Source organism: Dysgonomonas gadei ATCC BAA-286, from assembly GCF_000213555.1.
Classification (GTDB): Bacteria; Bacteroidota; Bacteroidia; order Bacteroidales; family Dysgonomonadaceae; genus Dysgonomonas; species Dysgonomonas gadei.
The window spans coordinates 264,700-310,672 of sequence record NZ_GL891984.1 but is presented as its reverse complement, the minus strand read 5'-3'; the positions used below and the strand labels follow the sequence as shown (position 1 = coordinate 310,672).

The window sequence follows — 45,973 nt, the reverse complement described above, 5'->3', positions numbered from 1 at the left end:
TTTTACTTCCGTACCGCGACTGCTTACACAAATCAGGGAATGCAGGTCTCAAAAAAGTCTCAGGCAGCTTGAAATGCGCTTCCAGAGATACGATATGGTCATCTGTGACGAGTTTGGATATGTCTCTTGTGATAAGGAAGGAGGAGAACTGCTCTTTAACCATCTGTCCCTAAGAGCCGGTAAGAGGTCTACAATCATTACAACAAATCTTGCTTTTGACAGATGGGGGGAAATAGTAAAGGATAAAGTTCTCGTGGCTGCCATGGTAGACAGACTCACGCATAAAGCATATCTTATCAATATGAATGGACAATCTTACAGAGTTAAAGAAACTAAAAAAATGTTACAATCTAATGAGGAATAAATATCTTTAACCAATCTCGTCCGAGACACTTAGTGGTATACTTTTCAATTACTAAGTGGACTACTTTTCAATTATATTATACAACAAGGTACATTACATTGCCAGGCAGAGCGTGTTGGATACCGTAGAGAGCCAAAGACTGAAGTTACAGACTCTATAACCGCGCGGGAGATCGTCAATGCCGGATTATATGGTATAGACTATCAGAGCAAGTTCAAGAAAGTACCGCCTTGTCCGGGAGCGATCAACTTCACTGGATGTACTAATATTCGTATCCGGGACATACAGGTTGTTGAATCTTCTTTCTGGTCGGTACACCTGCAATGGTGCAACAGAGTATCTGTTGACGGTATATATATCATATCCGATCCTCACAATGGCGTTAACGCGGATGGTCTGGATATTGACGGTTGCAGCAATGTGACGGTCAGTAATTGCCGGATTGATACCGGAGATGATGCCCTGTGCCTGAAAACAACCCGCCAGAACGGGAAAACTCAACCCTGCCAATATATTACCATCAGTAATTGCATTCTGACTTCCTCTTCAGCAGCCTTGAAGATAGGGACAGAATCACACAGTGATTTCGAATATATAACCGTATCCAACTGTGTAATCAACCGGGCCAACCGGGGGCTAAACATCATCGTCCGCGACGGAGGCACTGTGCGCAATGTGATCTTCTCTAATATGACTATCAATACTGTACGCAAAGAAACATTCTGGTGGGGAAATGGCGATCCTGTCTGGTTCACGATACAGAAGCGCGGGAACATTCCCTCAGCCGGAAACATAGAGAACATTACGCTTAGTAACATCATTGCCTACGGACAGAGCGGTATCCGGATGGAAAGCTTCAGTAACCGGATGAAAAATATCCGCCTCCGCGACATACAGCTATTTATGGAACCGGAAGACGCTATTGATAAAAGATCACGTAACGGATTCCTGTTTCATGGCGTAGATGAACTATCCCTTGTCGATTGTCTTGTACGCTGGAACAAAGACAAACCGGAGAAGCTCTGGGAAAGCGCTTACCTTTTCAGGGAAATCAACGATTTGACCCTGATAAGGGTGAAAGGAGAGAAAGCGCCGGATAGTCAATATGAGACTTTCAGATACGAAGGCTGTGAAAAGCTAACTATAGACAAGTAATCAATCAGAAAAGCTATATTTATGAAAATTAAAGCACTTTTGTTTATCTTATGCGCCATCTCCCTGTTAGGTGCCTGCAATAGTCCGAAAACAGGCGAGAGCACCTATAACATTATAGATTATGGTGCTAAGGGAGACGGAAAGACCGATGATGCCACAGCAATACAGGCAGCTATTAACGCATGTTCTCAATCGGGTGGCGGCACAGTACTTATCCCCGCAGGACATACTTTTATGTGCAGTCCCTTTGAGCTGGCTTCATATGTCGAACTCCGGTTGGAATCCAATTCCCGCCTGCTCGCCAATCCTGATGAGACGGTATATACACAAAGTGCTTTCCGCGACAACCGGGGCGAAGGCATGATGTGGATACACGGGAAAGATCTGAAAGAAGTCTCCATTACCGGAACGGGTACGATTGACGGGAACGGCATCGCATTCATGGGAAAAGAGTTGGAAGACTCTTATGAACTGAAGCCTGTGACCGACTTCGATCCCCGCCCGCATGTATTGACTCTCATCAATGTGGAGAAAACCGTGATAAGAGATATTACCATCCGCAACAGTGCCTATTGGACTGTTCACCTTATCGGCTGCAACGATGCTTCCATCGATGGCATCACCATACTGAACGACCTGAAGATACGCAACGGCGACGGCATCGATATAGACCATTCCAAGAACGTACGCATTGCCAACTGCCATATCGAGTCCGGTGATGATTGTATATGCCTGAAAAACCGGCGGGAGTTCGAAGAATACGGTTCTTGCGAGGACATTGTTGTAACAAACTGCACTATGATCTCCCGTTCGTGCGCCATCAAGATAGGGTCGGAGAATATGGATAAAATCAATAATGTACTGTTCAATAACTGCATTATCAAGAACAGCAACCGTGGCATAGGCATCCAGAACCGCGACGAAGGAACTGTCACCAACGTAATATTCTCAAATATGATCGTGGACTGCATGTTCTTCTCCGATGTATGGTGGGGAAAAGCCGAACCGATTTACATCACCTCTTACCCACGTGCCATAGGCAATCATAAAGATGCAGGCTGGCGTTTCCCGAAAGGAGCTACCGAAGGCCGTTGCGGAGAAGTAAGCCGTATCTATTTCTCGAATATCAAATGTACCAGTGAGAACGGTATCTTTATAGGCGGAGATACTCCCGACAAAGTCAACCATATTTATTTCAAGGATGTAGACCTGCTATTACAGAAACGTACTGCATACGAAGGCGGCATATACGATAAGCGCCCGTGCGACGGCGAAGGCTTTATCCGTGATAAGACTTACAGCTTCTACATAGATACGGCATCTGATATCAGACTCAATGACTGTAACATTACGTGGGGTGACATTCGCCCCGATCACGCGGCTGAAGGCATCAAACAAAAGAATGTCCGCAATTTAAAGATCAACAATTAAGTAGCAAACAGGTCTGTGACCTTAAGATAAGGCTTATGAGACAATACATTATATTCACTATACTTTTACTATGCGGACTTTCAGTCCACTCTCAACCGACGCTAGAACAAACCGGAAGTATTTATTACGCTTATCCCTCTCCTCCTGAGGTTTATACTCCTGCACCGGAAGGATACGAACCGTTCTACATCAGTCACTATGGCCGTCATGGTTCCCGCTGGATGACATCGGACGAACGTTATATAGAAGTCCTGCACGTTTTCGATTCGCTTTATCAGCGTTCCGAATTGACTCCGCTGGGCATAGATGTCCGTAAACGCCTGCAACAAGTATGGGAAGACGCCCGGGGCAAGAGCGGTAATATAACCCCTCTGGGTGAACGGCAACAACGTGAAATAGCCGGGCGGATGTACCATAATTTTCCTCAGGTATTCCGCGGAGATGCATATATTGACGCCCGTTCGTCCACCTCGCTACGCTGTGCCATGAGTATGAGTTATTTCACAGAACGTCTGAAAGAACTGAACCCTGCATTGCACGTAGACCGGAGGCCTTACCAGCGATATATGGATTATATCGCCTACACCTCACCGGAAGGAGAAAAGTTTTCTTCTGAAAAAAGACCAGCTCCATGGAGACGCAGTTTCCGTGATTTTGAGAAGAAAAACGTTCGACCGGAACGCCTGATGGCTTCACTATTTGTAAATCCCGATGCAATAACAAATCAGGATGCCCTTATGCGTGGAATCTACTGGATTGCAGCCGATATGCAGAATGTAGACATAGATGTTACTTTCTATGACATCTTCCAATACGAAGAACTAGTCGGCATTTGGAAAACGGTAAATGCACGCATGTATGTCTGCAATGCCAATGCTCCGCTTAATGGTGGTTTGATGCCCCGTTGCGCCATACCTTTACTACGCAATATAGTGGAAAGTGCGGAAATCGCTATAAAAGAAGGAACTCCCGCGGCCGATCTCCGTTTCGGACATGATACGCACCTTATCCGCTTGCTTGCACTGATGCAGGTCGAAGGATGTAGTAATAAGGAGACCGATATGGAAAAATTCCATCTCGCCTGGCAGGATTATCGTGTTTCTCCTATGGGAGCTAATCTGCAACTTATCTTCTTCCGTAATAAGAAGAATGAGATATTGGTAAAACTTCTTTTAAATGAAAATGAAGTAAATTTACCGTTAAAGAGCCATACCGCCCCCTACTATTCATGGGAGACAGTTAAGGCATTCTTTAAAGAGCAATTAAAACAGGAAGAGGCCGAAGTACATCCGGCTACCCATAGCCCGCTCTCTGAAGATACGGACTATTAAAGCGACGAGTGTGAGATTATCACTCTTAATCAACTTTTATCCGCCTGCTTTTGAACCTCGAAACCAACAATAATTTATATTAATTAACTATATATAGTTAAAAGGTAACAAAAGTAACGGAAACAATTAAAAATTAAGAATGAATAATTAAGAATTGTGTTTTTGTTACTTTTTCAAAAACCTGACAAAGTTGACACTTTTGCAATGTTTTTCATTGTTACCTTTCCAATTAAAAAAAGTAACAAAGGTAACACTATTTTCAGTTAACAGTTAGCAGTCATCAGTTAACAACTGGTAAGATATAAAAACTTTGCGCCTTTGCGCCTTTGCGTGAAACAAAACAAGGCGCCAGCCAACCCGTAACTTGTAACTGTCCAAAGGGCCAAGTAACTCGTAACTGTTAAAAGGTTACACATGTATCAGTCATCAGTTAACAGTTAGAAGCCCTTTATACTTATTACTCAATACTTACTACTTTGAAAAGGTAACAAAGGTAACACTTTTTCTACCTATTACTTTTTAGCCTCTCTGTAGCCTCCCTTTGGAGAGAAACAACGTTCGACGGAACGAAGTGTAGTCAATGGAGGGGCCATTCCAATCTGTCAAAGAACTATCAGCTGGCGGCTAAAGGCTATCAGCTAAATACATAGATAAAGTTTTTAATATCTGATTCGCTTTGGCAATATTTTTCAGACAAGCGCCCTCTCCAGATCGCTAATTAAGTCTTCGGCATCTTCCAGACCTACAGATAATCTAAAAAGTCCGTCTCCTGCAAAATCATTCCATGATTCCAGTTGCTGAGGAGTTGAGAATTTAAACGAAGTTTTTAATAATTCATTGCTATCCAGATAGAAGATCAAAGAACGATGATGACCGAGCGAAACTGCATAATGAATTATTTGTAATCTCTCCACAAATTTGCGGGCCTGTGACCTTCCGTTATCTATCTGGAACGTAATAATTCCCGAGAAATTTTTCATTTGCCGCTTTGCCAGTTCATACTGAGGATGTGACGGCAAACCCGGATAAAATACACGCTTAACTTTCGGATGTTTCTCCAGATATGCTGCAATTTTGAGAGCATTCTCCTGATGAACCCGCATACGAAGAGGAAATGTAGCTAAACCTCTTAATATCAGCCATGCGTTAAACGGGCTCAATACTCCGCCAAAACGGATGGCTGTCTTTTTCCTTAAAGGAACCAGATTTTCTTTACTACCCAGAATGACTCCGCCCAAAGCATCACCATGTCCGCCTAAATACTTGGTAAGTGAATGTATCACAAAATCGGCACCTAATGCCAAAGGTTTCGTAGCGGCAGGTGTCGCGAATGTTGAATCTACAGCCAACTTCGCACCCGCTTCCCGTGCAATTTCCGCCACGGCGGCGATATCTGTAAGGCGTAGCAGGGGATTGCAGGGTGTCTCTATATATATCAGGCGGGTATTTGATTTGACAGCCTCTTTCAGAGACTTCAGGTCGGAGGTATTCACTTTTGTGATTTCGATGTCCAACCCGGGAATCATTTCATTCGTCAATTCAGCAAGGGCTGCATAGGCTACATCACTTACAATCGCATGGTCTCCGGCCTTCAGCAAATGGAAAAGTAATGCGACGATGGCACCCATCCCGCTCGCAAAGGCAACAGCCGTTTCGGCCCCCTCGCAAATAGCCAGTTTTTCCTCCAGTTGATGAACGGTAGGATTACCCCAACGGGAATAAAGCCATGAGTCATTTTCGTCAAGACCTTCAACGGAAAATCCGGCGTCGGCATCTGTAATAAAAGTTGTGGACATTATTAGATTCGGGGAAGAAGCTTTAGTCACAGGATCGGGAAATTCCCCTCCATGAATTGCTTTGGTTTGCTCTCCCGCATTCAGTAAAAAATCAGATTCTTTAGACATATTCTTCTCTTTTATGTTACTCCGTACTCTATTTTCCGGATGACTTTAATACCAGCGAAGTTATATCCTTTATAAAAAAAGAAAAATACCACTAACATGGTATTTTCCAAATGAGAACAAAAATCTCCGTCTATAAATATTTCTGAAACCATCGGGTAATTTCATCCAGGCGTTTGATCCGGTTTGTAGGTTTCCCTGACCGGGATAATTCATGGTTTTCATTGTTGAATATTATCAGGCGGGTCGGGACTTCAAAATATTGAAGGGCGTAATACATCTGCACACCTTCAACCAACCAGCATCTGTAATCCTGATCGCTATGGAGGAACAACGTTGGTGTATTTACCTGATTTGCATATTTCAGGGGAGACTGGTCCCACAGTAGCTCACTGTTTGTCCATAGATTATGACCGATATACGATTCGGTAAAAGTATGTCCGATATCACTCGTGTTGCTGAAGGAAATCCATGAAGAGATGCTCCGTTGCGAAGCCGCCGCTTTAAATCGATTGGTATGTCCGATTATCCAGTTGGTCATATATCCGCCGTAAGATCCGCCGGTAACCCCCAAACGTTCTCTGTCGATAAACGGAACCTCTTCTATCGCTGCATCCACAAAAGCCATGAGATCGTTATAATCTACAGAGCCGAATTTACCCCGCAGATCAGTAAATGCGTTTCCCCTCCCATTACTGCCTGTGGGATTGGTATATAGAACGGCATAACCCTGATTTGCCCAATACTGCATCTCGTGAAAGAATACTGTCCCATAAGTTGCTTTCGGGCCTCCATGTATATTTAATATAGCCGGGTATTTTTCGTTCTTCTTATAATTGGCCGGAGGCAGGATATAGCCGTTTAGTTCCCGTCCATCTTCATTTCTGAATTTTATTTCTATAGGTTTCACAACATTATGGTTCTCAAACAGGGCCGTATTAATGGAACTCAAAAGGGAAATCTCTCCTTTACTGTTGAGAAAATACACTTCTTCACCCTGTTGCTCTGCCATGGCTACAATCAGAAAGCCATCCTTATAGGGTACATAATCGTTTATAGAGACATTTTCCGGCGAACGAACGGATATAGAGGTGTCCTTGTAATTTATGTGGATAAGTGGAGCCTGATCTATCACCGTTGAAACAAAATTAAACCCGTCTTTATCAAATGTGATTTTGCTACGGCCCCCCGACTTGATATCAGAGCCTATGCTATTGCCTATCGCATACAAATCGCCGTCATATATTCCTTTAATATTCCCTGATGACAAATTCAGACGATAAAACTCAGGATTCTCCTGTTTGTTACGTTCTAAACTGCGATTGACCAGAACGACAAATTCATTATTGTCCGCAAACTGGATTTGGGAGTAAACGGCTTTATTGAACAAATTCCATTCTTTTTTCTCCAATGTTCCGGTATTCAATGATACCAGACTGTTATCTTGTGAAGCCTTCCTCCGGTATGTTTTACGGATATAAGCCAGATGCTTCTTATCGGGACTAAGTTCTATGTCGGAAACCGTTTCCAGAGAATCTGACAAGCCGGTAATTTTTCCTTTATCATAATAATAAAGATGGTTACGGGTTCCACTGATATCACCCTGGCCATTCGACCAAAAGGGTAATTCATCGAAGATACGATACCTTCCGTTTTCGTTTATGTCTTTCAGCACCTCCGTCTGGGATTCTTCTTTCGGAACCAACCGATAAGAAGCTGTAAAAAAGAAACGGTTTCCGTCTATTAGCCGGATATCTTTTACAGCATAAGGCAACCGTAACCATTCTGTTGCTTCCTGATAACCTTTGGTCAATTTCTGAAATATTGTAAGCCGCTCTCCTTTCTTTAGTCTTTCTTTGTCCTTTTCATCACGTACACTTTTGAAAATAATAGTATCGTTAAGAAAAAAGTAATCGGAGACATTTTCTGAAGATGTCAGTCTTAACTCCCTTCCATCCACCAGCTGATATAAGTCACTTCGGTATGTGTCTCCCTCTAAATCGGGCTGTCGAAGGATAAAGAATATATCCCCTTTATTTTCTTTCAGATTAGAAATGCTCCTAACTTTCGTAAAAAAGTCGATACCGACCGGTTCTTTGCCATAGGCCGAATATCCGTAACCTGTATAAATAGGAAAAAGAAAGATAGTCAGCAATATAATGGTATAAATTCTCTTCATATTTTTCGAATTAATTATAAAAATTGGAAGTGCCTGCAAGAAGCACTTCCAACAAATCCACGATCTGGATTTACCTAATCACCTATTTTAACTATACGGCCTTCTATTGTTTGTTCATCCTTCAATAAGTTGTATATCGGACAAACTGCTTCTACGGCATCCCGCAACACTTTGATTTGTTCGTATGTTGCCGGAGATTTCACATGCACAGTATAATGAATCCCATACGGATAGCCGGGGACATTCTCAAAACCACTGCGCCCGGCACGAATATCGGAAGTGGCTTTTACATTCACTTCCAGCGAATCGAGCGGAACTTGGCGGGCAGCAGCCTGAATCAGGAAAATATGAGTAAGGCAGCTTGTCAACACGCCTAACTGATGTTCCTGAGAGGTAGGTCCGAGATCGCTTCCTCCCAGATATGCAGGATTGTCGTGCAATATACGGAACTGGCGGATCTGAAGCTGGCGGACACCGTTATTGTTTACTGTAACCACCAGAGGATTACGGTTCTCATTATTCGCCAACGATGGATTCTTCTTTCTCTCTTCTTCCCGTTTCTTACCTTCTTCCTGAAGATGTAAGTACGCGGCACGCTTATATTTCAGATATTCACGGAGTCCGGGCTGCCCTCCTTCCGGTATTACCAGCTTATCGGGAGTCCGGGTATAATCAATTTCCCCGGTCACTACCTGCGGTTTAAGGATAAAATTGAATATCGGAGAATTTGCTTCCGCGGCCTTCCGTAATTCTTCCAGTTGCTTATCATCCGCTGATGATTTTATGTATGCAGTGTAGAGGAAGTTACGAGGATAGTTTACTTTATTTGTAGGGGCGGCATCGGGGCGATTTATAATTTCGAGTCTTAATGAATCGACAGGTATGTTTCTCAGGGCTGCCTGATTAAGGTAGCTATCCGCTAAATCACTGGCTATGATCGCAACCTGCGATTCAGGTGAACCCGGCCCTACATTGTAACCCGCAAAGTCCGTCCCGCTATCGCTTATGATCTGGAAGCCGCGGATACGCATTCTCCGTAAGCCCGACCTCTGCTCTGCTGTGGTACGGGCTTCTAATGTCACAGCCTGTAATTCCTCACTTGGCAGGCTTTGCAATTTAATGAGTGCTTCCCGCCTGCTGAAAAGATAGTTGCGCAATGGACTGGCATTCTGTTCAAATGTCTTTTTAACCGCATCTTTTACAAATACAGAATTGGGACCTGTATTAGCATTATCGGTCTGTGCATCAACTGACGTTGTTCCAAATACGGAAAGTATAATAATAGCCAATACACTTATCCGTTTTTTTGTATCCTGTGAATAGATTTTCATACTGTTCTTTTTAATGGGTTTCTATTATATAATTTATTTATTCGAATCCGGCATAAGGATTTGCACCGGTCTTCGATTCATTATAACCGTCGTATCCCCAGTTCTGCCATAAACCTTCGGGATTTATATTCCGTTGGGATTGAGGTATAGGAAAACGGTAGTTTTTGAGGCTTACGGAACTTTTCTTGTAACTCTCGTCTAATCCCGATTCCTTTAAGGTCTTGACGTAAATTCTCCATCTTACCAGATCGAGCCAGTGGCTTTGCTCATAGGTAAGTTCAAACATCCTTTCCTGCTGAACCGCTTTTTTGAAGCCGTTGTAATCAAGTCCTGCCGGCAAATCGTCCGGAGATGTCTGATTTAGAGGAAAATGTTCGAAAGCTCTTCTCCGCACCTGGTTTATTGCGTCATAAGCATCTGTTGTCGGTCCGTTATTCAGTTCATTGATTGCTTCTGCTTTTACCAGCAAAATATCGGCATAGCGTATAATAGACCTGTTGATATTGCGGTTACTGGCCGATCCCAACGGGTCGCTGGCGTCGATATATTTACGATAGCGGGGACGGGTGAATGTAAAGACCGAATTTGTAGAAGGATTATATAACTCTTTGGCATATGTCCCGCTCTTCCGTTGATCACGGTCGTCGAAAGCGTCATAGTATTTATTATCCGAAATAAGTACGTGAGGAGTAGAATTACTGAAACCACTGGAAAAGGCACAATGGGCCAAATGGTTTCCTCCGCTACCGTCGGTAGCAGTACCGGAAGCATGCTGAGTTGAGAAAATACTTTCTTTCCCGTTCTTATTATTTACATTCCAGTTGTCCAGAAAATCTTCTTCCAGTTCGTATCCTGTTACACTATTGGCTGCGTCTACAGATTTCCGGAATCTGTCTTTGCGGGCTGTGTCGCCCCCGCTTTCAGATGTTTGTGCCCATACCAGATATACTTTTGATAATAATGCATAAGCGGCGCCTTTGCTCGCCCTGCCTTTATCGCTGTCTGCATAACTGCTTACGTCCGGCAGATTATCCGCAGCACTTTTCAGGTCGTCTTCAATCTGTGCATACACCTCATCTATTGACGCACGGGTCGTATTTTTTCCATCAACATTATGTAAGACAAGCGGCACTTCTCCCCAAAACTGCACTGCATAATAATAGTAGTATGCCCTCAGGAACCGGGCTTCGCCGATAGAGCGTTTCTTAACGGATTCTGAAACGGTTTTGGATTCCGACAATTTATCTATGGCATCGTTTGCGCTTGTAATGCCTACATAAAAAGCAGTCCATACCGATGTCACATAACTATTGGTCGGCTCCCACTGTATCAAACCCAATAATCCTCCTCCACTATTCGGATTCTCCCCCGAAACAGTGGTTTCGGTGGTCAGATCTATCATGTACGCCAGCGAGGTACTTATGCCGACATTCGGCGTATAAATCCCGTTGGTGAGGGCTATAGCGTCCTCATCCGTTACGGGAAAGTTTCCGCCCATCAGTTTGCCTATGGGCGTCACATCAAGACTATCGCTGCATGAAAGAATTGTCACCGATAATATTAAGGTATATAATAACTTCTTCATCTCTTTCTGATTTAATTATTTTATAGTAAGCTGTTTAATAAGATATATTCACGCCAAAAGATATTGTTTTCGCTGTGGGGTATGCTCCGGAATCTATACCGCTGGACACTTCAGGGTCGTATCCTTTATATTTGGTAAAGGTCAATAAGTTTTGCCCCGTTGCAAAAATTCTGAATTTTGTCTGAGGAGCCTTTGTTATTTTCACAGGAAGGACATAACTCAGAGTTATATTTTTCAGACGTAGAAAAGAGGCATCTTCGATATAGCGGCTATCGAGCCATGTGGCCGATGTGACAGAGGCTTTAGCAATTGTGTTTGACGGATTCTGCGGCGTCCATCTGTCACGGAGTGTGGCTAATACATTGTAGCTGGTGGATGGTGATTCCAGTTCCTGCCGGAGCTGATTGTATAGCTGATTGCCTTTACTACCCTGAAAGGCTGCAAATAAGCTCAATGATTTATATCTCAGTGTGGTCGAAAATCCGTATGTGAAATCAGGCTGAATAGAACCTAAGACAACTCTGTCCTCATCCTGAGTAATTTTGCCATCGTTGTTTTGATCGACATATTTTACATCACCGGGCTCAACATTCGTTTTCCAGCTCGGCGCAGGCACTTTCGAAATATCTGTTCCGGTTTGTACTATTCCATCGAAGGCAACACCATAGAAAGAGCCCAAAGATTCCCCTTTCTTTATGATCGTATTACCGGACAGGAAATAATCCAGATTACCGATATTGGTGACTTCATTCACATTTTTAGCAATATTGGCAGACAGATTCCATTGCAGGTCTTTCTGATCTATAATGCTGCCTGTCAATGCGAATTCCACTCCTTTATTTGTAACATTGCCCACATTCATAAGCATGGTACTGAATCCTGTTGTTATTTCCACAGGCACATCCAGCAGCAGGTCGCTTGTCTTTTTATAATAAACATCGGCTATAATGCCTAGTCTGCGGTTAAGCAGATTCAGATCAAAACCCAGATTATATTGCGATGTTTCTTCCCATTTCAGGTCGGGGTTTTCAGCATTAGCCCTGCCGTAAGCCGTAACGAGCTGGTTATTGAAAGAATATACCTTTGTAGCGTATGTCGCTTCATACCGGTAGTCGCCTATCTCCTGATTGCCGACAACCCCGAAACTTCCCCTCAGTTTAAGATCATTGATGACCTTATTATTTTTCAGGAAAGGTTCCTCGCTGACGTTCCATGACAAACCGATGGACGGGAAATAACCCCATTTATGATTTTTTGCAAACCGGGAGGAACCATCCGCCCTGAATGTTCCGGTAAGATTGTACCTGCCGAGGAAAGAATAGTTGACCCTTCCCAGTACCGAATTGAGGATAGATTCCGAACCGCCCGAACTTGGAGATAAGAGAGTGGCGCCTCCCTGCAGGTTATGGTAAGATAATTGTTCGTTAGCGAAATTACTGGCCGATGCTATCGAGTATTCTATATCGGTGGTCTGGGTCGTATAACCGGCCAATATATCCACATAATGGTCTTTATTCAGCTTCTTTGTGTAATTGAGCGTATATTCATATTGCCACGAATCAAACCGCTTGTTTCCGATACTTCCATACCCTTTAGCCAGAAAACCTGCCGCAGCGCTGGAAGGCGCGAAAAAATTGAGAGTCGTATTACTCAGATTGGTTCCTGCACTGACCTTAGCCACCAACGAGGGGATGATAGTATATTTAGCGAAAAAGTTTCCGATGACAGTATTATTTTTTGTCTGCGATGTTGTATTAACCAGATCCGATATGGCATTTACGGTACGGTCGCCAAATCGCAAATCCCCTTTTTCGAAAAGGTTATTGTAATTATAGCTTCCATCCTGATTGTATATAGAAACCACCTGCGGTATCCTCAATACATAATCGAGCGAGTTTGAAACACCGTTCACATACAGTCCGTTATAGCTGCTCAATCCGCTTTGATCCATTTTACTGGCTGTAACATTCAAACCTACAGTCAGGTTCGGGAATAAGTCCCTTTCAAAGTTGAACCGTCCGCTATAACGCTTAAAGCCCGTGTTCAGCAAGATTCCATCCTGATCGCTGTAATTACCAGATAAGAGAAACCTTGTCTTATCATCTCCGCCGCTTATCGAAAGCTGATGATTCTGGGTTGTCGCTGTGCGCAGGGCCGCATCCTGCCAGTTTGTACCTTCACCCAATTGTGCTACTTTTTCAGCGGTAAGTCCGGTTTCGCTGATATTCTCAGCCGATGCGATTTCCAGATAAAGTTCGCCCCATTCCCGAGCGTTCATCAGATCGAGCTTTTTACGGGCTTGCTGCCAGCCGATAGAATATTGATATTCAATATTCGTCTTCCCTTTTTTCCCGCTCTTGGTAGTAATAATAATTACACCGTTTGCTCCACGCGAACCATAGATGGCCGAAGCGGACACATCTTTCAGCACCTCTATGGATTCAATATCACCGGGATTCAATGCAGCTAACGGATTCAATGCCCCGGCAGCACGGCTTATCCCGATATTGGCCGACGAATTGTCGTTATATATTATAACCCCGTCTATCACATACAAAGGCTCATTCCCTCCGTTTATAGAGTTTCCTCCACGTATGCGAATGTTGGAAGTAGTTCCGGGCTGACCGGAGTTTTGGGATACATTCAAGCCGGAAACGGCTCCCCCCAGTAATCCATCGAATGAAGTAGATAATTGCGATAACGCATCTTTTGAAACCGAAGAAATAGCCCCGGTAAGTTCTTTACGCTTTTGGGTACCATATCCGACCACGATTACTTCGTTCAGATAATTTAAATCTTCCGTCAAGGGAATAATGATCGGCCCGTTATTTTCATATACATCCAGTTCCTGCGATTTGAAACCCACAAGAGCCACCCTGATAGTAACAGGTAGCTGACCCGAAACAGGGAAAGAAAATGACCCGTCTATATCAGTGAGACTACCCTGTGTGGTAGAAACCAATGCGACCGATGCCCCGACCAGAGGCTCCCCGGTTTTTTCATCTACAACTGTACCTTTTATTACTGTTTGCCCTATCATATTACCGGACAACAATAGAAAGAATATGAAAATGTAATAATACTTATTTACACGATACCTGTCTCTTTTATCGCTAAAAGAGCTAATTGTTTTTGCCATAATTTTTTAATGAATATCTATTATAGCCATGCATAGAAGGCTACAAGAAGTGTTTGTTTATAGATTGCTTAATTGAAGGATAATATCTTGCACATTTATTAGTTCAGGGGTTCAGAACCTTTATAGTACAGTTCGGACTACTCCGGAATATATGCGGATATCAATCAGGGGAAATAAACCGACGGGTTTATTTTCGGAATAGTAAAATATAGGTTAACAACACATTCGCATGTGAAAACAAGAAGTTGGGCATTGATCGATGGATGATGATATGTGTAGAGAATAAAACCGGGACAAATTCCTTTGTTCCTCATGTTCTCCTCCGGATATGGAGGAAGCCTTAATGGTAATAAAATTTTTCATAGAGTCTTTTTATATTAGTTAATACTTGAATAACCTCATTTTCGTATATAAGTGCTTATTCCGGCAAATCTGCACTAAGATTCTTTTTATCGGTGTAAGTTGATAAGGCAAGAGTAAGAGCTCCGTCGCTGGTTATATTATGAGTAGTCCCGAAACTATCGAGAAGAGCAAAAATCGTTATCATCAGAGCGGCTCCGGCATCATCTATCCCTAAGACTGCATGTATCAGACCTAAAGAAGTGATAAGTGTTCCTCCGGGCAACCCCGGAGCAGCTATCGCGAAAATGCCAAGTAACGGAATAAAAATGAGTATCTGAGTTATATCCGGCATAGTTCCGTATAATAATTGAGAAACAGCAAGGGACAGGAATACAACATCCAGTATAGAACCCGGAAAGTGGATATTACCAAACAGGGGTATGGCAAAATCCCTTATCTCCGGTTTCAACTCAGGACATTTCTTTGTTTGCTCTATGGCGACTCCCAGACTGGCGGCCGATGACTGTGTTCCCAATGCAGTCAATGCCACCGGTCCGTAGTATTTGAGTACTTTCCAGGGATTTACACGGGCATACAAACCCGAAGAAATATAAAGAAAACTTATCCATATAAGGTGACAAAGCACAGTTATCACCAATATAGCTAGAAATACAGGCAGTCTGGATGCCAATGCACCTTCGTATGCCAGAATACTGAAATTAGCGGCAATAAAGAAAGGAAGTATCGGAATCAGGATTTTCTTTACCATCGCAAAGATCAGATCCTGAAATTCATATAAGGCCGCTTCTATTTTCACAGCTTTGGTCCATATGACAGACAACCCCAATAAAAAAGCAAATACCAAAGCGCTTAACACGGGCATCAAAGGAGGTATATCCAGACGAAAAAGCATCTCGGGAAGGCTATTTGTCGCTTCTTTGACCGGAACTATATCAAGTAGCGGAATTATCTTATAGCCCACAAAGGCAGCCAGTGAAGCACTTCCGATACACGACACATAGGCCAGTAATAAAGAACTCCCGAGTAACCTCGACGCGTTCTTCTTGAGACGAGTTATAGATGGAGTAATAAATCCGAAAATGATAAGAGGTATAAGGAAAAAGATAACTTGCCCAAGAATATGTTTGATTGGTAATACAACCGCGATTAAAGATTCAGAAGCAAAAAGTCCGAGTACCACACCTCCCAGAACACCCAGCAAAAGTCTCAGGGTGGTGTTTGATAATAATTTTCTCATGCAGATACAGTTTGAATAATTTATTCTTTTAAAATATTACAGATCACAATTATTTCTTCACTCTGTAATCGAGTGCCGGTTTCCGGTCTCCAAGTAGTGGTACATACTTGAAGCCAGCTCCCCTGCGGGTATCGAATTCGTCTTTTATCTCCTTTACCAATTCCGGATTTGTGTATAATTCTATAGCTGAAAGGCTGAATACTTTAGCTGTATTTATCAGCGATTTTGTTCCTATAGTAGAACCTCCCGCCGCTACATTTTGCCAGCTATGCCCGGCACTTCCCGGTACAAAGGTCGCCGTATTGAAACTTACGGTAGGAACTACCCAGCTAACGTCACCCACATCCGACGAGCCACCTCCCAGCGAAGGTTTTTCTTCTTCCAGAGGCTTCACCGATCCGGCATATTTCAGTATGCTGATATCTTTATTCAGTCCCTTTACTATTTCCTCGGCGAAGGCCTTTTCACGTCCGTCATAATGCACGCCACCCACTATTTCGAGTTTACGCTGTACCAGTTCCGACAGTTTGCGGTTATTCAGACGCTCATAAAAACCGGATACAATCTCAGACTTAACTTTTGTCTGTGTCCCTAAGGCTGCACCTTCGGCTGCCTGCCCTATCCATTCCACAAGGTCTTTGAGAATCTCTCTTTTCGGACTCCGTATGTAATAGGAAACCCTGGCATAATCGGGTACTACATTGGGTGCTTCACCACCATCGGCTATAACGTAATGTATCCGGGACGACATCGGTACATGCTCGCGCAAAAGATTGACCATATAATTGAGTGCTTCTACGCCGTCTAAGGCAGACCGGCCCTTATCAGGACTTGCCGCGGCATGGGCCGCCACTCCAAAGAAGCTATAGTCTATCATTTGTATGGCTGTTCCCGTATCGGTTGTAACTCCATTCCCGGTAGAAGGATGCCAGTCAAGGACGACATCTACGTCATTAAACAATCCGTCCCGTACCATATAAACTTTACCGCCGCCTCCTTCTTCGGCAGGTGTACCGAATACTTTGATTGTACCTGTGTGTTTTTCCGTATCGAGCCATTGTTTTATAGCGACAGCCCCCGCCACCGCTCCTACTCCGAATGTATTGTGACCGCAACCGTGACCGCTCCCTCCTTCAACCAAAGGTTTACGATAGGGGACTGTATCCTGCGATAAACCGGGCAAAGCATCGAATTCGGCCAACACAGCTATCACAGGCTGCCCTGATCCGTAAGTGGCGACAAATGCGGTAGGCATGCCGGCAACTCCGGACTCAACTGCAAATTCATTTTCTTTGAGATGGTTTTGGAGCAAAGCAGAACTTTCCGTCTCGAGAAAGCCCAGTTCAGGATTACGCCATATCGTTTTCTGTAGTTTATCATATACAGAGAAAGACTTGTCCAAATAGTTGATGGACACATTGTTTAATGGGGTATTCTTTTTAATTTTCTGTGCAAATACAGTGACAGCTAATGTTGTCAGTGCTATTACCAACAATACTTTTTTCATTTTATTTCTTTCGTTTTATATCAATATAGGTCTGATCTGTTTTATCTGAAGCTATTGTATGCGTTTATATTATTCCCGAAAACAACAGCGTTAACAAAAGTGCGGGTAGTGGCATCCCAAATACCTCTGAAAAGCGGGTCTTCAGCGAATAATACAATATTTCCGGAGCCTTGTCTTTCCGCTATTATCGAAGCCGATCCTTTCAGGTTGCTTAACTGTGAAGCGGAGATATATCCATTCAGGAGCGGGGTATCTGAATAAACTGATACCGTAGCCAGCGGATTCTTCGACGGAGCCAGAAAGAGGCTGCTCTCGCGGGTAACAGGCAAAGACTCATTCGTTAACCCAAACGCTAAAGGATGCTTCAGGTTTATCTTTGTTTCGAATACCGATGTCGGAATTCTGTCTCTCTCCTGTGAGAATTGTTGTTCTGATTGTTTTTGCTGGAGAGAATCGGTCTTCAGTTTCTGTAACTGTGTTGCACTTATTCCATTATTTAGAGCCCATCTCGAAGCAGAGTTGATTGTAATCAATGTTCCTCCGTTGCGCACCCAGTTTTGCAAATCCTGAATTCCCTGTTTCCCGAGAAATGAATAATCGCCACCTGCCAATACAATCCGGTTAAAGCTGTTCAATGGAATTCTGGGAAATACGTTGTAATCAGCACGGGTTAACTGATAATTCAGTTTCTGGTCGAAGAGATGCCAGACTTCTCCGGCCTCGGTGGAAGATATATTGCCCCCGGTGACAACCAGCACCTTCGGCCGTTCCACTGTGCGGAAAGCGCTACTGCCCAGATCCACTCCTTTTACACTATAGCCTGTAGAGACGGGTATTATCTCCACGTCTGAAGCGACCGCCAATTTCTGTAATGTGGCATATAATTCATCCGGGCTTATAGTCTGGTTGCTGACAGGAATAAGAAGACTTCCATAGGAGAAATCTTTGGTTCCATTCTCTGTTTGTACGGAAAAAGGGCTGAATGATGTCTTTACGAGAATGTTTTTTGCTAATAATTGGAAAAGCAGATGCTGGCTATGCGAATCCCTGTAATCTACTATATAGGCATACTGTGATATAGAGAATGATGTATTTGCTGATTTCTCCAGTTTCTCAACCCTGACTCCACGAACAGCTTTTGTTATGGAAGCATGCGACAGACCAGATGAGTAAGCGACCGAAAATCCCGCGCCATAACCCAGTTTGGACGGATCGGTATAATCTTTGGTTTCATCAAATATGATATTGACCAACGCACTGTTGGGTTGCCCGAGAGGAACAATGTATGATTTCCCTTTTTCGTATTTTACCTTATCCACCGTTATGTCCTCCTGATTTTCATATACTTCGATACGATGGTCAAGTAACAACTGAACAAACTTACGCAAACGTGAAATATCATAACTGTCTCCTACTATAAATGATTTGGAACTGTCTTTTCCTGTACGTGATGCATTGAAGAATTCTTTCTGCAAGTCGAATAAGCCGTTTTTGTTAGCATTAGCAGCATCCACTGTAGCAATACTCGATACCAGCTGGTTGCGTACAGTAAAAGCAAATGTAACGATCCCATTTTCAGATTCCTGATGTATACCCCTCGAAGAACCTTGTTCGAATAAAATGCCCACAGCCCCGTTGTAATCAGGGTATGTAGACCCGAAGGTTGGGTTCTTATTATCGTAAGACTCTTTCGTATAGTAAAACGAACCGATTTTATCCAAAGCCTTTGAGTAATAATCTGCAAACAAACGGTTCAACTTATAAGTGGTCTGCGGAACAAAGCGGCTCTCATTTCCGTCCGGATCGGTGGGTTCGAAAAAGAATGTACTGTTTGTACCCATCTCATGATGATCGGCCTGTACATGCGGTAACCAATCCTGATAATGTGCAACCCGGGCTTTACTCTCGGGATGGACAATATTAACCCAGTCGCGGTTCAGGTCGAACCAATAGTGGTTCCCTCTTCCGCGCGGCCATCCTTCAGTATGTTCCCTGTCGTACTGCGATGTATTATAGTTGGTTATACTTGTATTCGAATTTACCCATGATACAAAACGCTCCTGTCCGTCAGGATTACGCACCGGATCAATAAAGTAAATTCCATTTTCGAGTTGTTCTTTTACAAAATCGTTTTGAGCAGCCACATAGTAATATGCAGACAACAAAGCTGCCTCCGAACCCGAAGCCTCATTCCCATGAACGGTACTTCCCAGAAAAACAATTAACGGAGTATCCGGCTTCTCCCCTTTTCGGGCTTGCTGGCGCGTCTCTTTGTATTTGTCTATATTCCGGATATTCTCAGGGGAAGAAACAATCAGCACATACAGCTTACGGTTTTCGTATGTCCGGCCTATCTCCACCAACGAAACGCGGTCAGAGAGGGAAGCGAGTTTCTCAAAATAAGCATTTATCTTATAATGCTCTGTTATACGACTACCTATTTCATACCCGAGAAATTCTTCAGGAGAAGGTATTTTGCTATCGAACTGGATGGACGGATCGAAAAAATATGTGATTTTTTCAGCTTTGACACCTGTCGCCACCAATAAAAATAAAGAAAAAAAACTGATTATAATGGTCTTCATAACGCCCTTTTATTCTGATTAGTTCAGTAAATCCTTCAGTGTCTTACCCAATTCTTCACCTCTTATATTTTTAGCGACTATCACCCCATCCTTATCTACAAGCAGATTGGATGGGATTGCCCTTACCCCGTACAACTTAGCTGGCTCACTATCCCAATACAGAAGGTCTGAAACATGTGTCCATGTCAGGTTATCTTTTTTTATAGCTGCCACCCAGGCTTCTTTACTTTTATCCAGCGAGACCGCAAAAACATCAAAGCCTTTTCCTTTATATTCATTATACACTTTCACAACATTGGGATTTTCTCTGCGGCAAGGGCCACACCACGATGCCCAAAAATCGATAAGAAGATATCCTTTTCCCAAATGATCGGATAGTTTTACCGGATTCCCGCCAGGATCTTTAGCTGTAAAGTCCGGAGCTTGTTTTCCGACAGAAACTGTCTCCAATGTTTTTGTCAATTCTTCGAGTACCTGCACATACGGAGTTTTCCACAATGAAGAATCGAGCAACTGGATATTTGCCTTGATTTCATCAGGAGATAATCTATACGAAAAATCCCTATACAGAGCATATGCTGAAACCAGCGATTTAGGATTCGCTTTAATAAATTCATCTATCTTGACTCCTCTCTCTTTTTTATAAGCGACAAACAAGTCCTGAAGTGCAGAACCTGTGACTACACTATTACGGTAATAGGATGATGAATCCAATTTTACAACCACAGGATTTTTATCGAGAAACAGGAGTAATGAGCCTTTAGTCGTATCTAATGTCAATCCATATATTTCCGGTAATTGTACATTTTTAGAAAAGCTGAATTGTCCATTTATAACTTTAGCAGAATCTATTACGCGATACATTTTATTTTCAAACTTCTGCAAATATACTTTTCCCTCCGAAATCCCTTCTACACTACCGTTCAAGGATAGTCCCTCTAGCTCTCGGGTTCCACAGGAGAATGTGGCCAGAGATATTAATATTAATAGAATATACTTCTTCATTTTCAATTATTTAAGTTGGGATTATTGTTTATTTCATTTACGGGAACAGGAAACAGATAATACAGACTATTCGGAACCAATGCCGTCTTATCAGGGAATGTCCACACGTAGTGTCCCTTTATGGTTATTGTTTGTCCTGACGGCAACGTGTATGTTTCTGTTGATTCTTTTCTATCGGGGGCTATCTGCAAGCGTAGAATATCGGGTAGACGAAATCCTTCGCCCCAAAGTTCGCGGCGACGTTCGACCAGAATCTCGTCTATCAATTGATTCTCTGTATAATCCGATGCGGAAATCTCTTCCAGATTCCTTTTCACGCGTAATTCGCTCAATGCCTTTGCCGCTCCGGTAAGATCATGGTTACGGGCTTTTCCTTCTGCTTCTATAAGTACCATTTCTGATGAACGCATTAACGGAATATGACCGGATTGATCCGATTTATTGACAAACTTCTTGTATTTATACCAGCGATACATCGGATCTGTTTCTTTTGTAACCAGTTCAAACAACGAGAATCGTATATCTTGAGTACTAAACAATTTTCTGAAATTCGGATCAGGCATAATACTCCGGTAACCGGTAGTAGGCGTTACATCGAGATATGCGAAATATGAGGCTCCTCCCAAGTTCTGATCAGCTGTTTGAGGATGTCCCCATATCCATTCCACATTACTTACATCATTGAATCCCAGTATATATTGGCTCGCTTCCATTACCGGATAGCCGTTTCGGGCTTCAGCCGCATATTTTGCGGCCAGCTCCCATTGCCCTGTAGTGAGATAGGTTCTTGCAAAAAGACCTTTTACTACATTTATATCAGGGCGGTTTTTTACCGAACGCTTGAATCCGATGAGTAATTTCTCTGCTTCTGTGAGATCGGAAATTACACGTTCGTAGACTTGCTCTACCGTAGCTTTCGGGTTAGGAACGGAGCTTGGCACAGTCGGCTCTGTATATATAGGGACTGCTTTAGCGTTCTTATCCTTCAAGTATGTGAACTGATACTGACGGACGAGGTTCAGGTAAACGAAAGCACGCAGCGCATAAGCTTGTCCTTTCAAATACTTCTTCTCTTCATCCGTACCTTGTGCTGCATCTACTTTTGCAATGATATTGTTTGCATTATCAATTATTTTATATTGCAATGTCCAGAAAAAAAGAGCGCGGCGTGTCGTATTATCATACGGATCACGATAAGGATAAGAATCCCTGTATCCATAAACTCCGTCGCGGGCTATAGCATCTTCACCCATTACTTCCTGTGTGAGTAGAATTGCGCCATACCCCGGATTATCCTGCGATGTGGCATTTTCCATCAGATAACGCAAAGTCCCGTTGACGACTGCATTTATATTAGATGTCGTAGAATATGTTTCACTTCCGGTCAGATCTCCCGATGGCGAGGTCTCAAAAAAACTGTCGCTGCAGGAAACAAATAATACCGATGAAACAGATAGTATATATATAATCAATTTTGATTTCATAATTGTCCCTTTATTTTACTGATTAAGGTCTCAAACCTATTATTATTGTTATGCATTAAAACGTTATATCTATCCCGAACGAAAATGATTTTTGAGCAGGATAACGGTAAAATGTAACACCATCTACGGCCTGTTCCGGGTCCATTCCTTTATGTCCGAAAAATGTCAGAAGATTCTCTGCATTAGCTCTCAGTTTCACCTGTTTCAACTTTGCATGTGACAATACGGATGCAGGAAGACTGTAAGTAAGATTCAGATTCTTCAGACGTGCATATGTGGCATCATATAAGAAACGTGAGGAAATCGAGTTCCAGTTTGTAGTTGTAGTCGTAAGACGGGGGTAATTGGTATTTCGGTTCTCAGGCGTCCATCTGGTCAAAGCTTCCTGTGTCCATGTCCGGCCCTGATTGTTCCCGGTATGGGCAATCATCACTTCGTCGAGATCGAGGACTTTACCTCCAATGCTGTATGAAAGAAGGAAAGACAACTCAAATTGTTTGTATGTAAATGTATTTGTTATACCTCCATATACATCAGGTAATGAACTTCCCTGAAAATATTGATCGGCATCTGCATACACATTCGTTGTAGTACGTCCCGATATCACCTTATTTCCATTTGCATCCGTCGTATATTCATTTTTATACCACAGGGCATCGCCATTTTCGGGATTTACACCTGCCCATTCGCGGATAAAGAAATCATAGACAGACCCTCCAACAACCATCTTTTTTGTAGACCCCAGTTGTCCGACAGTCCCTGCGATAATCTCTTTTTGCGGAAGTTCTGTTATTTTATTCTTATAATGTCCAAAATTAAGGCTCACATCCCATCTGAGATCTTTGTTTCGTACAGGTACAACCTGTATTTGCCCTTCGATTCCCCTGTTGCGTAATGCTCCGATATTTGCATCTATTTGCCCGAATCCCTGCGATGGAGCAAGCGGCCGGCTAAATAAAAGATCCTTTGATTTGCGTTCATATATATCTACCGATGCCACCAGCCTGTTATCAAAGGCTGCAAAATCAACACCGAAATTGAGGTTAAGGTTTGTTTCCCATTTCAAATCCGGGGTTGGAAGTCTCGAACTGATCAATCCCGCTTGTCCTAAACTATTGTAAATAGAGTATAAATCCTGATAGGCGTAATAAGTACCGAGATTATCATTTCCCTGCGCACCATAACTTGTGCGGACGGTCAGATTGTCTATCCATTTTACAGGAGCCAGAAAATCTTCTGATTTTGCATTCCACGAAGCACCGACCGACCAGAAGTTACCCCAGCGCGAATCTTTGCTGAACCGGGATGAACCATCGCGGCGAAAGCTAGCCGATAAATAGTAACGATGCAGATAATCATAATCTATTTTACCTAAATAACTTGCTAATTTATAATTATCCGCAGCTCCGGTAAAACTATTCAATAATGAAGCGGCTGCCGGTTCTTCCTTATCGAGAAAACCGAAGTTACTACGGCTTCCCGACAAAGAGGATACGTTATAAACATATACTTCGGGGCCGGCAAGTATATTTATAAAATGTTTGTCTTTGACATTGAATGTATAATCCAGAAAGCTATTCACCGTATAGCCGATAGCCCTGCTGGAACCTTTGCTTACAGAACCTCCGTTACTGATGCCGGAGCCATAAGCGGGATTGGTATATGAATGATTGGTACGTGCATTGTAATCAGCATTAACACTATTTTTCCACTTTAAACCTTCCAGAAATGTAATAGTTGCGTTTGCCCTGACTGAAACTATATCCTGTTTGTTGTCATATTTATTATATTTGGAGCTGCCTAAAAGATTGTTCCCTGTCGCAGCGGAACTTGGACGGTAATTACCATAATCGTAGATTTTGTCGCCATTCGCATCAAGGACATACGACCCATCTGCATTGCGTTCATAGATTGGATATATATCTGCTACTAAGCGTTGAAAATTGGCAAAGTTACCCTGACTGCTGTCTGTTTGCGGTGGAGCGCTCTGTTTACTGGTAGAAGCAGAGATTCCGAAGCCGGTTTCCAACCATTTGTTCACTGTAGAAGTTACATTCGCACGGGTGTTGAACCGCTCGAAATCGGAGCCTATTATAAAACCTTTTTCATTCAGATAGCCTCCTGAAATGAAGTATTTGGAATTATCGCTTCCACCGTTCACACTCAAATCATATTGCTGACGTATACCTGTACGGGACAAAGCGTCAGCCCAGCTATCGTTCCACAATGATTCAGCCCCGGCCACTATTTTCCCATCAGTACCTACCGGTTGCGGATATTGTGAGCCGAAGGGGTTTATCTTTAATGAACCCACCAGTTCGGCCGATGCGTACAAAGCAGCGTTTTCCGCCGACTTGCCCTGATCCAACTGGTTATTGCGAATAGCCTCCCATTGCAGTTCATAGTATTCTTTAGTTGTAAGCGTTTTGTAATCCTTAATCGCCCTTGAGGTAAAACCGATAGAGGATGAGAATGCAACCGTCGGCTTCTGGTTAGATGCACCTTGTTTGGTACTAATGATAATGACACCATTTGCCCCACGGGAACCATATAACGCACTCGCTGTAGCATCTTTCAGTACGGATATCGACTGTATATCATTTGCATTAATGGCACTTATGCTACCTGCAAATGGCGCCCCGTCCACTACATACAAAGGAGTACTGGAAGCATTTACTGATCCCACTCCCCGCAAAAAGATGGCTGCATCGCTTCCGGGCTGTCCGGCCGACGATACGGATTGAAGCCCGGGAATAGACCCTTGCAATGCTTTGCTGATATTCGTTATTTGTAATTTCCCTATATCTTTATTACCTATAACAGCAATAGCCCCGGTGTAGCTGGATTTTTTAGCTGTTCCGTAACCGACAACTACAACTTCATCCAGCACATTCCTATTTTCCGAAAGCGAGATTGTAATTTCTTCTCCAGATTCATAGACATCTATTTCCTGCGTTTTAAAGCCCAGAAATGAAACAAGAAGTGTAATCGGGAACGGCTTATTCTCCGACAGCTGGAATTTACCATCATAATCTGCCTGAACGGCATTATTGGTCGACTTTACTTTTACCAGAGCTCCCGATACGGGAATTCCGCTACGCTCATCCAATACTTTTCCTCTGATAACTGTTTGCCCCTTTACCGAAAAAGAAAAGAAAAGCAGGAAAAGTAAAATATAAACAGAAATATTTTTCATCTTTTTATTTGAGCTTAGTGATTGAATAAATTGGCTAATGTTTTCTCTAATTCCTCGCCTTTTAAATTTTTGGCAACAATATTTCCTTCTTTGTCTATTAGGAAATTTGCAGGAATAAGCCTTACCCCATAATTCTTCACTCCTTCTCCGGCCCATGCATTCTCATCTATCAATTGAGGCCAGGTAAGACCATCAGCCGCTATGGCTTTTTTCCACGGAGCGGTCGCGTTATCTAAAGAAACACCTATTATTTCAAGATCTTTAGCCCCGTATTTTTCATATACTTTTACCAGATTAGGATTTTCTTTGCGGCAAGGCGCACACCATGAGGCCCAGAAATCAATCAAGACATAGCGTGTTCCCAAATAATCCGAAAGTTTTACATTTTTTCCCTCCGGATCAGTAGCGCTAAAATCCGGAGCTTTATGACCAATGGAAACTTTGCTTAACGTATTTGCAAGCTCTGTAAGCACCTTCACATAATCGCTGTTTTTAAGAGAAGGGTCCAGTAATTCTATATTCGCATTGATTTCTTCCGGTGACAACCGGTAAGAGTAGTATCTGTATAGTATGTACAAGGCCGCAATAGATGATGGATGCTCTTTTATTATATCATTAACATTTGCTTTTTTCTGAGCCCTGAGTTCCAGATATAAGTCATGTTCTTTCGAACCGGTCACTATCGTTTTTTCAAACTCGTTGATGGTGTCGAATTCTACTTTGATCGGATTATTATCCAGAAACAAAATATATGAATCGAATGGATTCTCACCGGAACCATATAGGGATAAACCGTATATCTCCGGTAGCTTGGTCTCTGTATTGAATTTGAATCTTCCACTTATAATATTAGTGGAATCAATGGTGACGAATGATTTATTTATATACTGTTGCAGATATATCTTACCTGTAGTCACATTATTTACCGTTCCGGATAAATCCAGTTTATTCGGATTCTTGCTGCAAGCTGTAATAATAGTAATCAGGAAGATAGCCGCAAGAGTATATTTATAAAATTTATTTGTTTTCATTGTATTTCTGTTTTTTTAATCGTTTATAGCCTTATTCGTTAAGATTTCAGTATTGGGTATTGGAAATATATACCCATCGTCAGTAGGTTTCACTTCACGCGGAGTCAAACTACTCAGCGAAGGTTTAGTCGGGAATGTCAACAGATCACGCAAAATATCCGTAGCTCTGAATCCCTCGCCCAATAACTCAATACGTCTTTCTGTCCTGATTGTATTCAGTATCTCTCCCTGAGCTAAAGATGCCGGAGGAAAAATATAAGAAGGGTCGGAACGTTTTCTCACAGTTTCCAGCAATGCAACAGCTTTGCTAAGACTTCCGGCTCTGGCCTCTGCCTCTGCATAATTCAGCAATACTTCTGCATAGCGGATTACAGGTATATAATCTATAGCAGGGTTTGTCTTTGCATACTTCGACAGCAAATACAGACCAAGCGTTCCATTATATGTCACAAAAGACCGGCGTGCATCTGTACTTTTCCACTCTGTATCTGCAATTATCCCTTTGGTATCGGAATTAAGGACAAAGTCCGGTGCTGTATAATAAATATTAGCCAAAGCTGTACCCGAAGGTGGGTTGGCTGCGGTCATCGGCATTGAAAAGATCGACTCTACAGATGTATAATCGGATGAGAATATATTAACAATATTCGATTGCAATGCATTTTTAACCCCCGATGTTGCGGCAAAAGGAGCCTGTGTCTGAGGAGCAATTTTTTTAGCTTCTTCTATAACTTTTCCAAATTCCCTTTTGCTCAGATATACTCTTGTTTTCAACGCAATGGCTGTATTTTTATGGGCTCTCGTTGTATTCAGCAAATTTGTAGAATAACTATCGGGGAGATTCTGCTCTGCAAAATCGAGATCTGAAATAATTTGCTCGTATACAGAAAAGACTGAACTTCTTGCCAGATCATTATTGGCTGATGACGATTCGGCTTGCAGTCTCAAAGGAACGGCTTTGGCCTCCCCGTTTTTTTCAATATATGGCCTTCCGTAATAAGTAACCAGATTGAAATAAGCAAGGGCTCTTAGGAAACGGGCTTCGCCCAGATAATTATTTTTGAGTTCATCACTGATTACTCCCTGCGACTTGCTCAAGCCTGCAATCAGTACATTAGCATTATTTATCACAATATATAATTGCCCCCAAACCTCATTGACATCACCTGTTATATTGGAGAAGTTATTAGCCCATACATATCCTCCTGTCAGGGCATTCTCGGTGCGGCATACAAAATCTTCGCCTCTGACATCTCCATACAGAAGGATACGGCCGCTATATAAATTCGCACTTTTAAGAGAGTTATAATTTCCATTGACAAGTCCTTCAATTCTTTTAGGGGTATCGAAGATTGTGGCGGAACTGACAGAAGTTTCTGAAGTTTTGTCCAAGAGGTCGTCGCACGCACTCAGGGTGCTCAATGCCACCAATCCTAACACTATTGTAATCTTCTGTCTTATATGTTTATAAATTGGAATATTCATATTTGTAGAGATTTTTATTTAAAATGTGACATTTAGACCGAAAGTAAAGGTCCGCCCAAGTCCCGTAGTATTGTACTCAACCCCGGGTGCCGTATTTGAGTTTCCGTTGGCTGAAACCTCAGGGTCGATACCCGAATAATTAGTGAACAATAAAGCATTCGTTATCTGACCATAAACCCTCACTGCATTTAATCTACTAAATGCTAATGCCTTTTTAGGTATATTATATGCAAGGGATACGTTTTGTAGACGAAGAAAATCTCCTTTTTCCACATGTTCGGATATAGGAGTAGAACCACCGAAAGAAATTCTATCGCCATTTACGACTCTTGGCATATCTGTAACCTGTCCCTGTTCTGTCCATCTTCTCAGAATATCTGTAGAATTGTTGAAAAATATCTGATCGGTTAAAGTAGACTTTGTTCTGTTCATTATATAGTTACCACCTGCATAGGTAAAGTTCAGATTAAGGTCGAACTGTTTGTATCTTAAATTACTGGTCAGGCCGCCATACCATTTGGGAAGCGTATTCCCCAATACATAAAAATCATCACCGGATAACGCCTGAGCTGTTCTACCATCTAAATATGTCCATTTACCAAGACCATTGTATTGTACTTCCTCTCCTTCTCCGTTAAGAAACACTCGTTGACCGTTTTCAGGATTCACATATAATGTTTTAAGACCATACAAACTTCCTATCGACTCACCCACCCGTGTAATATTCGTATTACCTGAACCGGTAGCACCGATAATATCCTGATCATTATTGGCCAGGGCTGTCACTTTGTTTCGTATAGCAGAATAATTAAGCGTTACATTCCATGACAGGTCTTTACGGCTAATGATCTCATAACCGGCACTAACTTCAATACCACGATTATACATTGAACCTACATTAGCGAGGATAGAGTTACCGGGAATACCCTTAGATGGTGACTGAGCCACGCTCAGAATCAGCCCGTCCACATCGTTATTGAAATATGCAAATTCGAAATGAAGCCTGTTTTTCAAAGCGTTCAGTTCAAGCCCTAGGTTCGTTTGCTCACTGGTTTCCCATGTCAGATCAGGGTTTCCCTGCTGAGTAATGGCCCATGTGGCTGCACCTCCGTACAAAGAGGCCGAGTATAAGTCATAGGAACTATAATCGTTTGACAGATTACCATTACCCACCCGTCCCCAACTGGCATTAAGCTTTACATCACTGAATACCTTTGACAGTGACGATGATTTAAAGAAGTTTTCTTCCGACAACAACCAACCGGCAGACACACCGCCAAAATTACCATACTTACGTCCCACTGCAAGAGCAGAGTTACCATCCCTCCTGAAATTCCCGGTAATGAAATATCTATTTTTCAGTTCATAGCTAAGACGGGAGAAGAAAGAGGCAAAAACTCTCTCGCCTTTCTGATTGCCGGCAGCTACCACATTAGCCCATCCACCCTGATAATATTCGAAAAAATCGTCGGAGGCTTTAGTCGCATTTGCTCCCCATGCCGAGACCTTATAGTTCTGTATATCCGTTCCTATCAGCAGGGAAACATGGTGGTCCTTAAAAAAAGTTTCATCGAAACCGAGCGTGTTCGTCCAGGCTTCTGTTTGTCGTGTTGTCGAGATATTGGACACGGACCCACCACTTGTATAGGCGCTTGATCCTAGTTCCGGGCTTTGATATGCTACATCTTCACTCCTTATTCTGTCGATTGCATATCGCACCGTTAGTTCCAGTTGTTTAACAGGTTTGATGACGGCATTTACATTTCCTACCAAATGGTCGTTCTCTGATGTATATCTCGACAACTCGAACAAGGCAGCCGGATTATATAATGGTATAGTTGCTTTGTTGTTTCCGGAACCAAGTGTCCCGCTACTTGGATTGAGGTTGAAACTTCCGTCGGCATTATAGGCACCTACATTTGGAGGCAACACGAGAGCAAGCCGGGTAGCCCCTGTTGTTGTCATGGATGCACCGGGTAAACTTCCCGAATCGAAAGATTCATTGTTACTTATATTATAGACCGCACCTCCCGACACTTTGAGCCAACTTGTAACCTCATTGTCAAGATTGAAGCGTATACCTTTCCTCTTAAAATTATTGCCTATGAGAAAGCCTTGCTGATCGGAATAGTTAAGGGACAGGTAATAATTTACTTTTTCGGTTCCTCCCGAAATATTCAGTGAATGATTATGTGAAACCGCAGTTCTATACACATAGTCTTTCCAATTGGTATCAACTACGGAGCCATCAGGGTTGTAAGACAAGGCGTAGGCCGCATCACGGGCTACGCCATCTATAGATGTTGCATTAGATATTGCTTCATTCTTAATATCTGTATATTGCTGAGCATTCAGCACGTCGGGTAAGCGGGTAGCGTTTGTGATTCCAAGCCACCCTTCATAAGTAGTGGTAATACGCCCTGTTTTACCACGCTTAGTGGTAATAAGAATAACCCCACCGGCAGCTCTCGATCCATAGATCGCCGTTGATGCTGCATCTTTCAGTATATCAATTGAAGCTATATCAGCCGGATTGATATCACCTAAAGGATTGTTTGACGCACGATTCGATGAAATATTCCCTGTACTTACAGGGATACCGTCAACGACTACTAAGGGATAGGAACTTAAGGATATTGAGTTTACACCTCTGATCCTGATGACTGGCTGCGAGTTGAGCTGTCCATTAGGTAAAGCAATGCTTACTCCGGCAGCCTTACCTTGCAGAGCCTGTTCAAAACTCTGAACCGGAACATCTTTTATCAAATCTCCGTTGAGTGAGGATATAGCTCCCGTAAACTCCCGTTTTGTCTTTGTGCCGTAACCCACAACTACAACTTCATCAAGTACATTCAGATTTTCCGAAAGTGAAATTGTAATTTCTTCGCCGGATTCATAAACATCTATTTCCTGTGTTTTAAAACCAAGAAATGAAACAAGAAGAGTGATTGGGAAGGGTTTGTTCTCCGACAACCGGAATTTACCATCATAATCTGCCTGAACAGCGTTGTTTGTAGACTTTACTTTTATCAGAGCTCCGGATACAGGTATTCCGCTGCGCTCATCCAATACTTTTCCTCTGATCACTGTTTGTCCTTTTGCCGAAAAAACAAAGAAAAATAGAAAAAGCAGGGATAGAAAGAGATATTTTTTCTCCTGTAAGAGTATTTTTTTACCCTTATTAAATTGTATATTTGTCATGTTCTAATACCTATTTTAGAATATTAAGTGCTTCTTTATCCGGCTGCAATTGGAAGGAGAAGCACTTTCTCTTACATTTAACTATTATTTCAGATTCATTGTATAAAGTACTTTTTCCAGTTCTTTTATCTGGTATGTAAGTACTTTTTCATCCGGGTTTAGAATACCATAACTATGGTTGAATGTCTTGCCTTCGGTCAGAACCCATACAAGAAACTCCTTCACCGCCTTATTTCCGGGAGAATATGCAAACCCGATATTATCTACAGGGATTAAATCGACAGGCTCCGACTCCAATAACTCAATCACGTTGTCTATATTGACCGATTCCGTAAAATAATTGCGGTATTCTTTCTTTACATCCAACGGAAGAATGGTGATATTGTCTTTCAACCCCCGGGTATTAATATCGAATATATTGCCCAAAGCGTTGAATGTGACACCCGTTTTATCTTTCTGTATGGCATTTATGAGAAATGCATCATCACCCGAGATCTTTTTACCCTTCAGGCTTGAGGAAGTATATCCGAAATACGAAGCAAAGCTATGTGCTACTGATTCGTTGTTATTTCCGGAATATACAGTTACATCATAATCCGGTTTTGACGAATTTGTGTCTTCGCTAAGTATATCCTTTTCAAAGAATAGATCTTTAATTCTTTTATCATTTAACTTTTTCTTAGAAAACTCAGCGAGTAACGGATTGTCCTTACCAATGACAGGCAAGATCGCATATCGACCGAAGAACAGGATTTGTTCGCCAATCTGCAATCCGTTTTTACTATTGTCTGACACCACTACTTTTAAGGCAATATTTTCTGCCTTTACACTATTATCAGCCAGCTTGATCTGTGCCTGAGGATTCACTTTAGTATATTCATTTATCCATTTTTCAATCAGGGGAGATGCAAAGCGTGAGCTTTTGATATATATGGTTTCGTTTACATTATTTTGAGCAAATATTGGAGAGGAAATAAGAAGAGTGACCAATATTGATTTGAAAAGCTTCATTGTTTTCATATTTATTGTATATTATTGTTTTATATGCTTTTATATCAGAATATATAAAATTCCAGACCTTAATCTAGGTTATATTATTATTGGGTTACCTATGGGGAAATAGGAAGATTTTATTTTTTGAGAATAAAGAAAAAGCGAAAGATATAGCGGAAGCTATAATAAGGAATTAGAAGCAACACATCGACATTCGCATGCCGGAGATTGTAGAAGGTGTAAGATAAGTGGAAGCAGAAGTGATATTCAGAAGGCCATGTATCCCGGAAGGATCATATCGCCGTTCTTTCTGTCGTTTAGTAAATCTTTTCATTTTGCTATTTTTTAGAAATTTAAAATCTTTTTGTTATTTGATTTTCATGAAACAAAATTATGATTCGCTAGCATTATATAAAATACCATGATCATGGTATTTTTATACCATGCATTAGGTATATGTTATAAAATAGAAAATGAAAAGATCATATTTTTTATGTTATATGAATTATATATTGAGAAAATTAGTATAATTATGTTGCTACTCTAAAAATAATTAATAGCCATTAATTATTATATAATTCATAGATATTCGTATTCCGGTTCAACAATGCCATATGAAATAATTTCTTCATAGCCGCTTGGTATGGAATTTACAATCACTCCATCTTTACGACATAAAGTGAAGTTCTCACCATCGGGATCAACAACTTGAAATATTATACTAAAGCCGCTTTCATACCGGGCTGAATACCAGTGATCTTTTGTAAAATGTTTTGGGGTCATTATGCTATAAACTTACAATACGCAAAAATAAGACTATTGTAATTGTTTATCAAATTGTAGCTAATAGAGTTATGAACATTTGAGATAAAACAATATAACTTATTAATAATCAAACAACATTATTCATTAATAAATCTGAAGAATACCTAGACTAGAAATTCAGGCAATTCCTTCAGAAAAGGCCTAAACGAATATTAGGAGGTAAATAAAACAAACTGTCAGTTACCTCCTAATACCCTTTATATACTATTATTTCTTATCAAAATAACCCGAAACTCTCTCCGGACTCAGCATTTGCCAAAGAGATGCAACAGTCCAGCCGGGAGCAAAAATGTCATTATAGAAACCTTTGCCATTTTTCCCGTAATCCCAATGAGTGTGCTGTACTACTTCTGGATAGTACCCAACCTTACCTATATCGAACATATGTCCCTCCACAGGCATCAATTGAAGCATCGAGCTTTTTATTACAGACGAAAACTCAGAGAATCGAGGCTCTTTTCTTTCCACTGCCAGCCAATCGAGAATAGTGGCAAATTCGAAGATAAATACATCAATATGATTATTTTCAACCGATACATTACCCCAGCCTCTCGACTTAAAGCCTACATCACCCAGCATTTGTCCCTGGGCAAACGGTACGTCCCACATATAATACCACGAAAGACAGAAGTAAGCCGACTCCTTACACAGGTCGATATAGTGTTCGCGTTCTTTCCCCTGGGTTACAAAAGATAGGTAATACATAGCTGTAGACGCATAAAGCGAGGCTTCTTTATCTTCGCAGTTAGCATCGAGTGTGGATGAAAAATAATCCGATTTGGATATTAACTCTTTTTCGAGATAAACAGCAGTTTTTCGTGCACTTTCCAGATAGTTTTTATCCTTAAAATAGCTATAAGCCATAGTCAGTGGCAGTGTTGCCGATGGAGTACTGCCCCCCGATGCATCTGTAATATTAAAATTATCATTGAACTTGCGCGGAAAACTCCCGTCTGTTCCTTGCAGTTTAAGGAAATTCCCCAGTATATTTTTAATCCGGCTCTCCCACTCCGGATGCGAGCGTCCTTTTTTCTTCTCGTATTGAAGATAGTTCAGGATGGAGAATACCCCTTCCGACTGGCGGCGAATACTGTAAACATTAGGCTCGGCATTATGAGAATAGTCAACAAACTCGCGGAAGAAGCCGTTGGTAGTAAAACCGTTTGTCAAATAACTATCAAGTACTGCATTGGCCTTCCGGACTAAATCGGGGCGATTATTTTGTTCTCCATATTCCAATGCATTGAATGCATTAATCAGAACACGTCCCACAAATCCGACTTCGGCTGATCCTGTGCTTTTACAATCATCAGTACGTAGATGTACACCGGAAAAATATTTCAGGTCATACTTATCCACGAAACTTTCTGTAAAGAAATTGGTCATTACCTTTTTAGCCGACTCCGCATTATAACCCGTCTCAACGGTCTGAGGCTTAAATCTGTCGTATGAATACGTCCATACATCAGAGACGAAAGCAGAATAGTCTTTTACATTTCCTTTTCTTACCTCCCATACAAGATCGCGTGTTTCACCTTTTTCTAATTTTTCGAAAGCCTGTACAGGTGGGATCAATGTGAGTTTGCGGACATATGCTTTTGGAGCTTCGTGGTAAGGAAAGCCAAATACCAAAGTCGAATTCTCGTCAATATTCCGGAAACCAGTATAACCAATTGAAGTTTTCCCTGACAAGATGACCTCACCCGAAGCATGTTGAGCAATAGTCTCGTCCGCAAACTCATCGATCCTTAATATAGTATAGTAATCGCCTGATTTTTCATTATATATTCCTGTAAGAGGTGTGCTCAGCCGGTCCTCTCTTACCTGCCAGCTATCGCTCGTATGGAAAGACGGAGCTTCCTTAGGGGAACGCATATTGCGGTGATACCAGAATCCCGGCATATAGAACTGGCAATCGCTATGTTTCATTTCAGGGAGCAGATATGCCTGGCTAAAATTGTAATAAGCCTTTTCTTTTGCTTTAATACTAACTGTGATACGGACTATATCGCCATCTGATGTTAGCTTTCTGCTTATCTGCAAAGGCAAATCCGACTCTGACTCCAAATTACCATCTTTATCGGCTGTCAGCTTGTATGTTACTGATTTATTGCCGGGAACCTTTATCGAAATATTACTTGATAGCTGTTTGTCTATGGAGTTTGCATTTACGCAAAGAACAGATGCTATAACAGTAATAAACAATAATACTTTCTTCTTCATATTTTAGTAAAATTTATTTGTAATGTGAATCTGGAGTTAAAGCAGTTAGCAGTTTTCAGCTAATAATAAAACCTCGTTTAGTTGTAACTTTTTCAAAAAAGTAACAAAAGTAACAGTTATCTCAGCTTTCAACCCACTGGCGCGAACTTCTAGTCAGTGCTTTGCTCAATAGAACTAAAAACCTTACTACGCACCACACAGGTTGAAAGCCTGCGCCAGCTTGAGTATGTAAATGTAACAGTTATTTCAGTTAGCAATTAGCAATTATTGGTCAACAGCTAGCAGTTATTAGTCAACAACGAAATTTCATAACCTTATTACCGCCTGTTTTGGACCGTCAAGTAAAAAAGGTAACAAAAGTAACACGGAAAGCAATTAATAATTAACTTGCCATACAGAGCAGAGCGAAATATCCCGTCAGTGAATAGTCGTCAGTTAACAACTTGTATCTCGTACCTCGTCTACTTGTACCTCTTTACTTATTACTTAAAACTTACTACTTGTTAAAAAGTAACAAAGGTAACACCTTTTGCATGTTGTCTTCGTTGTTACCTTTTCATCCGACAACACGCTTGTTATCTGCCCTATATAGATAAAATCAGATAAAAAAGTTACAGCTATTCTCAACTATTGATTCACATTAAATACTTCTCAACTTTTAACTTCTTATTCCAGTTCTTTTATTTTTATGTTCTTAAAGAATACCTCATCACCATGATCCTGCAATAAGATATTGCCTTCGGTAAGATTTCCGAAATTCGGCCAGTTCTTATATTTGCTATAAGCAACAAGGGCATTAAACATTTGGTTATTACGCTCATATTCCACAACCTTCACCCCGTTTAACCAATGTTCGACTTTATTACCTTTAACAATTACTGTTGCAGTATTAAAATCATTTATATCAAACTTAAATGAAGCGCCTCTTTGCGATGGTATAAGGTCATACAAAGACCCCAGTGTTCTGTTACCTTTTACTCCTAATTTGGCATCCGGATGGTTTTCATCATCCAATATCTGGAATTCACAGCCAATAGCAGACCCTTCACCTTTATTCAGGTCAGAATCAACAAAATATTTTACGCCGCTGTTTGCCCCTTTGGTAATCTTGAAATCAACTTTCAGTATAAAATTCTTATATTTTCTTACAGTAACAATATCCCCACCGTTAGCAGCCTCAGCACCGCCACTCTTATGAACCCGGAGTACGCCGTCTTTTATACTCCATCCTTTTTGAGGAAAAGCATCGAGTTTAGCTCCTCTCCAGCCATCGGTGGTTTTTCCGTCCCATAGCAATTTCCATCCTTCGCGTATTTCTGTTTCGGTCAGTACATTCGGTTTTTCATTCTGAGCCAACAGGCTGATAGTAAATAAAGAGACTGATATCAGTAATAATAATTTTTTCATGTCTTTAATATTTTAAATAATAGATAGAATTTAATGATGTATTCGTATTATAATTAATTCTTGTTGTTTTGCTTACTTAACTAGGGCGAACGTTTCAAATTTTCATAGTGTGTTTCTGGCACTTGTAGGGGCGAATTATCATTCGCCCGCTGATCTTTTTATTTCGGGCGAATGATAATTCGCCCCTACAGCAACCCTAATAGAGGGTAAGTCTTTGATACGTTTGTCCTATACTTAAGTAATAAACAAGTCTGAAACCCTGATTATACTTTATAAAAGTCCTCCCAACCCTTACGAGGCGGCACTCCGGCCAGCATATCATTTGCGAACGCATTATTGGTTACAACTTTTGTATTCCGGTCAAATTTGATCGGAACATTCAGCCTCTGAGCCATCACCCCTAATGAGAATACCTGGCTAAGCGGACCGAATACTTCGAATGGTGAGCGAGTTTTCTCTTTACCCTGACAGGCCAAAAGGAAATTAGCAAAGTGGTTCGATGTACTCTCAGGTACTTCGGGTAATCTCGAAGCCATTTCTTTAGCCTTCTCTTCGGGTATGATAGATAATGTACTACCGTGCGATCCTCCTTTGAAAATCAAATCTTTCGAATAGATTATTTTTCCGGGATTCAATTTTCTTGCTTCCATTTTACCACCGGCTACTGTCGGTATATTAGGGTCTAATTCAGAGGTCCCATATCCATTCGGCAATTTTGGTTGATTATTCACGCCATCGTACCAGGTAATATCCAACGGCGGCATATCGCCACGCCGAGGGAAACGGAACTGTATGGTAGAAGACATCGGGAAGAAATAATCGTTATGTCCTTCCAGCATCACCGGATTGATTTCATAAGGTAATCCGAGGTCAAGAAATTCATGTACTGTATCTAAGATATGTGCACCCCAATCCCCTAAAGCTCCCATACCGAAATCGTACCAGCAACGCCAGTTCCCATAATGATACTTATCGCTGTAGTCGTGATAAGGGATGGCCATCAGCCATGTATTCCAGTCCATACCTTGCGGTATCGGCTGCCCTTCGGGTAATTTATAAATATTGGTATCCCAGCCATGCCATCTGCGGGGAGAATTCATATGAGCCACCACTTCTGTCACATCCTTTATGATACCGGCTTCTTTCCATGCCTTAAACTGAAAATAGTTTGCTTCGGAATGCCCCTGATTACCTACCTGCGTAACTACATTCGGATATTTCTTGGCGGCCTGCATCATCAATTCAGCTTCGTAGAAAGTACGTCCCATGGGTTTCTCTACATATACATGCTTCCCGTAGGCCATAGCCATCATACAAATAGGGAAATGAGAATGGTCCGGAGTACCTACCGATACAGCCTCTATTTCATTACCCATCTTGTCGAACATTTCCCGGAAATCTTTGAACCGTTTCGCTTTAGGAAACTTACCCATGATTTCCTGAGTATGTTTAGCCCCCATATCCACATCACACAGAGCGACAACATTTGCTAAACCTGTTTTCTCAAATTCCTTGATAATATCGCTGCCACGATATCCGATACCAACGCAGGCAAGGTTGATTTTCCCGTTCGCGCCATTCACCCGTTTCAGGCTCTCCTCGCTCAAAGCGCTCACAGAACCGATACTGCTTATAGCAAGTCCTGCGGTTGCAATTCCTGCCTTCTTTAGAAAATTTCTTCGTGTTACCATTTTTATCTTATTTTCTTACATTTTTCTGAATAATATTATCAGAAAGTATATATTGTTGCTTCAAAATGTTTCAAAATATCATGTCTTTCCCCGGATTATGCAGCAAAGTATATTTAACCTCGGAGGATACAGAGAGCCGGGGACTGGATACGAACAAAGCTGCTGCTCCTGCCAATACCGTCTTTTTTAAGAAATATCGCCTGTCTAAAGAAATATCTTCCATAAGATTTATTTTAAGCAGCAATAGACAGGCAATATTCTGATGCCTGCCTATTACTGTTAATAATTTTATATCAACAATTCATGCCGGTAGTTGAACATGATGTATCTAAACTACAGACCTCCAATTTAACTAAATCATTTTCTTTTTACATCATCACTTGCTAAGCCATATGCACACCACATAAGTGCGGCTTGTCCATGCATATCTCCGATCAGGCGTTTGCGATTGATATAATGGTTATAGTCATTTTTCGTACCGGTACCTTCACATACATTCCTCAGATTATAATCTTCATTCAGGTATGTAAGTAATGCAAGCCAGCCTTTACGCGCGGCGGCCCCATATGTTTTCTTATCCAGCCAGCCATTCTTTACTCCAACAATCATTGCGTATGTAAACATTGCCGTACCGGATGTTTCTCTCCACGAGTTAGGATCGTCGATAAGTTGTCCCCACATACCATCATATCCCTGATATCGCAGTAGGGTTTTCATCATCTTTTTATAGGCTTCTTTTATTTTCTCATTATGAGGATTATCCTTGGGAAGTATTCTTAACAGTTCGGCCATTCCCACAGCCATCCAGCCATTTCCCCGTCCCCAGAAGAAAGGAGCTTCCGGTGCATGATAAAACAATCCGTTTTCGCGTTGTATACGGTCAAGGTAAAGAGCCATCTCATTGGCCGACCTATCTATATATTTCTTATCTCCTGTAACCAGATACGCCTGATCCTGAACTGCTGTTATCATAAACATGTCATCGATCCAGAGACGGGTTTGCCAAGAGTAACCTTTATCATGCCATTCTTTTTCATAATCTTTAGGATTCTCCGGCAATATCCATTGACCGTCTGCATATTTCATCCCAAGATCGAGGTATTTTTGTTCTTTTTTCTTCTTATATATCTCTAGCGGTACAGCCCCAAATACATACCAGTCTACAACATTATGTGCAGTAGGACGCAGAGTGGGTAAAAAATCCTTTTCGGTGGTGAACAACGGATCGAATCTGTCGACCAGTTTGTTGTACAGATTCTCATCTTTTACAGATTGGGTAAACCATAAAGCACCCAGCCACGCGCACACATCAGGATAGGTAACAAACGTTACTTTATGTTCAGAGTTGATATTACCCCAGTGTGAATGCGGAGTCTGTAGATATCTTTCTGTAAGTTTTTTGCCGATAAATTCAGGTTCACATCCTTCAGGAAAATTTTTCAGATCATAACTCTGGGCAAATGATAATTGAGTAGAGAAAACAAATAATAATATAAATATTTTTTTATACATAAAGTTCTTTTTTGTTCATTAAATAAACTAACACTATTAACCGGCTAAATTGTAGTTTCACCGGTTAATAGCATTTAGGTACACAGACTCTAATTTACTCTGTTTTATATTCGTCTGCTACAGCATCCTCCCAGTTATCCCATACCGGGGTATTAGGATTATAGCCATCATAACCGTAATTTTGACCTAAGTCACCTTTGTTGTTCGCTCTGATCTCCTTGTTAGGAATCGGCCAATAAATATTCTTTTTATCCATCATATAGTTAATGGAGCCTTTGGTCGCATTAACGCTTATAGGACCTTTATTATACATACCTTTTTTGGTAACACGCTGATACCAGTAGCTTCCGCCGGCAGCATCCGTACCACTCTGTTTGTCGAAGGTATCCAGTTTATAAGTATTTCCCCATTCGTCAGGTTTACCGCTACGGGCTAGACACAACGATACACGGGTCAACTCTACATTACGCCATTCTTCCCAATACAATTCACGGGCACGCTCATCCATAATATCCCCGATGGTTACGGTAGAATAAAGTTCGGTACATTTCGCCCTCTTTCTCACTTCATTCACATCATCCTTTGCTGTGGCATCACCCAGGTAAAATTTCGCCTCTGCCCTTATCAGATATGCTTCTGCCAGACGATAAAGATACCAGTCGGCTATACCTCCATTTGTAGCACCCCTGTTTCCGTCAGAACCGCTTATATTAGCTTCATTGACAGGATCGTCCAGATAGAATTTGTAATGAGGAACATCGAACCAGCGACGGATAGTATCACTGCATAACAGCTTTCCTTTGTCATCGAAAAGTGTTACAGGATTTCCGAATTCTGAAGACGCCTTATTATTTACGCGGTAATCTTCCATCCGTATCCAGTTACCGGTGGCTGAACTGTGACGCAAGTCGGTGGCATCCATTTTCCCGTTTACTTCCCATACTTTATGAGTCTGGAAGTAAGACGGACGGAATGTAGCGATACCACGTCCGAATGCACGCATATAATCATACTTGGAATTGTAATCAGCGCTATTGCGTTTTATGTTCATCAGTGCCTGTTTGCTGTCTTTTGTCTGTACCTTTCCGTCAAAGACAAAAGGATATAAGATACGCATTGTTAACATCTTAACAAAAGATTCAGCTTCTGCCCCACGATTTGGCATCCCCATAATAACCTCTTTGTTTGCAGAAATAAGTTTATTTTCAGCACGGTGCATATCCCAGATTACATTACGTGTAATAGGCCAGGTAGCAGGTTCGCCGCCGTCGTTGAATGTTCCGAAATTTTCAGTCATTAGCGAGTAGCCCGATTGGTCGATCACTATATCCATCAGGTCTTTAGCTTTAGTATACTCGCCTAATGCCAGATAACATTTTGCCAGCAACATGCGGCAGGCTCCTTTATTTATCATACCTATCACGGACATATCTTTCTGGTCAGGCACCCATTGCACAGCAAATTCCAAATCTTTGACAAGCATTTGCAAAATGGCATCGCGTTTGGTCCTGCGGTAGTTTTGTTTAGGCACTTCTACCACTTTGGCTGTAAGCGGCACATCTCCATATTGAAAAACCAAAGCATAATAACGGAATGCACGATGGAAGTATGCTCTGCCTTTGAAGGCGTTTTTGGAGGCTTCATTCATTCCTTCAACTCCATCCACATATTGGATAATGGTATTGGCGTACATAACTCCTTTATAAGTTTCCTCATAGAAATACCACATGCTGTTTGTCCTGTCCAGATTGTTCTGGGTCGATTGATCGCTTGTCGGCGTTAGCATACTTGCTATATTGTCGAGCATTCCACTCTTGTCAGTGGCTGAGCCAACCATCAGGTCGGAGAAGATATATTCCGTCCCCAGCGTAAGCATCTCGTTATGGTCGGTCGAGTAATATCCTCTGAGATGACGGTCGCATATAGCCATTGCCGCCATCAGGCCCGATTCGGTAGTGAACGTAGCCCCTGGTTCGTAAATGGATAACGGATCAGGACTCAGAAAATCCTCCGAACATCCGCTAAATAAAATTGTGCCTCCCATCAGCAAGCTGAGGCATATATAGTTTATTTTCTTTATTATCTTTTTCATATCTGTTACTATTAGAGGTTAAAAGGTTAAATTCAATCCCAGCGTATAGACACGTGTAGCTAATCCACCATATTTCCCATTACCTGAATCGAAAGCCGGATCTACTTCAGGATCACCATATTCCCAGTCTTTTGCCCATGTGGCAACATTGCGAACAGAAGCATAAACTTTAACATTCTGTATATCGAATTTTGAAACCCATTTTTTTGGTAATGTATATCCTACAGAAATATTCTCAAGACGAATAAATGAACGATCGTATAATCTACCCGGACTGGCAGGCCCCCCTATCTTACTAGGTCCCTGGGCATTGATCCGTCCATACTTATCTGAAGGGTTATCGATACTCCAGTATTCTTTTTCCGGCACATTCTGCAAAGCATAAGTCATGCGTCCTCCATCGTCATCAAAGTTCAGATAGTAACCTGCCAGACTCTTATGTCCCATATAAGAATAGATATTAAACGAGAAAGTCAGGTCTTTCCACAATGTAAACTCATTACGCACAGACCAATGGATAGGAGGCGATGTTTGTCCAAGAAATTGTCTGTCCTTGTCGTTATACACAGGCGTAATAGAACCATCTGCATTTACGATATCATCAGCAGTGTAGCTGTTTTCTACTTTAGGGTCGCCCGGAACTTGTCCGTGTCTTGCAGCTTCTTCCACTTCATCTTTCTGCCATATTCCGGTAACACGATAGTTCCATATCTGGCTAACAGGTTTTCCGATAAACCAACCGTTTGTCAGGTCATCCATCTCTTTGCTACCCGTTACATTGCCATTGGCGTCCAGCACGTCTTCATACTGGTAATACAAATGCTTTATTTCGTTCTTGTTGTATGAAAACCCGAATCTGGTAGTCCATTTAAAATCCTTGGTATCGATATTCTGCGTATTTAATGAAATCTCAATTCCACGGTTATCCACCTGTCCCAAGTTGGTCGTAATATTATTAAATGCCGTAAAGGTCAGCAGGCTTTGTCTCATAATCATATCATGGGTTTTCATGTTATAATATTCGATAGTACCTGATATCCGGTCGTTGAGGAATCCAAAGTCAAGTCCAAAGTTCCACGATGCGGTTTTTTCCCACTGAAGATTAGGATTTGCCATCCGTTCCGCCATTAAGTAACGGTACAGGTTCAACTCTCCCTTCGAATCGATATAGCCATGCATTTTACCGGCTCCCGCATAAAGATTGGAGAGCGCCTGGTAAGGATCTGACAATCCTCTGTTTCCATTCTTTCCGTATGATACACGCAGCTTACCGTTATTCATTATATTGCCCCATTTGAAGAATTCTTCGTTTGTAAACGTCCATGCAGTTCCTGCGGAAGGGAAAGTCGCATATTTATTGGATGCACCGAATCCGGAATATCCGTCCCGGCGGATAGACCCGGTTATCATATAGCGGTCGTCGTAGGAATAAAATAAACGGGCTAACAATGCGTCTGCCGTTTGGTATGTATCATAAGATTCGAACGTACTGTTTTCTTTCGTGCCATTCTTGGTATTGTGGAATCCTAATGCATCTGATGGCTGGATATTACGGGCTTCGATGCGGTCCTTCCATGATTGCAGTATCTCGGCTTCCTGCACAAGTGTCAACATTGCGTGATGCTTTTGATTGAAAGTGTAATCCCAGGCAAGGGTATTGTTATGTGACCAATCGAAGCGCTTTGTCTGCTCGCGGTTTACTCCACGTGATGCAGGATCGGAACCCGGCAATTCGGCCGACATAAAATAACGGTCGTAGAAAAACTGGTAGCGTGGCGAAGCATTGAATGTATAAGTAACATTGTATGGCAGTGTTATTTTGGCATTGAGTATAGTATTCAATGTTGTATAACCTTTTTCCAGTTCCAGATATTGTTTCTGGAAATCATAGTTATAGCCTCGTTGGCTATAGCTTCCGTCGAGAGGATATTGTACCGGGTTGCCGTTCTCATCCGCATAATCGGCATAAGGGCTGTTGCGCATCTGATAATCCAAATCTATACCGACTTCACCATCCGAACGGTTCTGAAAGTTTACGTTGGCGCCTATCTGTAGCCATTTGGTGACATTAGCATCCAGTTTCATATTAGCGCGTATAGCTTCATATTCATCACTTTTTGCAGCTCCTTGATTTTTCAGATAGCCTAGCGAGAAATAATAATTTACATTTTCTCCGGCACCACTTATACTTGCATTATAGTCCTGATTGAATCCTGTGCGATAAGTCTTATCTGCCCAATCGACAGTCCTTCCCGCAAGAAGGTTATCGAGAGCATTCCCTTGAAATTCCAAACGCCTGGCCCAGACGCTCAGGTCTGAATCATCAGTTCCGTTAACAGTATAGCCACGCCATGTATCCTGAGATACGCCATAACGGTCAAGACCGTCTACCCTTGCAAAATATCCGGTCGGAAATTGCAGGCTGCCATCTGTTTTTCTTGCCTGATATGCTTCATAAGCGCCGGTTTCCGGATTCACGCCATAAGTTCTCTGTTCGAACCAATCCTGACGGTGTTGCAAATAGTCTTCCGGGCCGAACCTTTCACGATAGTTGCTCCGTTGTGTAAGCCCGATACTGGTAGTAACATTTATAACGGGTTTACCCTGCTTTCCTTTTTTAGTAGTAATGATAATAACACCACTTGCTGCTTTCGCCCCATAAACAGCGGCGGCTGAAGCATCCTTAAGAACGTCTATCTGGGCAATATCATCCGGATTAATTTCCGATAGTTCTCCATAAAACTGCATTCCGTCAAGAATGAGCAAAGGGTTATTATGACCACCGTCGGTATATACCGAACGCTGTCCGCGTATTTCCATGTTACCACCACCTTTAGCAGTTGCACTGTAACCCACCTGCAAACCGGGTGTACCTCTCAGGATATCCTGAACAGTTTTCGGATTTTCATTTGCGAGGTCGTCGGGACGGATTTGAATTACGGAACCAGTCAGATCTTTTTTCCTCATAGTACCATATCCTACGACTACAACTTCTTCAAGATTAAGAGCGCCTTCACTCATTACTATTTCATAATTGGATTTCTCGGTTATTTCCAGTTCCTGAGTAGTATATCCAATATAAGAAACGACAAGCGTGCCTTTCGATGGAACACTCAGCTTAAACTTACCATCCACATCCGTCATAGTCCCCAGAGTAGTGCCTTTTACCGCAACTGTGGCTCCAATTACAGGCTCTCGCTGGGTATCCAAGACCGTTCCTGTAATATTTTTATTACTTGTTTGCGCATTCAGGTGAATGCATAAAAACATGCTGTATAGAATCAGCATACAAAATCTAATTTTTGAAATCATACAATACAGATTTATGGTTTAACTATTTACAATTGATATATTTCATAGGTATAAATAATTGGGTTTCGTTAGGTATAATAGATTTATCTCTAATTATTAATCCTCAAATTATCAGTAAGATTAATCGAACGAATTCATTAATCCCCTGTCACTTCATTGTTTTTCCATAGGCATAAACTTTGGGGTTATCTAATTAATTTTTAAGTATATAAATAGATGATCTTCATCTTTATTTCAGGATGCTATGATTACCGGTAAACACAAAAACCTTCTTCCGCGAACAGATTCGTTCCACGGAAGAAGGTTTTCTTAAAACAGAAATAACTGGCCGGATTGTATTTACGACATCCAGACTGTTGTTTTTTCGCCCTTTTTTTAGTAAGATTATTCTCTCTCTCTCTCTCTCTC

At 41.8% G+C, this 45,973-nt stretch carries 27 protein-coding genes and 1 pseudogene; 4 read left to right on the top strand and 24 right to left on the bottom strand.

The window, feature by feature from the left end:
- The 4 genes from HMPREF9455_RS12540 to HMPREF9455_RS12525 form a co-directional block, all read left to right on the top strand.
- On the top strand, positions 1–364 hold a 364-nt coding region (locus tag HMPREF9455_RS12540), incomplete at its 5' end, for an ATP-binding protein (RefSeq protein WP_006800079.1).
- A gap of 75 nt (positions 365–439) precedes the next feature.
- Positions 440–1,519, top strand: coding sequence for a glycoside hydrolase family 28 protein (locus HMPREF9455_RS12535; protein WP_083820970.1), 1,080 nt, complete (start codon positions 440–442; stop codon positions 1,517–1,519).
- A gap of 21 nt (positions 1,520–1,540) precedes the next feature.
- Positions 1,541–2,950, top strand: a complete 1,410-nt coding sequence (locus HMPREF9455_RS12530) for a glycoside hydrolase family 28 protein (protein ID WP_006800077.1) — start codon at positions 1,541–1,543, stop codon at positions 2,948–2,950.
- A gap of 35 nt (positions 2,951–2,985) precedes the next feature.
- Positions 2,986–4,281 carry a histidine-type phosphatase gene (locus HMPREF9455_RS12525; protein WP_006800076.1) on the top strand — a complete coding sequence of 432 codons (1,296 nt, stop codon included), beginning with the start codon at positions 2,986–2,988 and terminating at the stop codon, positions 4,279–4,281.
- Positions 4,282–4,970: 689 nt separating this feature from the next.
- On the opposite strand, the gene HMPREF9455_RS12520 is transcribed toward HMPREF9455_RS12525, so the two are convergent.
- From HMPREF9455_RS12520 to HMPREF9455_RS12405, 24 genes and pseudogenes are all read right to left on the bottom strand, one after another.
- On the bottom strand, positions 4,971–6,185 hold the full coding sequence (locus HMPREF9455_RS12520; RefSeq protein WP_006800075.1) for a trans-sulfuration enzyme family protein: 1,215 nt from the start codon (positions 6,183–6,185) through the stop codon (positions 4,971–4,973).
- A 130-nt stretch (positions 6,186–6,315) separates the two neighbouring features.
- On the bottom strand, positions 6,316–8,361 hold the full coding sequence (locus tag HMPREF9455_RS12515; RefSeq protein ID WP_006800074.1) for an alpha/beta hydrolase family protein: 2,046 nt from the start codon (positions 8,359–8,361) through the stop codon (positions 6,316–6,318).
- 74 nt (positions 8,362–8,435) lie between these two features.
- Positions 8,436–9,692: an OsmC family protein gene (locus HMPREF9455_RS20735; protein ID WP_006800073.1), complete on the bottom strand. Its 1,257-nt coding sequence runs from the start codon at positions 9,690–9,692 to the stop codon at positions 8,436–8,438.
- Positions 9,693–9,729: 37 nt separating this feature from the next.
- Positions 9,730–11,277: a RagB/SusD family nutrient uptake outer membrane protein gene (locus HMPREF9455_RS12500; protein ID WP_006800072.1), complete on the bottom strand. Its 1,548-nt coding sequence runs from the start codon at positions 11,275–11,277 to the stop codon at positions 9,730–9,732.
- 34 nt (positions 11,278–11,311) lie between these two features.
- A complete protein-coding gene (locus HMPREF9455_RS12495; RefSeq protein WP_006800071.1) occupies positions 11,312–14,416 on the bottom strand; it encodes a SusC/RagA family TonB-linked outer membrane protein in 3,105 nt (1,034 codons plus the stop codon).
- Between the two features lie 418 nt (positions 14,417–14,834).
- Positions 14,835–16,016 (bottom strand): cation:dicarboxylate symporter family transporter, encoded by a 1,182-nt coding sequence (locus HMPREF9455_RS12490; RefSeq protein WP_006800070.1) that lies wholly within the window; start codon positions 16,014–16,016, stop codon positions 14,835–14,837.
- A gap of 49 nt (positions 16,017–16,065) precedes the next feature.
- Positions 16,066–17,523, bottom strand: a complete 1,458-nt coding sequence (locus HMPREF9455_RS12485) for an amidohydrolase (RefSeq protein WP_006800069.1) — start codon at positions 17,521–17,523, stop codon at positions 16,066–16,068.
- Between the two features lie 41 nt (positions 17,524–17,564).
- Positions 17,565–20,108, bottom strand: a complete 2,544-nt coding sequence (locus HMPREF9455_RS12480) for a M14 family zinc carboxypeptidase (protein WP_006800068.1) — start codon at positions 20,106–20,108, stop codon at positions 17,565–17,567.
- 18 nt (positions 20,109–20,126) lie between these two features.
- On the bottom strand, positions 20,127–21,113 hold the full coding sequence (locus HMPREF9455_RS12475; RefSeq protein ID WP_006800067.1) for a TlpA disulfide reductase family protein: 987 nt from the start codon (positions 21,111–21,113) through the stop codon (positions 20,127–20,129).
- 2 nt (positions 21,114–21,115) lie between these two features.
- Positions 21,116–22,597 carry a RagB/SusD family nutrient uptake outer membrane protein gene (locus HMPREF9455_RS12470; protein ID WP_006800066.1) on the bottom strand — a complete coding sequence of 494 codons (1,482 nt, stop codon included), beginning with the start codon at positions 22,595–22,597 and terminating at the stop codon, positions 21,116–21,118.
- A 55-nt stretch (positions 22,598–22,652) separates the two neighbouring features.
- Complete coding sequence (locus HMPREF9455_RS12465; RefSeq protein ID WP_006800065.1) at positions 22,653–25,793, bottom strand: SusC/RagA family TonB-linked outer membrane protein; 3,141 nt, start codon at positions 25,791–25,793, stop codon at positions 22,653–22,655.
- Positions 25,794–25,807: 14 nt separating this feature from the next.
- Positions 25,808–26,824, bottom strand: a complete 1,017-nt coding sequence (locus tag HMPREF9455_RS12460) for a TlpA disulfide reductase family protein (RefSeq protein WP_006800064.1) — start codon at positions 26,822–26,824, stop codon at positions 25,808–25,810.
- Positions 26,825–26,839: 15 nt separating this feature from the next.
- Positions 26,840–28,309 carry a RagB/SusD family nutrient uptake outer membrane protein gene (locus tag HMPREF9455_RS12455; RefSeq protein WP_006800063.1) on the bottom strand — a complete coding sequence of 490 codons (1,470 nt, stop codon included), beginning with the start codon at positions 28,307–28,309 and terminating at the stop codon, positions 26,840–26,842.
- An 18-nt stretch (positions 28,310–28,327) separates the two neighbouring features.
- Positions 28,328–31,510, bottom strand: coding sequence for a SusC/RagA family TonB-linked outer membrane protein (locus HMPREF9455_RS12450; protein ID WP_006800062.1), 3,183 nt, complete (start codon positions 31,508–31,510; stop codon positions 28,328–28,330).
- 84 nt (positions 31,511–31,594) lie between these two features.
- Positions 31,595–32,530 carry a hypothetical protein gene (locus tag HMPREF9455_RS12445; protein ID WP_006800061.1) on the bottom strand — a complete coding sequence of 312 codons (936 nt, stop codon included), beginning with the start codon at positions 32,528–32,530 and terminating at the stop codon, positions 31,595–31,597.
- 166 nt (positions 32,531–32,696) lie between these two features.
- Complete coding sequence (locus HMPREF9455_RS21390) at positions 32,697–32,837, bottom strand: hypothetical protein (RefSeq protein ID WP_157256600.1); 141 nt, start codon at positions 32,835–32,837, stop codon at positions 32,697–32,699.
- A gap of 245 nt (positions 32,838–33,082) precedes the next feature.
- On the bottom strand, positions 33,083–33,286 hold the full coding sequence (locus HMPREF9455_RS12440) for a hypothetical protein (RefSeq protein ID WP_006800059.1): 204 nt from the start codon (positions 33,284–33,286) through the stop codon (positions 33,083–33,085).
- Between the two features lie 249 nt (positions 33,287–33,535).
- Entirely contained in the window at positions 33,536–35,551 is a 2,016-nt protein-coding gene (locus HMPREF9455_RS12435; RefSeq protein ID WP_006800058.1) for a hypothetical protein, read from the bottom strand.
- Between the two features lie 666 nt (positions 35,552–36,217).
- Positions 36,218–36,868 (bottom strand): annotated as a pseudogene (locus HMPREF9455_RS12430) (3-keto-disaccharide hydrolase); the annotation flags it as partial.
- A 353-nt stretch (positions 36,869–37,221) separates the two neighbouring features.
- A complete protein-coding gene (locus HMPREF9455_RS12425; protein WP_006800056.1) occupies positions 37,222–38,649 on the bottom strand; it encodes a Gfo/Idh/MocA family oxidoreductase in 1,428 nt (475 codons plus the stop codon).
- A 70-nt stretch (positions 38,650–38,719) separates the two neighbouring features.
- Positions 38,720–38,872 carry a hypothetical protein gene (locus tag HMPREF9455_RS21385; protein WP_157256599.1) on the bottom strand — a complete coding sequence of 51 codons (153 nt, stop codon included), beginning with the start codon at positions 38,870–38,872 and terminating at the stop codon, positions 38,720–38,722.
- Positions 38,873–39,006: 134 nt separating this feature from the next.
- Positions 39,007–40,161 (bottom strand): glycoside hydrolase family 88/105 protein, encoded by a 1,155-nt coding sequence (locus HMPREF9455_RS12415; protein WP_006800054.1) that lies wholly within the window; start codon positions 40,159–40,161, stop codon positions 39,007–39,009.
- 94 nt (positions 40,162–40,255) lie between these two features.
- Positions 40,256–42,253 (bottom strand): RagB/SusD family nutrient uptake outer membrane protein, encoded by a 1,998-nt coding sequence (locus HMPREF9455_RS12410; RefSeq protein ID WP_006800053.1) that lies wholly within the window; start codon positions 42,251–42,253, stop codon positions 40,256–40,258.
- 18 nt (positions 42,254–42,271) lie between these two features.
- Positions 42,272–45,541 (bottom strand): SusC/RagA family TonB-linked outer membrane protein, encoded by a 3,270-nt coding sequence (locus tag HMPREF9455_RS12405; protein ID WP_245532190.1) that lies wholly within the window; start codon positions 45,539–45,541, stop codon positions 42,272–42,274.
- Between the last annotated feature and the right edge of the window lie 432 nt (positions 45,542–45,973).

Coding starts and splice junctions, on each gene's coding strand:
- HMPREF9455_RS12405 (WP_245532190.1), bottom strand. CDS start 45,541: ATGCTGATTCTATACAGCATGTTTTTATGCATTCACCTGAATGCGCAA.
- HMPREF9455_RS21390 (WP_157256600.1), bottom strand. CDS start 32,837: ATGAAAAGATTTACTAAACGACAGAAAGAACGGCGATATGATCCTTCC.
- HMPREF9455_RS12470 (WP_006800066.1), bottom strand. CDS start 22,597: ATGAAATCAAAATTGATTATATATATACTATCTGTTTCATCGGTATTA.
- HMPREF9455_RS12440 (WP_006800059.1), bottom strand. CDS start 33,286: ATGACCCCAAAACATTTTACAAAAGATCACTGGTATTCAGCCCGGTAT.
- HMPREF9455_RS12445 (WP_006800061.1), bottom strand. CDS start 32,530: ATGAAAACAATGAAGCTTTTCAAATCAATATTGGTCACTCTTCTTATT.
- HMPREF9455_RS20735 (WP_006800073.1), bottom strand. CDS start 9,692: ATGAAAATCTATTCACAGGATACAAAAAAACGGATAAGTGTATTGGCT.
- HMPREF9455_RS12530 (WP_006800077.1), top strand. CDS start 1,541: ATGAAAATTAAAGCACTTTTGTTTATCTTATGCGCCATCTCCCTGTTA.
- HMPREF9455_RS12465 (WP_006800065.1), bottom strand. CDS start 25,793: ATGAAAAATATTTCTGTTTATATTTTACTTTTCCTGCTTTTCTTTTCT.
- HMPREF9455_RS12480 (WP_006800068.1), bottom strand. CDS start 20,108: ATGAAGACCATTATAATCAGTTTTTTTTCTTTATTTTTATTGGTGGCG.
- HMPREF9455_RS12475 (WP_006800067.1), bottom strand. CDS start 21,113: ATGAAGAAGTATATTCTATTAATATTAATATCTCTGGCCACATTCTCC.
- HMPREF9455_RS12435 (WP_006800058.1), bottom strand. CDS start 35,551: ATGAAGAAGAAAGTATTATTGTTTATTACTGTTATAGCATCTGTTCTT.
- HMPREF9455_RS12455 (WP_006800063.1), bottom strand. CDS start 28,309: ATGAATATTCCAATTTATAAACATATAAGACAGAAGATTACAATAGTG.
- HMPREF9455_RS12520 (WP_006800075.1), bottom strand. CDS start 6,185: ATGTCTAAAGAATCTGATTTTTTACTGAATGCGGGAGAGCAAACCAAA.
- HMPREF9455_RS12490 (WP_006800070.1), bottom strand. CDS start 16,016: ATGAGAAAATTATTATCAAACACCACCCTGAGACTTTTGCTGGGTGTT.
- HMPREF9455_RS12495 (WP_006800071.1), bottom strand. CDS start 14,416: ATGGCAAAAACAATTAGCTCTTTTAGCGATAAAAGAGACAGGTATCGT.
- HMPREF9455_RS12485 (WP_006800069.1), bottom strand. CDS start 17,523: ATGAAAAAAGTATTGTTGGTAATAGCACTGACAACATTAGCTGTCACT.
- HMPREF9455_RS12425 (WP_006800056.1), bottom strand. CDS start 38,649: ATGGTAACACGAAGAAATTTTCTAAAGAAGGCAGGAATTGCAACCGCA.
- HMPREF9455_RS12450 (WP_006800062.1), bottom strand. CDS start 31,510: ATGACAAATATACAATTTAATAAGGGTAAAAAAATACTCTTACAGGAG.
- HMPREF9455_RS21385 (WP_157256599.1), bottom strand. CDS start 38,872: ATGGAAGATATTTCTTTAGACAGGCGATATTTCTTAAAAAAGACGGTA.
- HMPREF9455_RS12415 (WP_006800054.1), bottom strand. CDS start 40,161: ATGTATAAAAAAATATTTATATTATTATTTGTTTTCTCTACTCAATTA.
- HMPREF9455_RS12525 (WP_006800076.1), top strand. CDS start 2,986: ATGAGACAATACATTATATTCACTATACTTTTACTATGCGGACTTTCA.
- HMPREF9455_RS12460 (WP_006800064.1), bottom strand. CDS start 26,824: ATGAAAACAAATAAATTTTATAAATATACTCTTGCGGCTATCTTCCTG.
- HMPREF9455_RS12515 (WP_006800074.1), bottom strand. CDS start 8,361: ATGAAGAGAATTTATACCATTATATTGCTGACTATCTTTCTTTTTCCT.
- HMPREF9455_RS12410 (WP_006800053.1), bottom strand. CDS start 42,253: ATGAAAAAGATAATAAAGAAAATAAACTATATATGCCTCAGCTTGCTG.
- HMPREF9455_RS12500 (WP_006800072.1), bottom strand. CDS start 11,277: ATGAAGAAGTTATTATATACCTTAATATTATCGGTGACAATTCTTTCA.